At 62.9% G+C, this 55,412-nt stretch carries 58 protein-coding genes, 1 tRNA gene, 1 other RNA gene and 1 riboswitch (1 of these 61 running past the window's edge); of the genes, 45 read left to right on the forward strand and 15 right to left on the reverse strand.

Annotated elements, in window-relative coordinates:
• Positions 1 to 118: 118 nt before the first annotated feature.
• Positions 119 to 1,318: an O-succinylhomoserine sulfhydrylase gene (locus VSX60_RS07185; RefSeq protein WP_327623470.1), complete on the reverse strand. Its 1,200-nt coding sequence runs from the start codon at positions 1,316 to 1,318 to the stop codon at positions 119 to 121.
• 62 nt (positions 1,319 to 1,380) lie between these two features.
• Positions 1,381 to 1,458: riboswitch (SAM riboswitch) on the reverse strand.
• A gap of 89 nt (positions 1,459 to 1,547) precedes the next feature.
• Here VSX60_RS07185 and VSX60_RS07190 point away from each other — a divergent pair.
• The 3 genes from VSX60_RS07190 (at position 1,548) to VSX60_RS07200 (ending at position 3,579) form a co-directional block, all read left to right on the forward strand.
• Entirely contained in the window at positions 1,548 to 2,630 is a 1,083-nt protein-coding gene (locus tag VSX60_RS07190; protein ID WP_327623471.1) for a 2'-deoxycytidine 5'-triphosphate deaminase, read from the forward strand.
• A 90-nt stretch (positions 2,631 to 2,720) separates the two neighbouring features.
• Positions 2,721 to 2,876, forward strand: a non-coding RNA gene (gene ssrS / locus VSX60_RS07195) — 6S RNA.
• A gap of 130 nt (positions 2,877 to 3,006) precedes the next feature.
• Complete coding sequence (locus tag VSX60_RS07200; protein ID WP_327623472.1) at positions 3,007 to 3,579, forward strand: 5-formyltetrahydrofolate cyclo-ligase; 573 nt, start codon at positions 3,007 to 3,009, stop codon at positions 3,577 to 3,579.
• Here VSX60_RS07200 and VSX60_RS07205 read toward each other — a convergent pair whose 3' ends face one another.
• Positions 3,580 to 4,104: a CAP domain-containing protein gene (locus VSX60_RS07205; protein WP_327623473.1), complete on the reverse strand. Its 525-nt coding sequence runs from the start codon at positions 4,102 to 4,104 to the stop codon at positions 3,580 to 3,582. It lies immediately after the preceding gene.
• 242 nt (positions 4,105 to 4,346) lie between these two features.
• Here VSX60_RS07205 and VSX60_RS07210 point away from each other — a divergent pair, with 242 nt between their 5' ends.
• Both VSX60_RS07210 and VSX60_RS07215 read left to right on the forward strand, forming a co-directional pair.
• Positions 4,347 to 5,168: a TIGR00282 family metallophosphoesterase gene (locus tag VSX60_RS07210; protein WP_327623474.1), complete on the forward strand. Its 822-nt coding sequence runs from the start codon at positions 4,347 to 4,349 to the stop codon at positions 5,166 to 5,168.
• 176 nt (positions 5,169 to 5,344) lie between these two features.
• A complete protein-coding gene (locus tag VSX60_RS07215) occupies positions 5,345 to 6,154 on the forward strand; it encodes a TerC family protein (RefSeq protein WP_327623475.1) in 810 nt (269 codons plus the stop codon).
• A gap of 12 nt (positions 6,155 to 6,166) precedes the next feature.
• Here VSX60_RS07215 and VSX60_RS07220 read toward each other — a convergent pair whose 3' ends face one another.
• The 3 genes from VSX60_RS07220 to VSX60_RS07230 all read right to left on the reverse strand — a co-directional run bounded on the left by VSX60_RS07220 (position 6,167) and on the right by VSX60_RS07230 (position 8,316).
• Positions 6,167 to 6,985 (reverse strand): MBL fold metallo-hydrolase, encoded by an 819-nt coding sequence (locus tag VSX60_RS07220; RefSeq protein ID WP_327623476.1) that lies wholly within the window; start codon positions 6,983 to 6,985, stop codon positions 6,167 to 6,169.
• A 45-nt stretch (positions 6,986 to 7,030) separates the two neighbouring features.
• Complete coding sequence (locus tag VSX60_RS07225; RefSeq protein WP_327623477.1) at positions 7,031 to 7,633, reverse strand: tetratricopeptide repeat protein; 603 nt, start codon at positions 7,631 to 7,633, stop codon at positions 7,031 to 7,033.
• 149 nt (positions 7,634 to 7,782) lie between these two features.
• Positions 7,783 to 8,316, reverse strand: a complete 534-nt coding sequence (locus VSX60_RS07230; protein ID WP_327623478.1) for a GFA family protein — start codon at positions 8,314 to 8,316, stop codon at positions 7,783 to 7,785.
• Positions 8,317 to 8,397: 81 nt separating this feature from the next.
• Between VSX60_RS07230 and VSX60_RS07235 the strand changes: the two genes are divergently transcribed.
• The 8 genes from VSX60_RS07235 to ruvB all read left to right on the forward strand — a co-directional run bounded on the left by VSX60_RS07235 (position 8,398) and on the right by ruvB (position 12,957).
• Positions 8,398 to 9,147 carry a YebC/PmpR family DNA-binding transcriptional regulator gene (locus VSX60_RS07235; protein WP_327623479.1) on the forward strand — a complete coding sequence of 250 codons (750 nt, stop codon included), beginning with the start codon at positions 8,398 to 8,400 and terminating at the stop codon, positions 9,145 to 9,147.
• Positions 9,148 to 9,276: 129 nt separating this feature from the next.
• Positions 9,277 to 9,795: a crossover junction endodeoxyribonuclease RuvC gene (ruvC, locus tag VSX60_RS07240; protein ID WP_327623480.1), complete on the forward strand. Its 519-nt coding sequence runs from the start codon at positions 9,277 to 9,279 to the stop codon at positions 9,793 to 9,795.
• Between the two features lie 102 nt (positions 9,796 to 9,897).
• The gene (locus tag VSX60_RS07245; protein ID WP_442872844.1) at positions 9,898 to 10,167 is read left to right on the forward strand and encodes an AbrB/MazE/SpoVT family DNA-binding domain-containing protein; all 270 of its coding nucleotides are present in this window, start codon (positions 9,898 to 9,900) and stop codon (positions 10,165 to 10,167) included.
• Positions 10,145 to 10,558 (forward strand): type II toxin-antitoxin system VapC family toxin, encoded by a 414-nt coding sequence (locus VSX60_RS07250; RefSeq protein ID WP_327623482.1) that lies wholly within the window; start codon positions 10,145 to 10,147, stop codon positions 10,556 to 10,558. Before VSX60_RS07245 ends, VSX60_RS07250 begins: the two co-directional genes overlap by 23 nt.
• Entirely contained in the window at positions 10,555 to 11,178 is a 624-nt protein-coding gene (gene ruvA / locus VSX60_RS07255) for a Holliday junction branch migration protein RuvA (protein WP_327623483.1), read from the forward strand. The genes VSX60_RS07250 and ruvA overlap by 4 nt, the downstream gene beginning before the upstream one ends.
• Positions 11,179 to 11,243: 65 nt before the next feature.
• Positions 11,244 to 11,516, forward strand: a complete 273-nt coding sequence (locus tag VSX60_RS07260; protein ID WP_327623484.1) for an AbrB/MazE/SpoVT family DNA-binding domain-containing protein — start codon at positions 11,244 to 11,246, stop codon at positions 11,514 to 11,516.
• Entirely contained in the window at positions 11,513 to 11,917 is a 405-nt protein-coding gene (locus tag VSX60_RS07265) for a PIN domain-containing protein (RefSeq protein WP_327623485.1), read from the forward strand. Before VSX60_RS07260 ends, VSX60_RS07265 begins: the two co-directional genes overlap by 4 nt.
• Positions 11,914 to 12,957 carry a Holliday junction branch migration DNA helicase RuvB gene (gene ruvB, locus VSX60_RS07270; RefSeq protein ID WP_327623486.1) on the forward strand — a complete coding sequence of 348 codons (1,044 nt, stop codon included), beginning with the start codon at positions 11,914 to 11,916 and terminating at the stop codon, positions 12,955 to 12,957. The genes VSX60_RS07265 and ruvB overlap by 4 nt, the downstream gene beginning before the upstream one ends.
• Positions 12,958 to 12,986: 29 nt before the next feature.
• On the opposite strand, the gene VSX60_RS07275 is transcribed toward ruvB, so the two are convergent.
• Positions 12,987 to 14,438 carry a DUF2254 domain-containing protein gene (locus VSX60_RS07275; RefSeq protein WP_327623487.1) on the reverse strand — a complete coding sequence of 484 codons (1,452 nt, stop codon included), beginning with the start codon at positions 14,436 to 14,438 and terminating at the stop codon, positions 12,987 to 12,989.
• Positions 14,439 to 14,749: 311 nt separating this feature from the next.
• Here VSX60_RS07275 and ybgC point away from each other — a divergent pair, with 311 nt between their 5' ends.
• The 14 genes from ybgC to serA all read left to right on the forward strand — a co-directional run bounded on the left by ybgC (position 14,750) and on the right by serA (position 31,590).
• Positions 14,750 to 15,193 (forward strand): tol-pal system-associated acyl-CoA thioesterase, encoded by a 444-nt coding sequence (gene ybgC, locus VSX60_RS07280; protein WP_327623488.1) that lies wholly within the window; start codon positions 14,750 to 14,752, stop codon positions 15,191 to 15,193.
• Positions 15,194 to 15,435: 242 nt separating this feature from the next.
• Positions 15,436 to 16,152 (forward strand): protein TolQ, encoded by a 717-nt coding sequence (gene tolQ, locus VSX60_RS07285; protein WP_327623489.1) that lies wholly within the window; start codon positions 15,436 to 15,438, stop codon positions 16,150 to 16,152.
• A 48-nt stretch (positions 16,153 to 16,200) separates the two neighbouring features.
• Complete coding sequence (tolR, locus tag VSX60_RS07290; RefSeq protein WP_327623490.1) at positions 16,201 to 16,647, forward strand: protein TolR; 447 nt, start codon at positions 16,201 to 16,203, stop codon at positions 16,645 to 16,647.
• 15 nt (positions 16,648 to 16,662) lie between these two features.
• On the forward strand, positions 16,663 to 17,724 hold the full coding sequence (locus VSX60_RS07295; protein WP_327623491.1) for a hypothetical protein: 1,062 nt from the start codon (positions 16,663 to 16,665) through the stop codon (positions 17,722 to 17,724).
• A gap of 233 nt (positions 17,725 to 17,957) precedes the next feature.
• On the forward strand, positions 17,958 to 19,268 hold the full coding sequence (tolB, locus tag VSX60_RS07300; RefSeq protein ID WP_327623492.1) for a Tol-Pal system beta propeller repeat protein TolB: 1,311 nt from the start codon (positions 17,958 to 17,960) through the stop codon (positions 19,266 to 19,268).
• Between the two features lie 311 nt (positions 19,269 to 19,579).
• A complete protein-coding gene (gene pal / locus VSX60_RS07305) occupies positions 19,580 to 20,101 on the forward strand; it encodes a peptidoglycan-associated lipoprotein Pal (RefSeq protein WP_327623567.1) in 522 nt (173 codons plus the stop codon).
• A gap of 154 nt (positions 20,102 to 20,255) precedes the next feature.
• Complete coding sequence (gene ybgF, locus VSX60_RS07310; protein ID WP_327623493.1) at positions 20,256 to 21,374, forward strand: tol-pal system protein YbgF; 1,119 nt, start codon at positions 20,256 to 20,258, stop codon at positions 21,372 to 21,374.
• A 143-nt stretch (positions 21,375 to 21,517) separates the two neighbouring features.
• The gene (gene tilS / locus VSX60_RS07315) at positions 21,518 to 22,861 is read left to right on the forward strand and encodes a tRNA lysidine(34) synthetase TilS (protein WP_327623494.1); all 1,344 of its coding nucleotides are present in this window, start codon (positions 21,518 to 21,520) and stop codon (positions 22,859 to 22,861) included.
• A gap of 31 nt (positions 22,862 to 22,892) precedes the next feature.
• Positions 22,893 to 24,830 carry an ATP-dependent zinc metalloprotease FtsH gene (gene ftsH, locus VSX60_RS07320; RefSeq protein WP_327623495.1) on the forward strand — a complete coding sequence of 646 codons (1,938 nt, stop codon included), beginning with the start codon at positions 22,893 to 22,895 and terminating at the stop codon, positions 24,828 to 24,830.
• Between the two features lie 193 nt (positions 24,831 to 25,023).
• Positions 25,024 to 26,370 carry a phosphoglucosamine mutase gene (glmM, locus tag VSX60_RS07325; protein WP_327623496.1) on the forward strand — a complete coding sequence of 449 codons (1,347 nt, stop codon included), beginning with the start codon at positions 25,024 to 25,026 and terminating at the stop codon, positions 26,368 to 26,370.
• A gap of 119 nt (positions 26,371 to 26,489) precedes the next feature.
• Positions 26,490 to 27,410 carry an outer membrane protein gene (locus VSX60_RS07330; RefSeq protein WP_327623497.1) on the forward strand — a complete coding sequence of 307 codons (921 nt, stop codon included), beginning with the start codon at positions 26,490 to 26,492 and terminating at the stop codon, positions 27,408 to 27,410.
• A 231-nt stretch (positions 27,411 to 27,641) separates the two neighbouring features.
• Complete coding sequence (locus VSX60_RS07335) at positions 27,642 to 28,388, forward strand: outer membrane protein (RefSeq protein ID WP_327623498.1); 747 nt, start codon at positions 27,642 to 27,644, stop codon at positions 28,386 to 28,388.
• Between the two features lie 190 nt (positions 28,389 to 28,578).
• Positions 28,579 to 29,754 (forward strand): phosphoserine transaminase, encoded by a 1,176-nt coding sequence (locus VSX60_RS07340; protein WP_327623499.1) that lies wholly within the window; start codon positions 28,579 to 28,581, stop codon positions 29,752 to 29,754.
• Between the two features lie 228 nt (positions 29,755 to 29,982).
• Entirely contained in the window at positions 29,983 to 31,590 is a 1,608-nt protein-coding gene (serA, locus tag VSX60_RS07345; RefSeq protein WP_327623500.1) for a phosphoglycerate dehydrogenase, read from the forward strand.
• 42 nt (positions 31,591 to 31,632) lie between these two features.
• On the opposite strand, the gene VSX60_RS07350 is transcribed toward serA, so the two are convergent.
• The gene (locus VSX60_RS07350) at positions 31,633 to 32,559 is read right to left on the reverse strand and encodes a DMT family transporter (RefSeq protein ID WP_327623501.1); all 927 of its coding nucleotides are present in this window, start codon (positions 32,557 to 32,559) and stop codon (positions 31,633 to 31,635) included.
• 225 nt (positions 32,560 to 32,784) lie between these two features.
• Here VSX60_RS07350 and VSX60_RS07355 point away from each other — a divergent pair, with 225 nt between their 5' ends.
• Together VSX60_RS07355 and VSX60_RS07360 are read left to right on the forward strand one after the other, a co-directional pair.
• A complete protein-coding gene (locus VSX60_RS07355) occupies positions 32,785 to 34,077 on the forward strand; it encodes an adenylosuccinate synthase (protein WP_327623502.1) in 1,293 nt (430 codons plus the stop codon).
• 52 nt (positions 34,078 to 34,129) lie between these two features.
• Positions 34,130 to 36,010 carry a hypothetical protein gene (locus VSX60_RS07360; protein ID WP_327623503.1) on the forward strand — a complete coding sequence of 627 codons (1,881 nt, stop codon included), beginning with the start codon at positions 34,130 to 34,132 and terminating at the stop codon, positions 36,008 to 36,010.
• 173 nt (positions 36,011 to 36,183) lie between these two features.
• On the opposite strand, the gene rpoH is transcribed toward VSX60_RS07360, so the two are convergent.
• A complete protein-coding gene (gene rpoH, locus VSX60_RS07365; RefSeq protein ID WP_327623504.1) occupies positions 36,184 to 37,095 on the reverse strand; it encodes an RNA polymerase sigma factor RpoH in 912 nt (303 codons plus the stop codon).
• A gap of 196 nt (positions 37,096 to 37,291) precedes the next feature.
• A complete protein-coding gene (locus VSX60_RS07370) occupies positions 37,292 to 38,293 on the reverse strand; it encodes an RluA family pseudouridine synthase (protein ID WP_327623505.1) in 1,002 nt (333 codons plus the stop codon).
• Between the two features lie 56 nt (positions 38,294 to 38,349).
• Between VSX60_RS07370 and VSX60_RS07375 the strand changes: the two genes are divergently transcribed.
• The 5 genes from VSX60_RS07375 to VSX60_RS07395 all read left to right on the forward strand — a co-directional run bounded on the left by VSX60_RS07375 (position 38,350) and on the right by VSX60_RS07395 (position 41,951).
• On the forward strand, positions 38,350 to 38,700 hold the full coding sequence (locus tag VSX60_RS07375) for a fimbrial protein (protein ID WP_327623506.1): 351 nt from the start codon (positions 38,350 to 38,352) through the stop codon (positions 38,698 to 38,700).
• A 75-nt stretch (positions 38,701 to 38,775) separates the two neighbouring features.
• Positions 38,776 to 38,850 (forward strand) — tRNA-Glu (locus VSX60_RS07380).
• Positions 38,851 to 39,179: 329 nt separating this feature from the next.
• Positions 39,180 to 40,289 carry an S-(hydroxymethyl)glutathione dehydrogenase/class III alcohol dehydrogenase gene (locus VSX60_RS07385; RefSeq protein ID WP_327623507.1) on the forward strand — a complete coding sequence of 370 codons (1,110 nt, stop codon included), beginning with the start codon at positions 39,180 to 39,182 and terminating at the stop codon, positions 40,287 to 40,289.
• A gap of 3 nt (positions 40,290 to 40,292) precedes the next feature.
• Entirely contained in the window at positions 40,293 to 41,129 is an 837-nt protein-coding gene (gene fghA, locus VSX60_RS07390; RefSeq protein ID WP_327623508.1) for an S-formylglutathione hydrolase, read from the forward strand.
• A 9-nt stretch (positions 41,130 to 41,138) separates the two neighbouring features.
• Entirely contained in the window at positions 41,139 to 41,951 is an 813-nt protein-coding gene (locus VSX60_RS07395; RefSeq protein WP_327623509.1) for a TrmH family RNA methyltransferase, read from the forward strand.
• A 31-nt stretch (positions 41,952 to 41,982) separates the two neighbouring features.
• On the opposite strand, the gene VSX60_RS07400 is transcribed toward VSX60_RS07395, so the two are convergent.
• The gene (locus VSX60_RS07400; protein ID WP_327623510.1) at positions 41,983 to 43,134 is read right to left on the reverse strand and encodes a hypothetical protein; all 1,152 of its coding nucleotides are present in this window, start codon (positions 43,132 to 43,134) and stop codon (positions 41,983 to 41,985) included.
• Positions 43,135 to 43,366: 232 nt separating this feature from the next.
• Positions 43,367 to 43,954 carry a DUF1134 domain-containing protein gene (locus VSX60_RS07405; protein ID WP_327623511.1) on the reverse strand — a complete coding sequence of 196 codons (588 nt, stop codon included), beginning with the start codon at positions 43,952 to 43,954 and terminating at the stop codon, positions 43,367 to 43,369.
• 264 nt (positions 43,955 to 44,218) lie between these two features.
• On the opposite strand from VSX60_RS07405, the gene chpT reads away from it, so the two are divergent.
• Both chpT and VSX60_RS07415 read left to right on the forward strand, forming a co-directional pair.
• Complete coding sequence (gene chpT, locus VSX60_RS07410) at positions 44,219 to 44,845, forward strand: histidine phosphotransferase ChpT (RefSeq protein ID WP_327623512.1); 627 nt, start codon at positions 44,219 to 44,221, stop codon at positions 44,843 to 44,845.
• 129 nt (positions 44,846 to 44,974) lie between these two features.
• Positions 44,975 to 45,355: a response regulator gene (locus VSX60_RS07415; protein WP_327623513.1), complete on the forward strand. Its 381-nt coding sequence runs from the start codon at positions 44,975 to 44,977 to the stop codon at positions 45,353 to 45,355.
• 95 nt (positions 45,356 to 45,450) lie between these two features.
• Here VSX60_RS07415 and ctrA read toward each other — a convergent pair whose 3' ends face one another.
• The gene (ctrA, locus tag VSX60_RS07420; protein WP_327623514.1) at positions 45,451 to 46,143 is read right to left on the reverse strand and encodes a response regulator transcription factor CtrA; all 693 of its coding nucleotides are present in this window, start codon (positions 46,141 to 46,143) and stop codon (positions 45,451 to 45,453) included.
• A 368-nt stretch (positions 46,144 to 46,511) separates the two neighbouring features.
• Here ctrA and VSX60_RS07425 point away from each other — a divergent pair, with 368 nt between their 5' ends.
• Complete coding sequence (locus VSX60_RS07425; protein ID WP_327623515.1) at positions 46,512 to 46,880, forward strand: flagellar export protein FliJ; 369 nt, start codon at positions 46,512 to 46,514, stop codon at positions 46,878 to 46,880.
• 456 nt (positions 46,881 to 47,336) lie between these two features.
• Complete coding sequence (locus VSX60_RS07430) at positions 47,337 to 48,248, forward strand: MBL fold metallo-hydrolase (protein ID WP_327623516.1); 912 nt, start codon at positions 47,337 to 47,339, stop codon at positions 48,246 to 48,248.
• A gap of 1 nt (position 48,249) precedes the next feature.
• Here the strand turns inward: VSX60_RS07430 and VSX60_RS07435 are convergent, their stop codons facing one another.
• The 3 genes from VSX60_RS07435 to VSX60_RS07445 form a co-directional block, all read right to left on the reverse strand.
• Positions 48,250 to 49,347, reverse strand: coding sequence for a YeeE/YedE family protein (locus VSX60_RS07435; protein WP_327623517.1), 1,098 nt, complete (start codon positions 49,345 to 49,347; stop codon positions 48,250 to 48,252).
• 108 nt (positions 49,348 to 49,455) lie between these two features.
• Entirely contained in the window at positions 49,456 to 49,773 is a 318-nt protein-coding gene (locus VSX60_RS07440) for an ArsR/SmtB family transcription factor (protein ID WP_327623568.1), read from the reverse strand.
• 73 nt (positions 49,774 to 49,846) lie between these two features.
• Positions 49,847 to 50,206: a transcriptional regulator gene (locus VSX60_RS07445; protein WP_327623518.1), complete on the reverse strand. Its 360-nt coding sequence runs from the start codon at positions 50,204 to 50,206 to the stop codon at positions 49,847 to 49,849.
• A 148-nt stretch (positions 50,207 to 50,354) separates the two neighbouring features.
• Here VSX60_RS07445 and VSX60_RS07450 point away from each other — a divergent pair, with 148 nt between their 5' ends.
• From VSX60_RS07450 to soxB, 7 genes are all read left to right on the forward strand, one after another.
• Positions 50,355 to 51,089, forward strand: a complete 735-nt coding sequence (locus tag VSX60_RS07450; protein WP_327623519.1) for a cytochrome c biogenesis CcdA family protein — start codon at positions 50,355 to 50,357, stop codon at positions 51,087 to 51,089.
• Positions 51,090 to 51,119: 30 nt separating this feature from the next.
• Positions 51,120 to 51,707 carry a thioredoxin family protein gene (locus VSX60_RS07455; protein WP_327623520.1) on the forward strand — a complete coding sequence of 196 codons (588 nt, stop codon included), beginning with the start codon at positions 51,120 to 51,122 and terminating at the stop codon, positions 51,705 to 51,707.
• A 148-nt stretch (positions 51,708 to 51,855) separates the two neighbouring features.
• Complete coding sequence (gene soxX / locus VSX60_RS07460) at positions 51,856 to 52,317, forward strand: sulfur oxidation c-type cytochrome SoxX (protein ID WP_327623521.1); 462 nt, start codon at positions 51,856 to 51,858, stop codon at positions 52,315 to 52,317.
• 15 nt (positions 52,318 to 52,332) lie between these two features.
• Positions 52,333 to 52,788 (forward strand): thiosulfate oxidation carrier protein SoxY, encoded by a 456-nt coding sequence (gene soxY / locus VSX60_RS07465; RefSeq protein WP_327623522.1) that lies wholly within the window; start codon positions 52,333 to 52,335, stop codon positions 52,786 to 52,788.
• Positions 52,789 to 52,883: 95 nt separating this feature from the next.
• Positions 52,884 to 53,207: a thiosulfate oxidation carrier complex protein SoxZ gene (gene soxZ, locus VSX60_RS07470; RefSeq protein ID WP_327623523.1), complete on the forward strand. Its 324-nt coding sequence runs from the start codon at positions 52,884 to 52,886 to the stop codon at positions 53,205 to 53,207.
• 90 nt (positions 53,208 to 53,297) lie between these two features.
• A complete protein-coding gene (gene soxA / locus VSX60_RS07475) occupies positions 53,298 to 54,140 on the forward strand; it encodes a sulfur oxidation c-type cytochrome SoxA (protein ID WP_327623569.1) in 843 nt (280 codons plus the stop codon).
• Positions 54,141 to 54,240: 100 nt separating this feature from the next.
• Positions 54,241 to 55,412 carry the 5' portion of a thiosulfohydrolase SoxB gene (gene soxB, locus VSX60_RS07480; RefSeq protein ID WP_327623524.1) on the forward strand. 523 nt of this gene lie beyond the right edge of the window, so only the first 1,172 of its 1,695 coding nucleotides appear in the window; its start codon is at positions 54,241 to 54,243; the stop codon falls past the right edge of the window.

Here is a 55,412-nt window from a genome sequence, read left to right on the forward strand (position 1 = left end):
CTCTGGCGTGCAGTCGGCAACATCTGCGACCTGTTCGAGCCCGAAGAATGTTGGAACTACCTCAAGGCCGCTGGCTATGTTGCAGATTAATCGCCTGACGCTCTAAACCGGAGATCGTTCATCGAGTCGCTGCCAACGCCCCTTCGATGTCCTCGATCAGATCCTCGACATCCTCCAGTCCGACCGACAGGCGCAGCAAACCGTCGGAGATTCCGAGCTCGGCGCGCGCCTCCGGGGCCAAGTTCTTGTGGGTGGTCGTCGCCGGATGGGTGATCAGGCTCTTGGCGTCGCCGAGATTGTTCGAGATCAGAATGATCTCCAACGCATTCGAGAAGGCGAAGGCGGCGGGCTTGCCGCCCTTGACCTCAAAGGCGAGCAGGGTCGAACCGCCGCTCATCTGCCGGGCGATGACGGCCGCGTCAGGGTGATCGGAACGGCCGGGGTAGATCACTTTCGCGACCTCTTGCCGGTCGGCCAGGATATCGGCGATGCGCGCCGCAGATCGGGTCTGGTGAGCGACGCGGATGGGCAGCGTCTCCAACCCTTTCAGCAATGTCCAGGCGTTGAACGGCGACAACGACGGGCCGGTGTGTCGGAAATAGTCGTGCAGATTCTCGTCGATCCAGTTCTTGGAAGAAAGAACGATGCCGCCGAGGCAGCGGCCTTGGCCGTCGATGTGCTTGGTCGCCGAATAGACGACGACGTCGGCGCCAAGCTCCAGCGGCCGCTGCTGCATCGGCGTGGCGAAGACGTTGTCGACGACCAGACGGGCGCCGGCCGCATGGGCGATCTCCGCCACCGCGGCGATGTCGATGACCTCCAGCGTCGGATTGGTCGGCGATTCCAGAAAGAACACCTTGGTTTCCGGCCGCACCGCATCGCGCCACGCGTCGAGATCGCGGCCATCGATGAGCGTGCAGGCAACGCCGCAGCGCCCCAGCACGGTCTCCACGACATAACGGCAGGAGCCGAATAGCGCACGGGCCGCAACGACATGATCCCCGGCTGTCACCTGGCACTGCATGGCGGCGGCGACCGCGGCCATGCCGGACGCGGTCGCGCGGGCGTCCTCGGCGCCTTCCAGCGCCATCATCCGCTCTTCGAACATGCGCGTCGTCGGATTGCCGTAGCGGCTGTAGATGAAGCCGGGTTCCTCGCCCTTGAAGCGGGCCTCGGCGGCTTCGGCGCTGTCGTAGACGAAGCCCTGGGTGAGGAACAGCGCCTCGGAGGTCTCGCCGAATCCCGAACGCATGGTGCCGCCATGGACCATCGCCGTCGCCGGCCTCAGTTTGCGCCGCTCTTCCGCTTTCTTCAGCATCGCTTTTCTCCGAACAACAAAAAACCGGCCGCAGCATGCCGCGAAGCCGGTCCATCGAATACCCAATCGTCGGATCGGCCCTTTAGCGACTTGTTTTACGTGGCTGCAAGCCGGCCGGCCAAATCACCACTCTCGACTTTGCAAATAGACCCGATCCCGTTAGGCGTCAATCGAGGACCAAACGGCCGCCCACGGGGCGGGGCACATGCAGGCGATGACGGGACAACCGATGACCGACGGAATTTTGCCGGATCGCGCAATCGCGACACTGTTCGACACAGGGGCGATCGCGGCGCCGATTGAACGCGACGCGGACCAGATCCAGCCGGCGAGCCTCGACCTGCGGCTCGGACCGAAGGCGTACCGGGTTCGCGCGAGTTTTCTGCCGGGGCAGGGGCGTAGCGTAGCCCAGCAGCTTGCGCGTTTCCAATTGCACGAGTTCAGCCTGACCGAGGGCGCGGTGCTGGAAACCGGCTGCGTCTACGTGGTGCCGTTGCTGGAAACCCTGCGCCTGCCGGACGGCGTCCGGGCGACGGCGAACCCAAAATCCTCGACCGGCCGGCTCGACATCTTCACGCGGGTGCTCGCGGACGCGGGGCAGGAGTTCGACAAGCTGCCGGCCGGCTATGCCGGGCCACTCTATCTTGAGATATCGCCGCGCACGTTTCCGATTCTGGTGCGGCAGGGCTCGCGCCTGTCGCAAATCCGTTTTCGCACCGGCGAACCCTTGCTGTCCGAGACGGAATTATCGGATCTCCACTCCCATGAACGGTTGACAACAGCGCCAGAGGCCAACATCTCCGGCGGCGGTATCGCGCTGTCGATCGATCTGGTGGGGAATGCCGACGGGCTCGTCGGCTACCGTGGCAAGCGGCACACCGGGGTCGTCGATGTCGACCGGCGTGGTGCCTATCCCCTAGCCGATTTCTGGGAGCCGATCCATCGGGGCAAGACCGGCGAACTCGTTCTCGATCCGGACGAGTTCTACATCCTGGTATCCAAGGAAGCCGTGCATGTGCCGCCGGCCTTCGCGGCGGAGATGACGCCCTTCGATCCGTTGGTCGGGGAGTTCCGCGTCCATTATGCGGGCTTCTTTGACCCCGGCTTCGGCCATTCGGCGGCCGGCGGAACCGGAAGCCGGGCCGTGCTGGAAGTGCGCAGTCACGACGTGCCGTTCATCCTCGAGGATGGGCAGATCGTCGGGCGGCTGGTGTATGAGCGGATGCAGGCGTTGCCGGACCGGCTGTATGGCCTCGATCTCAAATCGAACTACCAGGCCCAGGGATTGAAGCTGTCGAAGCATTTCGTCTGAGGCAGGTGGCTCTGGCCAAGCGCGAATAAAGATTGCCTGGTGCCGCGCTTGCTATGGATAGCGTGACGGCCTCGGCCTATATCTGGTCTCGGCGGGCTGCGCGGTGCGACAGGGGTAACATTATCTCGGGGCCTTAGTCATCCCTAGGGAGCTGTCCCTGCCTTGGCTCGTGGGCCAGGGCACACGGCGCCCACCTACATTGTAGGTTCCCGGGTTCGACTTCTCCATCGGCCGGGTGGCTCGCCATCCTCTTTCCGGCCACGTATCGCGACGAGCGTCCGATTTCGGGCGACACGGCCAATCTTGGCATCTTTCTCTTGCTCATCACCGGTGATATCCGGCACTCCCATTCGCAGGAGTGACGGGGGACCACGGCATGCAGCAAGCAAAGCAGCGTCTGCGCGCGGAAGCACTGGCGCGGCGTGATGCGATGGGAGCCGAGGCCCGGATCGAGGCCTCGCTCGCGGTCGCCGACCGCTGCGCCAATCTGGTTGCGGTGGAGCCCGGTTCCATCATCTCCGGCTTCCTGCCGATCCGCACGGAGATCGACATACGCCCATTGATGATGGCGCTTGCCGACCGAGGCGCGCGCCTGTGCGTCCCGGCGATCGTGGAAAACCAGCTGCAGTTTCGGGAGCTTCTGCGCGGCGCGCCGCTAGAACCCCAAGGCTTCGGCACCTATGCGCCGGGGCCGGACGCTGCGGTTCTCGATCCCGATGTCATGCTGGTACCGCTGGCCGCCTTCGACCGAAGCGGCGGGCGCATCGGCTATGGCCGCGGCTATTACGACGCGGCGATCGCAAAGCTGCGCGAGAAGGGCAAGGCGCCGCGCCTGATTGGTGTCGGTTTCGCCGTGCAGGAAGTGGAGGCCGTGCCGACCGAGCCGCACGACATTCCACTGCATGCGATCGTCACCGAACGTGAGACGATCGGGTGTGATGGGCCGTGATCAGCGTCGTTTCTCGCGTCCCAGGATCAAGGCCCAATAGGGCTGGCCGTTGCTGCCGGTCGCGGCGGCAAAACCAATCTCTGTCACGTTGGGATTCAGCAGGTTGCGGCGGTGGCCGGGAGAGTTCTTCCAGCCGGTGATGACGGCGGGGGTTGATCGATAGTTCCAGCCGATGTTCTCGGAGACCGCCGCCCAATTGTAACCGAAAGACGCGACGCGGCTCGGCAGGACGCCATCGACCGTATGGCTGAGATTGCCGCGTGCCGCCATCGCCCGGGCCTGCCTGTCGGCCGCCTTGTCCAGCACGGCGTCGAAGCGGACCGATCCCAGCCCGTTCTGCGCGCGGAACGCGTTGATCGATGCGAGCGCCACGCCCCTGTCGACGGACACAGGCTTGGTCGAGGCGATGTCGAGGGCGCCCGTCGAACCGACACAGGCGGCAAGGAAAGCGACCGAAAGAAGGGCCAGAAATCGTGCGAAGACGGATGCTAGGCCCGACGGGCGGTATCGGAGGAAGGAATTCATGGTTTAGACAAGCCCTCGTATCGGTTGATGCGACCCGCGCCGGACAGGTTTTCTTCCTTCCGCGCGGAAATGTCCTAGCTTTGCGGCTGGACATGAAAACGCCAAGGACACTGCATGATCGACCGTCTCGCCCAAGCGATACCGCAACGCCAAGAACCCGTGATCATGTCGGAAGAATGTTCACCAAACCATGAACGACATCACGTCGGCGGTGAATCCGACGCTCGACATCGGCGCGCCTGATGCGTTTTCTCTTTCTCGGCGACATGGTCGGAAGGTCGGGTCGCACGGCCGTCTATGACAAGCTGCCCGGTCTGATTTCCGACTGGAAACTCGATTTCGTCGTGGTCAACGGCGAGAATTCGGCCGGCGGTTTCGGCATCACCGAGGAGATTTTCCAACGTACGCTGGAGGCCGGCGCCGATGCGGTGACCACCGGCAACCACGTCTGGGATCAGCGCGAGGCATTGGCGTTCGCAACGCGCCATGATCGCTTCATCCGGCCGGCCAACTACCCCAAGGGCACGCCCGGCAACGGGTCGGGACTGTTCGAAGCCAAAAACGGCGCGCGGGTGCTCGTCACCAACATCATGGGCCGGGTGTTCATGTCGCCCGATCTCGACGACCCGTTCGCCTGCGCCGATGACATCCTGTCAGCCTGTCCGCTCGGTGAGCAAGCAGACGCGGTGATCGTCGACTTTCATGCCGAGGCGACCAGCGAGAAGCAGTGCTTCGCGCATTATCTCGACGGCCGTGCCAGCCTCGTCGTCGGCACCCACACCCATGTGCCCACGGCCGACCACCAGATTTTGGCCGGCGGCACGGCGTACCAGTCGGACGCGGGCATGTGCGGCGATTATGACTCCTCCCTCGGCATGGAGAAGGAGGAGCCGATCAACCGCTTCGTTTCCAAGGTACCGCGTGGTCGCTTCGAGGCGGCGCAGGGGCCCGCGACCCTCGCCGGCCTTGCCGTCGAGATATCCGACCGAACCGGCCTTGCCGAGAAGATCGCGCCGGTACGGATCGGACCGAGGCTCACCAGGGCGGTGCCGGATTTTTGGTAACAGCCCTCTGTCCTTTGGCGCGCCGCGCCCGACTTTCTCCGCAGGTTTGGAGCGCTGTGCGTCCATTTGGATGAACGGCGCTCCAAATTTTTGATTGAGCATCGGATTGATCCAAAAACCGGATTCCACTTTTTGGTCCGATTCTCTAGCCGACCTCTCGCGCTTCAGGAGCCCCGATGGCCGACTTCTTCGCCTTTCTCGCCGACCCCACCGCTTATGCGGCCCTCGCCACGTTGATCGTGATGGAGGTCGTGCTCGGCATCGACAATCTGATCTTCATCTCGATCCTCTCGAACAAGCTGCCGGAAGAACACCGGCAGCGGGCCCGCCGGGTCGGAATCGGTCTTGCCCTGATCCTGCGGCTGGGGCTGCTGTCGACCGTTGCCTTCATCGTTCAACTGACCGAACCGCTGTTCGAGGCCTTCGACCACGGCTTTTCCTGGCGTGACCTCATCCTCATCGCCGGCGGGCTCTTCTTGGTCTGGAAGGCAACGAAGGAAATCCATCACAGCGTCGATCCCGACGATCACCCGGATACGATGATCGGCAAGGCGGCGACGCTGACCTTCGGCGCCGCGATCGTGCAGATCCTGCTGCTCGATCTGGTGTTTTCCATCGATTCCATCATCACCGCCGTCGGCATGACCGACGAGCTCGGGATCATGTTCATCGCCGTCATCGTTGCGGTCGTGGTGATGCTGGTCGCGGCCGGACCGCTGTCGCGCTTCATTGAGGCCAACCCGACCATCGTCATGCTGGCGCTGGGCTTCCTGCTGATGATCGGCATGACACTGATCGCCGACGGCTTCGGCGTGCATGTGCCGAAGGGCTACATCTACGCCGCCATGAGCTTCTCGGCCCTGGTCGAAGGGCTGAACATGCTGGCGCGGAGGAAGCGGCAGAAGGCTGCGGCATTGAAAGCTGGGACGGGCGGCGGTGCGTCGATTCCGGCGCAGGCGCATGGCGAGCCGCCGACGATCGGTTGAGCGGGGGGCGCGTCAGACTCCTGAGAGCACGATCACCGTCGGCCGGCCCGGAAGCGTGCGGAGCGAGACGGAGAAGCTGTCTTCCGAGCGCCTGTCTACCGCGAAGTCGGGCAGCCGATCGAGGAACCGGTCGATTGGCCCGCGAAAGCGGTGCATCGGCAGGACGATCGAGGACCGCAGTCGCTTGGCGATCTCGCCCATGCCCTCCTGGCTGAGCGTATAGCCACCATCGACGGGCACCATGAGGATGTCGAGACGGCCGATCTGGGCGTAATCCTCGTCGGTCAGGCGATGATGGAGATGGCCGAGATGGCCGATGCACAGCCCCGCCACCTCGAAAATGAAGATCGAGTTGCCGTCCGGCTCGATTCCGCCGCCGAAGGAGCGGATATCGGTCGGCACGTTGCGCACATACATGTCCTCGACGGTGAGGGCATGGCGGGCGGGGCCGCCTCCGGGATTCCAGCCTTTCAGGACATTCTCGATCGCCGGGTCCGGAAACTCCGTGAAATGAGTGGCGTGCGCCTTGTTCATCGTGGCGATGTCCGGGACGGTCGGGCCGGCGAAACCGGAATAGTCGGTGGCCACCGTCACGCCGTCGGGGCTTTCGATCAGGTAGGTCGAATGATGGACATAGGTGATGCGGACCTCGTCTCGGCTGAGTTGGGCCAGGCGCATGGGCGCCTTCGCGTCCATGGAGACGTAGGTCGCGCGGAGCGTCTCAGGCAAGTTTTCCGCAACGGCGATGCAAGTGCTCGGGACCGATTGGGCGGCAGCCGCGCCCGGCGCGAGGATCAGCAGGGCTGAGAGCAGAGCGAAGGCATGGTGCATCGGCTTGATCCTTTTCGATGGTCCGGGCCGGATGACCCAAGGCAGTCACAAATCGATGCCGCCATCCGTCGGTGTCTCCGGTGCGGTATCGACCGGTGGCGCCAGCATCGCGCGCTCTTTCAGGAACGGGTGGATCGCCACCGCTTCCCGTAACTGCGCTTGTGCCAGTCGAAACCGCCCCTGACGCATCAGGATATGCGCGCGTCCGGCCATGGCGCCGAAATGATTGGGTTCGAGCGCGATGGCCCGATCGACGTCTTCGAGGGCGCCGTCGAAATCCTCCTGCAGGAAGCGGATGAAGCCGCGCTGGTTGAAGGCCTCGGCGTATGTCGGTGAACGCGTGATCGCTTCATCGAGGAGCTCCCGCGCGCCCGCGAAATCGTAATTGCCGCGCCGGCTCATGGCGTCGTCGACGAGGCGCCGCGTGGTGGAATCGGGCGCCGCTCGCATCCAGAAACGCCAGATGGCGGCCTCGGCCGCACGCCCCTCGACATCGGATGTCGCGGCCTTCAACGCAGCGAAGAGTTTCGTCCGCGTATCGGGTGCGTCGGCGTTGGTGCCAGTGGAGGGCTTCGACAGCAGTTGGGCGTGGGCTGTCCCGAACGGGATCAAGAGTACGAGAATGATGGCAGTGAAGTTGCGTATCATGGCGCCGACTCCAAGTACGTCACGACCTGTTCCCCGCAGCCTAACGACAGGGCGAGACCGGGAGAGATCCGCGTCGGTCGATGCCGGTTCGCTCTACCCTCCAGAGAGTTTATCGCACGCCGCAGGCGGGCGAAATCATAAAGCCGTCATTACATTCGTTCGCCGGTGGCCAGCATCGTCTGCCACCTTGCGCGGATCGACGCAGAACCGACATCGTCCGGCTCGCCGTCAAAGGTCAGCTCGTCCGGGCCTAGCGCGACAAAGGACTGCTTCGAGCGCACCCAGATATGCCCGGCCGGCACCAGCCATGATGTATCGTCGAGGGTGCCGGCCTTGATGTTGAGGCGGGTCGGATTGTCCTGCGAGCGATGCTGGATGCGCACGCCGCAGTCGGGGCAGAAGTCGCCGAGTCGAATCGCGCCACTGTCCGACGTGCGCCGGGTCGTCTTCAGCGTGCCGGTTATAACGACGCTAGCAGAGTCCACGCGCAAGCTCTCCCCATAGGCGCTGGACGTGTGGCGCTGGCATTCGGTGCAATGACAGAGGTAGAAGGCGAGGGGGACTTTGCGGATTTCGTAGCGGACCTGGCCGCACTGGCAGCCGCCGGTGAGCGGCAGCGCCGGGAGCCGCACACTGAGACGGTGATTCGCTCGGTCGGCATCCGGCGGGCGGGCATCGGGCATCGCGAACCTCGTTCTGGACGTTTCCCGCGACATTTTTTATATGACGGGCAGCTTTTTTCCACTCCGATCGACAGGTTTTCCATGGCCGGCCATTCACAGTTCAAGAACATCATGCACCGGAAGGGCCGCCAGGACGCGGTCCGATCGAAGATGTTCTCCAAACTCGCGCGCGAGATCGTGGTCGCGGCCAAGGCTGGGCTGCCCGACCCGTCGATGAATGCGCGCCTGCGGCTGGCGATCAACAACGCCAAGGCGCAGTCGATGCCGAAGGACAACATCGACCGAGCGATCAAGAAAGCCTCCGGCGGCGACGCCGAGAACTACGACGAGGTCCGCTACGAGGGCTACGGGCCGGGCGGCGTCGCCGTCATCGTCGAGGCGCTGACCGACAACCGCAACCGCACCGCCTCCAACGTGCGGTCCTGTTTCACCAAATCCGGCGGCGCGCTGGGCGAAACCGGTTCGGTCTCTTTCATGTTCCATCATGTCGGTGAGATCATCTATGCGGCTCCGGTGGGCGACGCGGACAAGGTGATGGAAGCGGCGATCGAAGCCGGCGCCGACGACGTGATCTCCGACGAGAGCGGTCACACGATCATCACCGCCTTCGAGGATATCAACGAGGTCTCCACCGCGCTGGAGGCGTCCCTCGGCGAGGCGGAAAGCGTCAAGGCGATCTGGCGACCCCAGACCGGCACGCCGGTCGACGAGGACAAGGCCGAAAGCGTCCTGCGCCTGATCGGCAATCTCGAGGACGACGACGACGTGCAGAACGTCTACGCAAATTTCGAGGTCGACGACGAGGTGATGGCGAAGCTTTCGGCGGCCTGAGGCGCGGCAGTCATCGCATTCGCTGATCCTTCCGAAGCGTTATGCGTTTTGCTCTCGCTTCGTTCTCTTTTCGTTCATGATTTGCCTATCTGATGCTCTCCGAGTCGGCTAGGATCGGAGGTTAAGGAAGTGTTGCAGGAGGCATCCATTCGCATAATCGGTATCGATCCGGGCCTTCGCCGCACCGGCTGGGGCGTCGTCGAGACGCTCGGCAACTCGTTGCGCTTCGTCGCGAGCGGTACGGTGACCTCCGACAACAAGCTGGACCTCGCCTCCCGGCTTCGCCAGATACATGACGGGCTGACCGAGGTGGTCCACACCCATCAGCCCGACGAGGCTGCGGTCGAGCAGACCTTCGTCAACAAGGATGCCGTTGCTACGCTCAAACTCGGCCAGGCGCGCGGCATCGCCATGCTGGTGCCGGCGCTCGCCGGCCTGCCGGTCGCCGAATACGCACCCAACGCGGTGAAGAAGGCGGTCATCGGCGTCGGCCATGGCGACAAGAAGCAGATCCACATGATGGTCAAGGTGCTGATGCCGAAAGCAAGCTTCGACACCGACGACGCGGCCGACGCGCTCGCTATCGCCATCTGCCATACCCATCATCGCCAATCGGCACAGGCGAGGGCCTTGATGGCGGGGCGTTGATGCAGTGGCCGACCAAGACCGGATGTTCTTGACATGTTCCATTTCCGTCAATAGGTATTACCGGCAGGTATTACTTTCGCTGAAATGGAAGGCGAGCGGCAGGTGAGGGTGACGGAAAAAGGTCAAGTGACGATCCCCAAGGCGATCCGCGACAAGCTCGGCATCGTGCCGGGCAGCGAGGTGGACTTCGTCGATACGGGTGACGCGGTGCGGCTCGTTCGCACCTGTGCGGACGACGATCCTGTCGTTTGGAACCGGGCATTCGATCGGCATGTGGCAGAGATGCGCGGTACGATCGATACCGACGGGATGGACGGCAAGTTCTATGTGGACTGGTTGAGGGGACCCCGTGAAGACCTCGACGTTGATTGATACCAACATCTTCATCGATATGCTGGGCACCGGGCAGTTTTTCGAGGAATCGATCGAGGCCGTCAGGCAAGAGTGCCGGAGCGGCGAGATTGTCCTCAGCGCGATCGTCTGGGCGGAGCTCGCCGTGCCGATGCGGGAAGAAGAGCTGTTCTCGCGGGTCGCTTGGATGCGACCGCGTCGGGAGCCGTTTCCGTTCGAGGCCGCGTTTCCGGCCGGGCGGGCGCATCGGCTCTACCGTTCGCGCGGTGGGGGGCGGGAGCGCACTCTGCCTGATTTTCTGATCGGCGCGCACGCCTTCGTTCGCGGCCATCGGCTGTTGACGCGGGATGCCTCCCGCTACCGAAGTTATTTTCCCGATCTCGAGATCGTTTCGCCGGAGACCCATCCATGATCGGAAAGCTGAAGGGCACCGTCGACGAGATCGGCGAGGATCATGTGGTCGTGGACGTCCACGGTGTCGGCTACATCGCCTATTGCGGGACGCGCACGCTGGCGTCTTTGCCCGGGCCAGGCGAGGCGATCGTGCTCTTCGTCGAGACGTATGTTCGCGAGGACATGATCCGCCTCTACGGTTTTTCCTCAGCCGTCGAGCGGGATTGGTTCCGGCTGCTGCAGACCGTCCAGGGCGTCGGCGCAAGGGTGGCGCTGGCGGTGACAGGCACGCTGTCGACCGGTGATCTCGCCAACGCGATCGCGCTGCAGGACAAGGCGATGGTGGCGCGTTCGCCGGGCGTCGGGCCGAAGGTCGCGGCGCGCATCGTGGCGGAATTGAAGGACAAGGCGCCGGCCTTCTCCGGCGCCGGATCGGACGAAAGCTACGGGCTGAAACGCGAGCTCGGCGAGGGCGTCGCGCCGGCACCGATCAGCGATGCGGTCTCGGCGTTGGTCAATCTCGGCTATGCGCGGGACCAGGCGGCCAATGCCGTGGCCAAAGCCGTGCGGGACGGAGCCGAGGACGCGGATTCGGCGACGCTGATCCGGCTGGGGCTGAAGGCACTGAGCCGCGGCTAGGTGGGTTGTGCGAGGAAGAAATCCTTACTATTTTGGTGTGTAAGGATGGCGATTGGAGTAAGGAGATGGGTATTCTCGGAACCGTTACCTCCAAGGGGCAAACGACGATTCCCAAGGCGGTTCGTGATGAGCTTGGGCTGGAGGATGGATCCCGTATCGAATGGGAGATTACCGACGGCAAGGCTTCTATCATCCCGCGAACATTGAGGATGATCGATCTCGCGGGCGTTCTGGGCAATCCTCTCGGACGCCCGACGACCATCGAGGAGATGGACGAGGCGGTTGCGGCCGCGGTGGCGCGTCATGTCCTCGGCGAGGACGATGGTGATTCCGCGTGACGACCCGAATTGGCGTCGACACGAATGTTCTCCTGAGATTGTTTGTAACGGACGATAGTGTCCAGTTCGAAGCGTCCAAGAAGTTTTTCGCGGCTTCGTCGAAGGGCCAAGCGATCTTCGTCAATCAGCTGGTGCTCGTCGAATTCGCCTGGACTTTACGCTCTCGCTATCGGCTGTCAGCCGACCAAATTCTGGATGTCATCGAGCAGATTTCGCAGCGGGCGGATGTCGAAATCGAGAATGCTGCTCTGGTCGGTTCTGCCCTTGATATGGCACGGGAAGGCGTGGGATTCTCCGATGCGTTGATCGCGGCCAGGAACACGCATCACGGATGTGAGAATACGGTTACGTTCGACAAGCGCGCGGCAAAGGTCATTCCTTCGATGAAGCTCCTTTCATGAGCGACACCCGTCTCATCACCCCGGATCAACGCGGCGAGGACATCGACGCGACGCTGCGGCCGCAGCGGCTCGACGATTTCGTCGGGCAGGCGGCAGCGCGGGCCAATTTGAAGGTCTTCATCGAGGCCGCGAAGACCCGGGGGGAGGCGCTCGACCATGTGCTCTTCGTCGGTCCACCGGGCCTCGGCAAGACCACGCTGGCGCAGATCATGGCCAAGGAACTCGGCGTCAACTTCCGTTCGACGTCGGGACCGGTCATCGCCAAGGCCGGCGATCTCGCGGCGCTTTTGACCAATCTGGAAGAGCGCGACGTCCTGTTCATCGACGAGATCCATCGCCTCAGCCCGGCGGTCGAGGAAATCCTCTATCCGGCGATGGAGGATTTCCAGCTCGATCTGATTATCGGCGAGGGGCCGGCCGCGCGGTCGGTGAAGATCGACCTGTCGAAGTTCACGTTGGTCGCCGCGACGACGCGGGTGGGGCTTTTGACGACGCCTTTGCGCGACCGCTTCGGAATCCCCGTGCGGCTGAATTTCTACACGGTCGAGGAGCTTGAGCACATCGTTCGGCGCGGTGCCCGACTGATGGGCCTGCCGATGGCCGAAGAGGGTGGGCGAGAAATCGCCCGCCGGGCGCGCGGCACGCCGCGCATCGCCGGCCGGCTGCTGCGGCGGGTGCGCGATTTCGCCGATGTCGCGGGCGTGAGCGAGGTTGATCGCAAGGTCGCCGACGCGGCGCTGACGCGGCTGGAGGTCGACAGTCTCGGCCTCGACCAGCTCGATCGGCGCTATCTCGACCTCATTGCGTTGAATTTCGGCGGTGGCCCCGTCGGGATCGAGACGATCGCTGCGGCGTTGTCGGAGCCGCGTGACGCCATCGAGGACATCGTCGAGCCCTATTTGCTGCAACAGGGCTTCCTCCAGCGCACCCCGCGCGGCCGGCTTTTGACGCAGCACGCGTTTCGGCATATCGGCCTCGCCGTGCCGCCGAGCTATCAGGGGTCGCAGTCAGCGCTGTTCGAGGACGATCCGACCCACTGATCACCCGGTGGTCGGCGAAACGGAACCCTTCAACAGCTTGCCGGTGCTCCGGTGTCGGTGGTCCGCATGTCGCGAGACGTCGCTGTCCGATCGATTCCGGTTCGGCGCAGGCGCGGATGGGCCAATTGTTGGTCGAATCGCCGGCCCGCCGCCTCGATGGTTTCGAGTGAGGCCCCGGCGAGCGCCGTCTTGGATAGTGCCAGCAGGGCTTCCTTCTGGTCGCGCAACCCACGAAGCTCCTCGGGCGTCCCGCAAGCTGGTGCGATCCGTGCCAGCGAGTCGATGAAATGTTCACCGGCAATCATGTCGGTCGCCGCGTATTGGCGCAGATGGCCGAAGGAATGGTCGAGATAGCCGGCAAACGTCAGCGCACCGCCGATCACGCGGAGCTTCTGATTGTCGTCAATCCGGAGTGGATCGGGCGCGGCGCGCCCGGCCAGACCGGATAAGGCGGCGGCGAGCCAATCCAGGCAAGTGACTGCCGTGAACGGGTCATTGATCCCCGGTGAGAGCGCGCGGGCGGCGATCTCGACCAGTTCGTCGAACAGGAAAAGCAGGTCTTGGGACACGCTACGGGTTTGGCCGAGAGCGACGGAGGCGAGTAGGGCTCCGCGCGCCTTGTCGGTGACCCGTTCGCTGGGCCAGACATCGAATAACACGATGCCTGAGTGCGCGAAGGTGCCGGGTCGGCAATTCATCCTGACAATCACATCGTGGTCGCGGGCCGCATGCATCAACGTTTCGTAGTCGATGACCTGGATATAGCCCGTCTCGTTCGCTTCGAGCTCGCTATAGGAAGCGATGGCGGCGTCATCCGCCGTGTCGGGGCGGAAGCAGGCGGGTACTTGCCACAGAATATCGGTGCGGTCGACCGCCTCGGCGGGATGTCCGACGTTGATCGGAAAACGGTACTCGATATCGTGGAGCAAGCCTTTGCCGATGCCGGCGATGACGTTCGAGATGTGGATGGTCGACGGCACATGGTGGATGAAGAAGATCAGGATGCCGATCGATCCGATCGCCAGCACGATGGCGCCGAAGATCGCAATGTTGGGAACGAACATCGCGGCGTAGATGTCCTCACTGCCGCCATTCCGAACGCTGCGTAGCACCAGCATCGAATAGACGAAGGTGGCGACGAAGACCCCGAGCGTGACCTGGTTGCCGCGATCGTTCATGAAGTTGGTGAGCAGGCGGGGACCATAGCTTCCCGAGGCGAAGACGACGGTCGCCATGGTCACCGAGAACACCGTGCCGGCGACGCCGATCATCGAGCCGCCGATGGCCGACAGGATCGAACGGGCGCCGTCCGGCTGTGTGGCGAAGAAGAAGGGATTGTCGCCGAAGGCATCCGGCGGGACACGCAGGTCGATCTCGATCAACACGAAGGCCAGGATCGCGGCGCCGACGGCCATGATGGAGGGAATGAACCAATAGCTGGCGCCGATGCGCTCGTAGTATTGGAGGAAAAGTGCGCGCATCGGGCCTCGAATGCTGAGGGTCATGGAATAGGACCTATGATCTATACGGCCAGGTCCGGTCTGCAAGGCGCGGCCTGTTCGGCCGGGCACCAACAGGCTCCGCCAGACATGCGGGAATTAGCAATGATCCATGCCTTTTCGAGGCTGATGGTATAGCCCGCATGCCTCCGCGGAAACTCCTTGTCCGGTCCGACGTTGTCGGATATGCGGACGGCTACGCTGAGAAGTGGGCAAGGCGACGGGCGCGCGTTTCGGGCCGTCTAGTCGGCCGAGCCAGCGCCCCCGGGGCGGCGCAGATATGAGGGCGCGTGATGACCGATCAATTGGCCGGCTGCCTTACGCCGAGCGGTCACGAGTTGCGGATTCGCGTCTATTTCGAGGACACGGATTTTTCCGGTGTCGTCTATCATGCGCGCTATCTGAATTTTCTCGAGCGAGGACGGTCGGATCTTCTGCGTCTGAAGGGTATCGGGCACGGCGAGTTGCTGGCGGGAAAATTCGGGCCATCGATGGCCTTCGCGGTCCGGCACATGGATATCGATTTCTTGCGGCCGGCGCGGATCGACGACGTCCTGACCGTGGAGACCCGAACACACCGTCTCGGCGGGGCGCGCATCCTCTTGATCCAGCGCATCACGCGCGGCGAGGAGGCGTTGGTCGAGGCCAAGGTCAAGGTGGCGGTGATCTCGCCCGAGGGCAAGCCGATGCGGATGCCGGCGGCTGTCTTGGCGCAACTGGCGCCGGCAGGGGACTGAGAGGCTCGCTCGGGAGCCGGCGGGGCGCTAACGGATCGTTAACCCTACCGATGCATCAATCAAATTGAACCAGTTTTACGCAAAGTACGCCATTCTTTCACCGGATTCGCTTGTGAAAGGGCATCAAGGGTTTACGCGAGCGAGCGGTACGCCGGCGCATGTCGAGCCGGTCGTGTTCGCGGCAGGGGCCACCCGCAATGGGTTGCCATGCCGATGGTTCCGCATATCGAGGATGTTGGGGAATGGACGGAGAAGTCGTTCAGGGAGCGCTAGCCGCCGCCGGCACGGTGTCGCTGTGGGATTTGTTCTGGCAGGCGGGCTTCGTGGTCAAGCTGGTCATGATCGGACTGTTGTTCGCTTCGGTCTGGACCTGGGCGATCATCATCGACAAGTCGATGCGCTACGGGCGCTTCCGCCGTCAGCTCAACAAGTTCGAGAGCAATTTCTGGTCCGGCCAGTCGCTCGAGGAACTCTATCATAGCCTGTCGGAGCGCAAGACGTCGGGAATGGGCGCGCTGTTCGTCGCGGCCATGCGCGAATGGAAGAAGTCGTTCGAGAAGGGCGCCCGCTCGCCGGTCGGCCTGCAGACCCGCATCGACAAGGCGATGGACGTGACCCTGGCCCGTGAGATGGACAGTCTGGAATCCCGTTTGGGCTTTCTGGCGACGATCGGCTCGGCGGCACCCTTCGTCGGACTGTTCGGCACCGTCATCGGCATCATGACCTCGTTCCAGGCGATCGCCGGCTCGCAACAGACCAGCCTCGCCGTCGTCGCGCCGGGTATTGCCGAGGCGCTGCTGGCGACCGCGATCGGCCTGGTCGCCGCGATTCCGGCGGTGGTCGCCTACAACAAGCTGTCGTCGGACGCCGGCAAGCTGGGGATGCGGCTCGAGGCCTTCGCGGACGAATTCTCGGCGATCCTGTCGCGGCAGATCGACGAAAAGCTGCCTTCGCGCTAAGCGCGACCCGAGAAGCGCGACCGTTTTCGGTCGGAAAGGTAACCAGCCATGGGCATGTCAGCGGGATCAGGGCGATCCTCGGGATCGCGCCGTCGCCGCGGTCGGCGCCAACCGATGAGCGAAATCAACGTCACGCCGATGGTCGACGTGATGCTGGTGCTGTTGATCATCTTCATGGTGGCGGCGCCTCTGTTGACCGTCGGCGTTCCGATCGAGCTGCCGGAAACCCAAGCCAAAGCACTGAATTCCGAAAGTCAGCCGATCACCATCTCGGTGAATTCGAGCGGCGCCGTCTATTTGAACGACACCGAGATACCGATCGACGAGGTTGTGGCCAAACTCGAAGCGGTGGCGAAGGCCGGCTACAAGGAGCGGATTTTCGTGCGCGGCGACCGCGCGGCGGATTACGGCACGGTCATGAAGGTCATGGCCCGGATCTCGGCGGCCGGTTTCCGCAATATCGGTCTTGTCACCGATCAAGACCTCAACGCGTAACCAAATCGGGTCTCCATGAAATCCGGCGTCGTTGTCTCCACGATCCTGCATACGGCGGTCCTGACCTGGGGCCTGTGGTCGCTGTCGGCGCCCGAGCCGTTGGAGGTCGCGAACATCGAGTCCTTCCCGGTCGAGATCGTGCCAATCGAGTCGTTGTCGCAGTCTGTCGTCGGCGCCAAGGATGCGCCGATGACCGAGACGCCGGCGCCCAAGCCGACGGAAAAGCCGCAGACGCTGCCGATGCCGGCCGAGAATGTCGGCAACAACGAGGCTGATCTGGAGACGCCGCCGACGCCCGTCGACCGACCGAAGGCGAGCGAACAGGCCGCGGCGGCAAAGCCTGCGGACGCTCCGGCCCCCGAGCCGCAACCCGAACCAGAACCGGCGCCGCCCCCTCCGGCCGATACGCCGCCTCCGCCGCCGGATCCGGTGACGGCCGAAACGCCGGCAGAAACACCGCCGCCGGTCGACGCGGTCGAGCAGGCCATCGCGTCCGCCGAGGCGGCCCCGGCCGAACCTCCGTTGCCGCAGAACGTGCCAGTGCCCTCGACGAAGCCAAAGCCGCCGGCGCCGGTGGTGGCGGAAACCAAGCCCGAGCCGAAAAAGCCGGAGCCGGCGAAAGAGACCAAGACCGCCGAGACGCGGACGCCGGAGGAGAGCCAGTTCGACGCCGACAAGATCGCCGCACTGCTCAACAAGGAGCAATCGGCCGGCGGAGGTGCAAAGCGCTCTGAGGAGCAAGCCTCGCTCGGGACTGAGCGCCAGACCGGCGCCAAGCTTTCCCAGAGCGAGCTCGACGCGCTGCGCGGGCAGATTCAGCGATGCTGGTCGCCACCGTCCGGCGTGTCGGAAGCCGGTTCACTGCGGATATCGATCCAGATGCGCCTCGATTCGTCTGGTCAGCTTGAAGCCCGTCCGGAAATCGTCAACGGCGGCGGCAGCTCGATGATCGAGCGGATCGCTGGAGAGGCCGCGCTTCGTGCCGTGCAGCGCTGCGCTCCGTACAACTTGCCGACGGAAAAATATGAAACCTGGGCTGACGTCGTTGTCAATTTCGATCCGAGCCAGATGTTCTGATGCCAAAGGCGAGCGATCAACCGCGCCACGAAGCCTCCGGCGGCGTCATACAATCTCCCGATTGCGTGTTAGGACGATCGAAACGGCGCCGTCGGGCCGCGCGAACGCAATCGGCAACGACCACGTTGGATCGCCCAACGTGCGGCACAGGCGGGGAACCGGTGGCAATTCAAACGAAGAGGCGCAGCCGCTTAGCGGCGTTGCTGCCTCCGAACTCAACGGAAGATCGTGGAATGAAAACGAGCATCAGAGGCGTTCTTGTGGCCATCGCGGCGATCGCCGGTGCCATACTGTTCGCGGCGCCAGCCTCGGCGGTTGTCGAAATCGATATCACCCAGGGCAATGTGGAGCCGCTACCGATCGCGATCACCGACTTCCAGTCGCAGGACGGGATCGGGCAGCAGATCGCCGGAGTGGTCCAGGCCGACCTGAAGCGCTCGGGCCTGTTCGCGCCGATCGACAAATCCGCCTTCATTCAGAAGGGCCTGACCGTCGACACGAGCCCGACGTTCACCGACTGGACGGTCATCAATGCCCAGGCGATCGTCGTCGGTCGTGTGACGCCGGAAGCCGACGGACGCCTGCGGGTTGAATTCCGGCTCTGGGATACCTTTGCCGGCCAGCAACTCGACGGTCAGCAATTCTATACCAATCCGGAGAACTGGCGCCGCGTCGCGCACATCATTGCCGACGCGATCTATCAGCGCCTGACCGGAGAGAAGGGCTATTTCGATACCCGCATCGTGTTCGTGTCCGAGAGCGGCGCCAAGGACAGGCGGGTCAAGCGGCTGGCAATCATGGACCAGGATGGCGCCAATGTGCGTTTCCTCACCCAGGGCAACGATCTCGTCCTGACGCCGCGCTTTTCGCCGAGCCGGCAGGAAGTCACCTACATGTCGTTCGGCGACGGCGAGCCACGGGTCTATCTCCTGCAGTTGGAGACCGGCCAGCGCGAAATCGTCGGAAACTTCCCCGGCATGACCTTCTCTCCGCGCTTTTCTCCGGACGGCCAGAAGGTCATCATGAGCCTGCAGCAGGACGGCAACGCCAACATCTACGCGATGGATTTGCGCTCGCGCGCGACCACCCGGCTGACCTCGACGACGGCGATCGACACTTCGCCATCCTATTCGCCGGATGGCCAGCGCATCGTGTTCGAATCCGATCGCGGTGGCCGGCAGCAAATCTACGTGATGAACCCTGACGGCTCCGGCCAGCAACGCATCTCTTTCGGCGACGGCTCGTACTCGACCCCCGTATGGTCGCCGCGCGGCGATCTCATCGCCTTCACCAAGCAGAGCGGCGGCCAGTTTCAGATTGGCGTCATGCGCACGGATGGTTCGGGCGAGCGCATTTTGACCTCCGGCTTCCACAACGAGGGGCCGACCTGGGCGCCGAACGGCCGCGTTCTGATGTTCTTTCGCGACATCAAGGGCGGTGGTGGCCCGCAGCTCTATTCGATCGATCTCACCGGCTACAACGAGCAGAAGATTCCGACGCCCGGCTTTGCGTCTGACCCGGCCTGGTCACCCTCGCTCGAATAGGGCGCCCGCCGGACTTAACAGGCAAGGCGTCCGAGGGCTTGGGATCCATCCAAACGCCGGTCCCGTATTCCGGCCGATCCGGGAGGCAGCCCGGAGTAAGCTTGGGGGTGCATTGTCGCCAGTGTGTTGCCTGCATGCACCAGTTGGCGGCTGCCTACCCCGTCGTCGCCGCGTCGTCGTATTCTAGCGAGAAATCAATGAGATCGGCGCTTCACGATATCGTCAAAAGCCGACCGTTTTTTACGACGCGTTAAACATCGTCAGGGTAAACATCGGGTAACAGGGACTCATCTGATTTGAAGGAGCTGGCCATGCGCCGGACCATTTTTGGGGTTAAGAGCCGCATCGCGCTTGTACTCGTCGCCAGCCTGGCGGTTGCTGGTTGCGCCAACAAGAAGGACGCGCTGCCCGATAACGCGGCGGGGCTTGGCCTTGGCGCCGGTGGCGTTGGCGGCAGCGCAGCGCCTGGAACGAGCCAGGACTTCACGGTCAATGTCGGCGATCGCGTGTTCTTCGATACCGATTCCTCGTCGATCCGTGCCGACGCCCAGCAGACCCTCGCGCGCCAGGCTCAGTGGCTGAACCAGTATCCGCAGTATTCGATCGTGATCGAAGGCCATGCGGACGAGCGCGGCACCCGCGAGTACAACCTTGCGCTGGGCGCTCGGCGTGCCTCGGCCACTCGCGACTATCTGTCCCAGCGGGGCGTGGCGGCCAACCGCATCCGGACGCTTTCCTATGGTAAGGAGCGCCCGGTGGCGGTTTGCGACGATATTTCCTGCTGGTCGCAGAACCGGCGCGCGGTCACCGTTCTCGGCGGCGCCGGAAGCTAACCGGGTCCGAGGGACTAACATTGACGCGTGGCGGCCCTTCGGGGCCGTTTCACGTTGGCGCGCCGAGAAGAGTGTTCAGGGCGTCAAATTTTGGCCGAACTCGCTGGTTCCATGCTAAATGCGACCAAGCGTCGAAAGAGCCGGGCCTCGAAGGTTGAACGGACCCGCTCGCATCGCATTAGAGCGCCGTGCGTCCATCCGGACGTACAAAGGACGCTCTAACATTTTGATTGAGCATCGGAATGATCCAAAAACCGGATTCCACTTTTTGGTCCGATGCTCTAGCCTTCCATTGTCGAGAGAACCGTTGTCCATGACCTGCCGACCGCCGATCCTTGCCGCTTCCTGCCTTGCCTTGCTGATGGGCGTTTCGTCCGGTGCATCCGCGTATGAACCTGCTTTCGGTCTCGTCGCGGAGCGATCCAGCGGCGCGGGGGCAGCTTCTCTCGAGGAGGAAAACGCCGCTTTCCATCGCGAACAACCGGTCCGTCTGGCGCAGGCCGGCGACGCGATCGTTCGGCTTAATCATCTCGAGGATGAAATCCGCCGGCTCAACGGCAGGGTGGAGGAACTCAGCTTCCAGTTGCTCCAGGCGCAGGAAGACATGCGCAAGCAGCAGGAGGACAACGAGTTCCGCTTCCAGGAAATCGAAAAGGGAAGCGGCTCCGGTTCGACCGGTGAACGGCGCGGCGACGCGGCTCCCGCGGCGGACACAGATCCGGTTCGTATGGCCGCTCGCGGCGACTCGGCGAAGGATACATCCGGCGACGACGGCATCGGCCGCATTCTCGAGGGAGGCCTCGATACGGGTTCTTCCAGCGCCCCGACGGGGGACGCTTCAAACGCAACCACGACCGGTTCGTCGAGCACGGTCGCCGCGGTAACGCCGGAAGGGGCGGGGGATCTGTACGCCCTTGCCTACAATTATCTCCTGGCCGGGGATTACCAACTCGCCGAGCAGTCGTTTCGCCAATATGCGCAAACCTATCCGAACGCGAAGGATACGCCGGACGCGGAATACTGGCTGGGCGAAAGCCTGTTCCAGCAGCAGAAATACGCCGATGCCGCAGAAACCTTTCTCGATGCCCAGAAAAACTATCCCAAGAGCAGCAAAGCGCCGGACATGATGCTGAAGCTCGGCATGTCGTTGGCCAAGCTCGACAACCGCGAGACCGCCTGCGTGACCTTCAAGGAAGTGGCGCGGCGCTATCCGGCGATGAGCGCCAGTGTGAAGAGCAAGCTGGCCAGCGAGGCGAAGGCGGCAAACTGCTGAACGCGGAATCGGCCATCACAGCAAGCTTCCGCCTCCCGGAGGTTCCGCCAGGCGCCCAACCGCTTTCGTCGCGCGATCTCTGCGATTGTCTCGCCACCGCGATGGCGCAAGCCGCCAGCCGCATCGGCCGACCGAAACGCGCGGTGCTCGCGGTATCTGGCGGTCCAGACTCGCTGGCGCTGCTCCTGGCGGCGAGCGACGCGCGAAAAACCCCAGTTCTTTCCGACATCCAATTCGACGTCGTGACCGTCGATCATGGATTGCGCCAACGATCGGCCATCGAGGCGGATTTCGTCGCCAGCATCGCGCGTAGCCTTGCGCTCCCGCACAAAACGATGCGCTGGGCAAAGCCGGCCCACAGCGGCAACCTTCCCGCGGCCGCCCGCCGCGCCCGTTATGGCCTCCTCCTAGACGCGGCCCGCCAGAGCGGCGCAACCGTTATTCTGACCGCCCATCATCAGGACGACCAGTTGGAGACGCATCTCCTCGCGCGGGCGCGGGCGGCAGGTAACACAGGGTTGGCCGGCATGCGCTGGGTTCGTGATATCGCGCCCGGTGTAGCCCTCGTGCGTCCGTTTCTCGATGTGCCGGGCGGCCGGCTGAAAGCGACGGTCGCTGCCGCGGGGATGCGGGCCGTCGACGATCCCACCAATGCCGACGTGACCTACCATCGTGTCCGGCTGCGTCAGCAGTTGGCTGCCGGCGACATCGACCGGCGCCGACTGGAAATGGAGATCGCCAGTCATGCCGCGCGTCGTGACGCGGGCGAGGCAAAGCTGGCGGCGACGATCGGCACCATGGCGGCCAAGGGTGAATTCGCCGCCAGCGGCGGCGGCACGCTGGTTTTCGATCGTGCGGCGTTGGCCGCGATCGAACGCTCGACGGCGTTTTTGCTGATGCAGCGCGCCATCGCAGCTGTCGCGGGCGGCGACTACGCTCCGGGCGGGCGTTCCGTTATGCGCCTCGTCGATGCACTACGCGGGCCCGACGATCGGATCGCGGTGTCGCTCGGCGGGGCGCTGGTCGACGCACGATCCAGCGTTACGGTCGTGCGTGAGTTCGGACGCACGGGAATCGCCGGCCTGGCGCCGGCTGATCTCGCGAGCCACGTGGTTTTCGATGGCCGCTTCGATATCCGCCTCAGTCGCGACCATTGTAACCGTGGGGCGGGGATCGTCGCCTTCGGATCGCTGGGACGGGGCAACCGGATCGAACAATCCTTGCCCGTTCTGACAGTCGGGACCACTCTTGTCGCGGTGCCGGAGGCGCTGGCGCGAAAGGCCGGCGCCGGCGTCGACCGGCTCGAAATCGCCTCGCTGGTCGCGTGGCGTTTGATGCGTGATCTGCCGCTTTCGCGGTGCGATGCGGCGGTCGGAATGGTGACTGCAGTAACCAAAGGGCCAGAGAGCCCAAGCATTTTGCCGCAAAAGCGCCCGATGATGTTGGCAAGGAGGGGCTCACCACCTATCTTTGATGAAATCGTCTGAGCGGTCTCGGGCGGCCATCCCAGGATGACTGATGAACCAGAATTTTCGAAACTTCGCCCTCTGGGCGATCATAGCGCTGCTTTTGATCGCTCTGTTCCAGCTGTTTTCGAATGGCTCGCAGACCGCCGGAACCCGCGAGGTCCCCTATTCGCAGTTCCTGTCCGACGTCGATTCGGGCCGGGTGCAATCGGTGGTTATCCAGGGACCGCGGATCAGCGGAAAATATACCGACGGCGCCACGCCGTTCCAAACCTACGCGCCGGAAGACCCGGCGTTGGTCGGGCGGCTTGAGTCGAAGAACATTCAGATCAATGCCGCTCCTCCGGGCGATAACACTAATCCAATCTGGTCGATGCTGTTGTCGTTCGGTCCGATCCTCCTGATCCTCGCGGTCTGGATCTTCCTGATGCGGCAGATGCAGGGCGGCGCGGGCGGCAAGGCGATGGGCTTCGGCAAGTCGAAGGCCAAGCTTTTGACGGAAGCGCATGGCCGGGTCACCTTCCAGGATGTGGCCGGCGTCGACGAGGCGAAGCAGGATCTGGAGGAGATCGTCGAATTCCTGCGCGAGCCGCAGAAATTCCAGCGTCTGGGCGGCAAGATCCCCCGTGGCGTCTTGCTCGTGGGCCCTCCGGGCACGGGTAAGACCCTCTTGGCGCGTTCCGTCGCCGGCGAAGCGAATGTGCCGTTCTTCACGATTTCGGGCTCCGACTTCGTCGAAATGTTCGTCGGCGTCGGCGCGAGCCGCGTGCGGGACATGTTCGAGCAGGCCAAGAAGAACAGCCCCTGCATCATCTTCATCGATGAGATCGACGCTGTCGGGCGGCATCGTGGTGCTGGTCTCGGCGGCGGCAACGACGAACGTGAGCAGACGCTGAACCAGTTGCTGGTCGAGATGGACGGCTTCGAGGCAAATGAGGGGGTCATCCTGATTGCGGCGACCAACCGTCCGGACGTGCTCGACCCCGCGTTGCTGCGGCCGGGCCGCTTCGACAGGCAGGTGATGGTGCCGAATCCGGACGTCAACGGTCGCGAGAAGATCCTCAAGGTCCATGTCCGCAACGTGCCGTTGGCGCCCAATGTCGATCTAAGGACGATCGCGCGCGGCACCCCCGGCTTCTCGGGCGCGGATCTTGCCAATCTCGTCAACGAGGCGGCGCTGATGGCGGCGCGCCGCGCCAAGCGGCTGGTCACCATGCTGGAGTTCGAGGACGCCAAGGACAAGGTCATGATGGGCGCCGAGAGACGCTCCATGGCCATGACCGAAGAGGAAAAGAAGCTCACCGCCTATCATGAGGCCGGTCATGCTCTCGTCGGTATCTACGAGCCGTTCAACGATCCGCTGCACAAGGTGACGATCATCCCGCGTGGCCGGGCGCTGGGCGTCACCATGAACCTGCCGGAGCGCGACCGCTACGGCATGCGCAAGAACGAGATGGAAGCCCGGCTGGCGATGATTTTCGGTGGTCGTGCCGCCGAGGAGATCATCTATGGCCTGGAGAACGTCACCACCGGCGCCTCCAATGACATCCAGCAGGCGACCAACATGGCCCGCGCGATGGTCATGGAATACGGCATGAGCGATAAGCTGGGACGGCTGCGCTATAAGGACAATCAGGACGAGGTGTTCCTCGGTCATTCGGTCTCGCACCAGCAGAACATGTCCGAGGACACGGCACGGCTGATCGATTCGGAAGTGCGGGAAATCATCGAGGCGGCCGAGAACAAGGCGCGCCGTATCCTCAACGAGCATATCGACGATCTGCATATGATCGCCAAGGCTTTGCTCGAATACGAGACGCTTTCGGGCGTCGAGGTCCATGATCTGCTGGCGGGGCGGACCCTAGCCCGCGACATGGGCGATGATACGCCGCCGTCGCGCGGTTCCGCCGTGCCGAAGGCGGGGACCGGTCGGCCGGCGAGCCCGCGCGACGACAAGGCCGGCGACGGACTCGAACCGCAGCCGACCTGACCGGACGGTTTCGGACCCAAATGCAAGGAAAAGAGCGGCCTGGTGCCGCTCTTTTCCTTTGCAAGAGGCGGCTTCGCGTCGTGTGTCGTTGGCCGCACCATCCTGGTAACCGATCCATGCGACATTGTGCGCGCCGAGCGCCGTCCGCTAGAAGGGGACGGGGCGTAACCATCAGCTGACGACGGGATCATCGATGGGCAGAAAATATTTCGGAACCGACGGCATCCGGGGCACGGCGAATCGGCATCCGATGACGCCGGAAATCGCCATGAAGGTCGGTATGGCCGCGGGGCTCGCCTTCCAGCGTGGCAGCTACCGACATCGCGTGGTGATCGGCAAGGACACGCGGTTGTCGAGCTACATGATCGAGAACGCGATGGTCGCCGGATTTACGTCAGCGGGCATGGACGTCTTTTTGCTCGGCCCGATGCCGACCCCGGCCGTTGCGATGTTGACCCGCTCGCTGCGCGCCGACATCGGCGTCATGATCTCCGCATCCCACAATCCGTTCGAGGACAACGGGATCAAGCTATTCGGCCCCGAGGGCTACAAGCTCTCGGACGATATCGAACAGACCATCGAGGGCCTTCTCGACCAGGATCTGAGCGCGCGCCTCGCCACCGGAAACCGGCTTGGGCGTGCCAAGCGCGTGGACGGCGTGCATGATCGCTACATCGAGTTCGCCAAGCGGACGCTGCCGCGCGAGCTTTCGCTCGAAGGAATTCGGGTCGCGATTGATTGCGCGAACGGCGCCGGGTACAGCGTTGCGCCCGAGGTCCTCTGGGAACTCGGGGCGGAAGTCATCAAAATCGGGATCAGTCCCGACGGTACGAACATCAACCACAATTGCGGCTCGACAGCTCCGGGAGCGCTCGCCGCCAAGGTGAAGGAAGTTCGGGCGGACATCGGGATCGCCCTCGATGGTGACGCTGATCGCGTGCTGATCGTCGACGAGCGCGGTTCGGTTGTCGACGGCGACCAGTTGATGGCGGTGATCGCCGAGAGCTGGTCGGAGGACGGCCGCCTGGCCGCCGGCGGCATCGTCGCGACCATCATGTCCAATCTCGGCCTTGAGCGCTTTCTGGAAGCTCGGCACCTGCAACTCGCCCGCACCAAGGTCGGCGATCGCTACGTGGTCGAACATATGCGCGAGCACGGCTACAATGTCGGCGGGGAGCAGTCCGGCCATATCGTCCTCTCCGACTTCGGGACGACCGGCGACGGGCTGGTCTCGGCGCTTCAGGTTCTCGCTGTCGTCAAGCGAAAGGGGGGAACGGTGTCGGAAGTCTGCCGACGGTTCGACCCGGTGCCGCAGATTTTGAAGAACGTGCGGTTTTCGGGCGGGGAGCCTTTGGAGCGAGACCGCGTGCAGGACGCGATTAGCGCCGGGCGGGAGCGTTTGGGCAATAGTGGGCGGTTGGTGATCCGTCCGTCCGGGACCGAGCCATTGATCCGGGTGATGGCTGAAGGCGACGATCGGGCGCTGGTGTTGTCCGTGGTGGACGACATCGTCGGTGCTCTCAAGCAAGCCGCTGCGTAAAGCCCCAATTGCATCGGTTTTGTGCTAATTTTTTCGTGTAAACCCTCAGTTAACCAATGCGATTTACCGTGTTCATTAAGGTAACGGTGTGCCAATCCCGGCAGCCGATTGAACCGGAGATGATCGCTATGAATTCGAGACTTGTGACGACCGTCGCCGTCGTCGGTGCGTTGTCCTTACTCGCAGCCACCGCCAACGCCGCCGATGTTATCGAGGAGCCCCCGGTGTACATCCCACCGGCGCCGGTGGAAGAAGTGTCGACTGCGGGCTGGTACCTGCGCGGTGACGTCGGCTACGTTTTCGAGAGTGAAACCTCGGGCAAATATGGCTATTTGCGCGGCGGCTACGGCGGCGGCGACTTCGTCCAGTACTATCACTATGACAACATCGAAACCGACAGCGCCTTCATGGTCGGCGGCGGTCTCGGCTATCGCTTCAATGCATTCGCCCGCATGGACCTGACGGCCGACTACTTCACTGCGGACGTGACGGGTTCGTCGAACTGCGTCGATGTACCGAGCGCCTATTGCAGCTATGCGGACAGCTCGGAGATCGACGTCTGGACCGTGATGGCCAACGCCTATGTGGATCTCGGCACCTACGGACGGTTCACGCCTTATGTCGGCGGTGGCGCAGGTGTCGCCAACGTCTCCTACGGCACGATGAACAACAAGTTCGAATGCAATGGCGGCTTTACCGCAACCAACTGTGGCGAGACCTTCACTCACGAAGGAATGTCCGAGTGGCGCTTTGCTTATTCGCTCATGGCGGGCGCGAGCATCGACATCACGCAGAACCTGAAGTTCGACGCCGGATACAAGTATACCCGCATCGCCGAAGGCGAGGCGTTTGGTTGGGACGCGCAGGACATCGCCAACGGCGCCAGTGGCGTCCAGGGCTATGACCACGGCTACGATCTGCATGCGGTCCGCGCGGGCCTTCGCTACGAATTTGGCGGCGGTGGCTTCGGCAAGGGCAAGGGCAAGGCGCCGGTTTATGCTCCTGACCCGGTCTATGCGCAGGACGTAGTCTTCAAGTAAGCCAAGCGTTCGCAATCCACGGTTCAAAGAAAGGCCGCCGCCCGTGAAAGGGCGGCGGCGTTTCGCGTTCTGCCAGCACTTCGGATCCCGGGGGGTACCTCGCTCGGTCAACAATCACGGTTAAGGAACACGGTTAATCGGGCTTTAAGCTTTCACTGCGACGGTAACCACCAGACGCCACCTTCGCTTCGGCGGGTGGCATGAGGCGGAACGGCAGTGGGAAGCGGAGCCATGACTATCACCAGGACATTGATTGCGAGCGTACTCGCGCTCGGCACAACAATCCCGGCTGCTCAAGCCGCCGACCTGCCGCCGATCTATGCGGAACCAATCTACCAGGACGTCCCGGAACTGGTTCCGGTCGAGATCGGCAACGGCTGGTATTTGCGCGGGGACGTTTCCTACGACTTCGACAGCGACGTTTCCGTTGCAGGCAGCAGCCGGGCTGAAATGAAGTTCGAGAACGGCTACGACCTTGGGGCGGGGTTCGGTTATCGGTTCACGGACTTCTTCCGGGCCGACGTGACGGCGCGCTATTCGAAGTTCGATGTCAATTTCGGACCCGTCGCGACCTACAATCCCTATGTCCTCTCCAGCGACGCCGAGACGTGGGAACTGATGGCCAATGCCTATGTCGATCTAGGCACCTTCATCGGTTTCACGCCCTATCTCGGCGCCGGTGCGGGCGCGGTGCAGGTGGATTACGGCATCAACTGTACGAGTGGCACCAATGATTGCGCCACGGTGACCGGCGCGTCCTACGCTGACACCAAGGACTGGCGCTTCGCCTATTCCCTGATGGCCGGCGTCGCCTACGATGTGACGCAGAATGTCGCGATCGACATTGGCTACCGCTACCTCAACGTCGAAGCCGGTGATCTCTTCGGCCTGCAAGGCAACGGCATCGATTATGCGCTTCGGGACGATGGTTTTGATCGTCATACGATTCAGGCCGGCATCCGCTATTCGCTCTGGTAGGAGTTTCAGCTTCACCAAACAAACGGCGGGGCCTTGGCTCCGCCGTTTGTCGTTTCAGGCGCGGCACGGCGGGTCGCCGAATGTCCGCCGCCACCAAATTGCCGCTTGACCAAGGACCGGGAGGGGGAGTAGCGCCATCCGCGGGACACGCCTCCCCAACGAGGCGCTTCTATCTGTGAGGGTAGCTCAGATGGCAAATACCGCGAAGCCGGACCTGCGTCCGGCCAATCCCCGTTTTTCTTCCGGCCCCTGCGCGAAACGACCCGGTTGGTCGTTCGATGTGCTCGCCGATGCCGCGCTCGGTCGCTCGCATCGCGCCAAGGTCGGCAAATCCAAACTGCAACAGGCGATCGACGACACCCGGGATATTCTCGGCGTTCCTGCCGACTATCGCATCGGCATCGTGCCGGCGTCCGATACCGGCGCGGTCGAGATGGCGATGTGGTCGCTGCTCGGCGAACGCGGCGTCGATGTTCTGGCCTGGGAATCCTTCGGCGCCGGCTGGGTGACCGACGCGATCAAGCAGTTGAAGCTCGACGACGCGCGCAGCTTCGAGGCTCCTTATGGCGAGATCGTCGACTTCGCCCAGGTCGATTTCGACCGCGATGTTGTCTTTACCTGGAACGGCACGACGTCCGGCGTGCGGATGCCGAATGGCGACGCTATTCCGGCGGATCGCAAGGGCCTCACCATCTGTGATGCGACCTCGGCCGCGTTTGCGCAGGATCTGCCCTACGACAAGCTGGATGTCGTCACCTTCTCCTGGCAGAAGGTGCTTGGCGGCGAGGCGGCACACGGGATGCTGATCCTTAGCTCACGCGCGGTCGCGCGGTTGGAAAGCCACAAGCCGGCCTGGCCGCTGCCGAAGATCTTCCGCCTGACCAAGGGCGGCAAGCTCATCGAAGGCATCTTCAAGGGCGAGACGATCAACACCCCGTCCATGCTGTGTGTCGAGGACTATCTCGACGCGCTGGCGTGGTCGAAAGAGATCGGCGGCCTCGCAGCCCTGAAGGCCCGTGCGAACGCCAATCTCGCGGCCGTCGAGACCTATGTCGTGGCCAATCCGTGGCTGTCCTTCCTGGCCGCGGACAAGGCGCTGCGCTCCAATACCTCGGTCTGCCTCACCTTTGCCGATCCGGCGGTCAAGCGGCTCACGGCCGACCAACAGGCCGCCTTCGCGAAGAGCGTCGCCGCGCTGCTGGAGAAGGAGGGCGTGGCCCTCGACATCGGCGCGTATCGCGACGCGCCTCCGGGCCTGCGCATCTGGTGTGGCGCGACGGTCGAAACCGCCGACGTCGCAGCGCTGATGCCCTGGATCGGCTGGGCCTACGCCGTGCAGAAGGCGAATCTCGACCAGGCCGCCTGAGGCGTGCGCCATTTCTTTCCCGCTTGCGGGAGAGGGTGGACGGCGCGCAGCGCCGGCCGGGTGAGGGTTTGACGAGCGCGTCTCTTCCTCCACCTCGACGCCGTCGCTCTACGAAGCCCACATCCGCCCCTTCGGGGCACCTTCTTCCCATCAGGGAGAAGAACGGCGTCGCCGCCATCGCTAACGCGTTCGATCAATCCGTTCCCCATTTTTCCAAGGACCATTCCCATGGCACCCCGCGTTCTCGTTTCCGACAAGCTGTCCAAGACCGCCGTCCAGATCTTCGCCGACTGTGGCATCGAGGTCGACTACATGCCCGATCTCGGCAAGGACAAGGACAAGCTCCTCGAAGTCATCGGTCAGTATGACGGCCTCGCCATCCGCTCGGCCACCAAGGTCACGGAAAAGCTCATCCAGGCCGCGACCAAGCTAAAGGTCGTCGGCCGCGCCGGCATCGGCGTCGACAATGTCGACATTCCGGCCGCCAGCCGGAAGGGAATCATCGTGATGAACACGCCCTTCGGCAACTCGATCACTACCGCCGAACACGCGATCGCGCTGATGTTCGCTGTTGCCCGCCAGCTGCCCGCCGCCGACGCCTCGACCCAGGCCGGCAAGTGGGAGAAGAACCGCTTCATGGGCGTCGAAATCACCGGCAAAACGCTCGGCATTATCGGTTGCGGCAATATCGGCGCCATCGTCGCGACCCGCGCCGTCGGACTGAAGATGCGGGTCATCGCCTTCGACCCGTTCCTGTCGGCGGACCGCGCCGCGCAACTCGGCATCGAAAAGGTCGAACTCGACGATCTCTTCAAGCGGTCCGACTTCATCACCCTGCACACGCCGATGACCGACAAGACCAAGGGCATTATCGACAAGGCGGCGATCACCAAGATGAAGGATGACGTCAGGATCGTGAATTGCGCGCGTGGCGGCCTGATCGTCGAGGCGGATCTGGCCGAGGCGATCAAGTCCGGCAAGGTGGCGGGCGCCGGCGTCGATGTGTTCGAGACGGAGCCGGCGACGAACTCGCCGCTCTTCGGTCTTGAGAACGTCGTCTGCACGCCGCATCTGGGCGCATCGACCTCCGAGGCGCAGGAGAATGTCGCGCTCCAGGTCGCCGAGCAGATGTCGGACTACCTGATCCGGGGCGCAGTCGCGAACGCCATCAACATGCCGTCGATCACGGCCGAGGAAGCGCCGATCCTGACGCCATTCGTCCAGCTCGCCGAGTGCCTCGGCGCTTTCGCCGGACAGGTCACCGAGGAGGCGATCAAGTCGGTGGAAATCACCTATGACGGCAGCGTCGCGGCGATGAATACGCGGGCGCTGACCAGCGCGACGCTGGCCGGGTTGATGAAGAGCCAGGTCTCGGACGTCAACATGGTCTCGGCGCCGATCATGGCGAAGGAACGCGGCATCCAGCTGACCGAGTCGCGGCGCGACAAGTCGGGCGTCTTCGACAGCTATATCAAGCTGACGGTCGTCACCGAAAAGCAGACCCGGTCCGTTGCCGGAACCGTTTTTTCCGACGGCAAGCCTCGCTTCATCCAGATCAAGGGCATCAATCTCGACGCCGAAGTCGGCCGGCACATGGTTTATACGACCAATAACGACGCGCCGGGCATCATTGGTCTGCTCGGCACGGTGTTCGGCAAGGCAGGCGTCAACATCGCCAACTTCCAGCTCGGTCGCGACCGGCCCGGCGGCAACGCGATCGCGCTGCTCTACGTCGATTCGCCGGTGCCTGAAGATGTGCTGGACGCGGTGCGCGCCCACAAGGAGATCGCCAGCGCCAAACCCTTGCGCTTCGACGTCGCGGACGTCGCCGGCTGATTTGACAGGCCAGATCGTTCTGATCGAGACGGCGTCCCGTGATTATCGGGGCGCCGTTTTTGTATCCGGCGTTCGATGCCGTCTCGCAGCCCCGCGTTCGGCCAACATGATGCCGCCGAGAACGAAAGCGAGCGCGATAATGTGGTAGGTGCGAAGTGTCTCGCCGATGACCAATACGGCGAGGATCGCGCCGAAGATCGGCACCAGATTGATGAACAGATTGGCGCGGTTCGGTCCGATCATCTCGACGCCGCGGATGTAGAGCGACTGGGCGATGAGCGAGGGAAAGATCGCCGTGTAGAGCGCGGCGGAGAGGCCTTGGCCGTCGGGCAGGCGCGTATCGCCCATGGCCCACTCCGCCGCCGCGAAGGGCACCGAGACGACCAAGGCGGAGGCGGCGAGCATGAAGATCGTCGAACGCCAGTTCAGCACCGGCTTGAACCGCAGGGCCACCGTGTAACCGCCGTAAAGCAGCACGGCGATCATCATCAAGGCGTCGCCGCGATTGAGGTCGAGGGCCAGAAGCGCCGACGGTTCGCCATGCGAGGCGGTCAGTACGACGCCGACCAAGGTCAGGGAGAAGCCGACGATTTGGAAGGACGAAACGGGCATGCGGAAGAGCAGGAAGTTCGCCATCAACACGATCAACGGCATCGCCGATTGCTCGATCGTCACGTTGATCGCCGTGGTGTAGTTCAACGCCAGATAGAAGATCGCGTTGAAGGTGGCGAAACCGAGCGCGCCGAGCGCGAAGAGAAACGGCAGGTTGCGCCGGATCACGGGCCACTCCCGGCGCACGTCGCGGAGCGCGAAGGGCGCCATGAACAGGCACGCGAAAGTCCAGCGTAGCAAGGTGAGCAGCATCGGCGAGACGTGCCCGACGGCGAGCTTGCCCGCGATCGCATTGCCGCCCCACAACAGGGCCACCGTCGCCAGGATAAGGTAAGGATGCCGGAAGCGAGATGTCATGGCTTTGCGTTTACGTGGACGGGGCCGGGTCGCATAGGGGGCTTGCGGTCAAATAAGCATGCCTGATGAAATTGGGGCTTTGCGCTCGCTGAGCGAACGAAGCCGCCCGGCCGGGCATTTTCCGCGAGTTCGGTCGCTTCACGCCCTCGCTTCCGGCGGGGTGCTTGACTATAGTCCGCGCGCCTCGCACCAGGCGGGCGGGCGAAAATTGCAAGAGGACTGTTAATGGCCAACGTCGTCGTCGTCGGATCGCAATGGGGAGACGAGGGTAAGGGGAAGATTGTCGACTGGCTGTCGGAACGGGCGGACGTGGTCGTGCGGTTTCAGGGCGGGCACAATGCCGGCCATACGCTCGTCGTCGACGGGACGTCCTACAAGCTCTCGCTGCTGCCGTCGGGTGTTGTTCGCAAGGGCAAGTTGTCGGTGATCGGCAATGGCGTCGTTTTCGATCCCCATGCTTTCGTTGCGGAGAAAAAGCGTCTCGAGGCGCAGGGCGTTTCGATCGATCCCCAGTCGCTGCGTATCGCCGACAACGCGGCGCTGATTCTCTCGCTGCATCGCGAACTCGACGCGACGCGGGAAAATGCCAGTGTCGGCACCAAGATCGGCACGACCGGGCGCGGCATCGGCCCGGCCTACGAGGACAAGGTCGGCCGGCGTGCGCTACGGGTCATGGATCTGGCGCATCCCGACAGCCTGCCGGACCGGATCGATCGCCTGCTCGCCCACCACAATGCCTTGCGGCGCGGTCTTGGGCAGAATGAGATCGACCCGGCGACGATCCTCGACGAACTGACCTCTATCGCCGATGAAATCACGCCTTTTATCGACCGCGTCTGGCGGCTTCTCGACGAGCGGCGCAAGGCCGGCGATCGTATCCTGTTCGAGGGTGCCCAAGGAACGTTGCTCGACATCGACCATGGCACCTACCCCTTCGTGACCTCCTCCAACACGGTTGCCGGGCAGGCGTCGGCCGGTTCGGGCCTTGGGCCCGGCAGTATCGGCTTCGTCCTCGGCATCACCAAGGCCTACACGACGCGGGTGGGGGAAGGGCCGTTCCCCAGCGAGCAGGATAACGAGATTGGCCGTTTTCTTGGTGAGAAGGGCCGCGAGTTCGGCACCGTCACCGGCCGCAAGCGCCGTTGCGGCTGGTTCGACGCGGTTCTCGTGCGTCAAGCGGTCGCCCTCAACGGCATCGACGGGCTCGCATTGACCAAATTAGATGTGTTAGATGGTCTTGAGGAGATCAAGATCGTCGTCGGTTACAATCTGGATGGCAAGCAAATCGACTATCTTCCTGCCAGTCTTTCAGAGCAACAGCGGGTCAAGCCCATCTTCGAGACTTTGGAAGGCTGGAAAGATACGACCGCTGGCGCGCGGCGCTGGAACGATCTTCCGGCCCAAGCCGTCAAATATGTCAGACACATAGAAGAATTGGTGCAGGCGCCGGTGACGCTTCTGTCGACCTCGCCCGAGCGGGACGACACAATACTTGTTCGCGATCCGTTTCAGGATTAGAGTCGGGACGCCGGGACACCAGAAAATCAAGACAAGTGAGTGACTGCGATCCATGGCGGACTTGAGCGGCGTACTTCGTAAAACCATCGACGGCCTGCCGCGCGCTACGCCGCAGATGCGCGCTAAGGTCTATGATAAGGCCCGCGCGGCAATTCAAAGGCAGATCGACGGGGCGAATCCACCGTTGGCCGAGACCGTCGTCGCCACTCGGCTCGCCGCGCTTGAGGACGCGATCGCGCGCACCGAACAGCATTATACCAGCCCAACGGATGGCGAGCCGGACGACGATCTGGCGGCGCTCCTGGCGGCCGATACGTCGGAAGCACGGGGCAGACCCGGCGGGGGCCGTTCGGATACACCAGCGCCGGAGGCCTGGGTGGGCGCGAGCGAAACTCCCGCTCCGCCAGTGCCGAAAGCCGTCTTGCCGAAGGCTCCTTCGCTGCCCGGCCACTCCCTGGAACAGGGCGGTGGGACACCCGATTCGCGGGCCAATTCAGGCGACCGGGCGACGGAGCGGAGCGGGAGTGGGATCGTCGATTCGGTCTTCCCGGGACTGAAGAAATCCGCAGCGACGCCGCGTCATGAGCCGCCGCCGTTTTTCCCGATCGCGACGGAGGAACCCGAGGCGGCGGCCGGGCCATCCCCCGTCGGTTCCCCGTTCATCGTTCCCACCGCATCCGGGGCGGCGCGCCGCGAGGCCGACGGAACCCATGACGATGCATTCTATGACGACGAAAGAATTCCCGCGGGCATCCGCACAGACGACGACATCCCGGAGGCTGATGTTTCAGGCCCGCGCTATTCGCCGCGCGGGAAGCGGAAAGGATCGGGCAAAGGGCGTTCGCTGATCGCCGCAACTCTCGTTATCGTCCTCTTGGGTGGTCTCGGAGCCGTTGGATGGACCTATCGCGACCAGATCGAGGCATTGCTGGTCGCTCCATCGGATCTCGACAATATCGCCACTACGACAGACAAAGAGCCGGCGGCCGCGAACGGCGGAACGGCAGCGGCCACCGGCGAGTCGGTTTCGCAAAGCCCCGATGCGAGCGGACCGGGAGAGACCGGCATAAGTGACGTGGCTGGCGCCGAGGCGCCGCGGGGCCAATCGGCCCGGCAATTCACCCAACGGCTGCTTCCCGATGGGACCGAAGTGGACGAGGGACCGGCGGGGGGCGAGCCCAACGCGTTCGACGAGGGAACGGATATCGCCCCGGCATCGCCGGTACCGGCGGAATCCTCCGCATCGCCGACCATCCGCAGCGAAATCGGGGAGGACCCCGCTGTGGTCGGCGCCGCACCCGCGGAGGCGCAGACGCCGGTTGCCGGTGAAGAAGCCGCAAGCCCCGAAGTTGCGGCTGTCGAACCGGCCACCGGCAACACGCCCGCCGTGGCGCAAAAGGCGGTGTTCTACCAAGAGCGGACGGAAACGACGTCCGGCACGCAGGAAGGCGGCAATGTCGTCTGGTCGGTGGTCAACGAATCGCCGAGCGAGGGGCAGCCTCCGGAACCGGCGATCCGCGCCGTCGCCGAGGTTCCGGATGAAAATCTCAAGATGACGATGACCATTCGCCGGAACGCCGATCCGACGCTGCCGGCAAGCCACGTCATCGAGCTTCTCTTCACCACACCGGCGAATTTCAGCGGCGGCGGCGTCGCCAACGTGCAGCGTCTGGCACTGAAAGCGACTGAGCAGGCGCGGGGCGAGCCGCTGATCGGAGTCGCGGGCAAGATCTCCGACGGCTTCTTCATCATCGCCCTGAACAATCTCGAACAGGCGATGCAGAGCAATCTTTCGCTGCTGAAAAGCGAACAATGGATCGATATTCCGATCGCTTACGAGACTGGGCGGCGGGCGTTGATGTCGATCGAGAAGGGGATTCCGGGTGATCGCGTTTTCAAGGAAGCTCTGGACGCCTGGAACGCAAAAACCTGACGATCTTTCCAAGCTCTTTGGCGAGGTCGCCCGTCTCGCTCGATCTGGAGATGTGATCGCGCATCGGTCGCCGCCCGTGCCGCGCAATCGCGGTCGATGATCTGAACAAAAAAAGGACCGGTGCGCCATGGAGCGAACCGGTCCTTTGCTTTTTCAGTCGGCTGTCGTGTCGGTCAGGCGCTGGCCTGGTCAACCGACCGCAGTGCTCGATGCGCCGCCTCGGCAGTGTCCCGAACGGCCTTTTGCACCTTTTCGAAGGCCCGGACCTCGATCTGGCGCACGCGCTCACGGCTGATGTCGAACTCGCCGGAGAGCGCCTCGAGTGTCAGCGGGTCTTCGGAGAGACGACGCGCCTGGAAGATGCGCCGTTCCCGATCGTTGAGGACATCCATCGCATTGTTCAACATGCCGCGACGCTGATCGAGCTCATCCTCGCGCGCGAGCGAATCCTCTTGCGATTCGCTGTCGTCGACGAGCCAATCCTGCCATTCGCCGGACTCGCCCTCGGTGGCCCGCAACGGCGCGTTCAGCGAGGCATCGCCGGAGAGGCGGCGGTTCATCGAGACGACTTCCTCGGCCGAAACGCCCAGCTGGGTGGCGATCTGGTCGACCTGATCCGGCCGCAGATCACCCTCTTCAAGGGCCTGGATGCGGCTCTTCATCTTGCGAAGGTTGAAGAACAGACGCTTTTGGTTTGCGGTCGTGCCCATCTTCACGAGGCTCCACGAGCGCAGGATATATTCCTGAATCGAAGCCTTGATCCACCACATGGCGTAGGTCGCCAGGCGGAAACCCCGCTCCGGATCGAAACGTTTGACCGCCTGCATCAGGCCGACATTGCCTTCGGAAACGACTTCGCCGATGGGCAACCCGTAACCGCGATAGCCCATTGCGATCTTGGCGACGAGGCGCAGATGACTGGTCACCAGCCGGTGTGCCGCGTCACGGTCGTCGTGTTCCGCATAGCGCTTGGCCAGCATGTATTCTTCCTGAGGCTCCAGCATCGGGAACCGGCGGATCTCCTCCAAATAGCGGCTGAGACCGGCTTCACCCGAAGCGATACTGGGAAGATTAGCTTGGGCCATTCGTTGCCCTCCATCGTTGAATCGGCCGCTTCAAAAGAACCGGCCGGGTCGCGAACTGCACATACCCCGTTCGCGCAGACCTTATTATATAGGGTTTGGTGCACCGAATTCACGGCACAATCGCGTGTCACGCAGTGTGAACGAGCCTTTGAACAATGCGTTCAGGGGAAGCGCGAGCGAATCTTGACCCCACTTCTCACTGCTGTGCAATGCCGAAAGCAGCGCAGAGTTCCACCATGTCCTCCGGCAATGGCGACTGGAAGGACAGCGGCGCGCCCGAGACCGGATGGACGAATCCCAAACGATGGGCATGCAACGCTTGGCGGCGAAAGCCTTGGACGACACGTTTGGCATCGGGGTCGAGGCGCTCTGATTTGGTGCGAAATCCGGCGCCATAGACATCGTCGCCAACCAGCGGTTGGCCGATATGGGCCATATGAACCCGGATCTGATGCGTGCGTCCGGTTTCCAACACGCATTCGACCAGCGACGCCAGGCCGTCGTCGAGCGGCGAGGCTGCGCGCAAGGCGTAGCGGGTGATCGCATGGCGGGCGTCGCTGCGCCCCTTCGGCACCACGGCCCGTTTGACGCGGTCGCTGGCCGAGCGACCGAGGGCCGCGTCGACGGTGCCGCGGGGTCTGGCCGGCGTGCCCCAGACGATTGCGAGATAGGCGCGCGATAGGCGGCCGTCGCGGCCATGCGCGGCGAACTGCTCCGAAAGACCCCGATGGGCCGTATCGGACTTGGCAACGACCAGCAGGCCGCTGGTCTCCTTGTCGAGGCGGTGGACGATTCCGGGGCGGCGCACGCCACCGATGCCGGATAGGCTGTCGCCGCAATGGTGGAGCAGTGCGTTGACGAGGGTTCCGGTCCAATTGCCGGGACCCGGATGGACGACGAGACCCGCCGGCTTGTCGATGACGATGAGGTCCGCATCCTCATGCACGACGCAAAGCGGAATGGCCTCCGCCTTGGGGGCGGCGTCGGTGGGGGGCGGCATGTCGACATCGACGGCCTCGCCCGCGCTGAGCTTGCGCTTGGCGACGAGGACATTCTCGCCGTTGATCGAAACGCGCCCCTCGGAAATCAAGGTCTTGGCCCGGCTACGCGAGAGTGTCCCGTCGCTGGCCGCGGCCAGAAAGCTGTCGAGCCGCTCGCCAGCTCCGGCGGTATCGACCATGAAACGTCTTGTATCCATAGCCTTATCGCCTGTAGGAGCGGGCACCGATTAGAACGGAGCCCGCCGGACCTGCCATGACCCATAGCGACGACAGCGAGATCGAAAAGCCGCTCGACCCGGCGACCGAACGGGTTCGGCGCAAATTGGTGCGGCTTTTGGCGGTTTCGATCGGGATCATGTTGATCGCGGTTATGGCCGTGCTGTCCGCCGTTGTCTATAAGGTCTCCAGCGGTTCGGGCGGCGCGCGCCCTCAACCGGGCGCGGAACTGGCCATCGCGATCCCGCCGGGGGCCGACATCCTCGAGACGTCGCTCGACGGCGACCGGGCACTGCTGCGGATTCGAACGGCAACGGGGATGCGACTGCTGCTCGTGTCGCTTTCCGACGGCAGCATTCTTGCCACCTACGCCCTTTCCGACGGCTGACGGTTGGCATCGACGAAAGCGGCAAAAGCCTCTTGCGTCGGCAACTGGCTGCCGTTATATCGTGCCCTGCAATAAGCGCCCATCGTCTAGCGGTTAGGACGGCGCCCTCTCACGGCGCAAACAGGGGTTCGATTCCCCTTGGGCGTACCATTTGCCTCCCCGTCAATTTGAAATTCTTTGATTGCGTGCCTCACCGGCGTGCGTTCGGCTCGGCGATGAGCAACGGGCGCTCACAAAAGTCCGACTGCCCTAGGACGATGTCGCTAGCGAGGCGATGTCGCAGACCGCCGCGGCGCGTCGCGCCCTGTGCGGCGATCACCCGCTTTCCTCCCTGTGGCTTCGGGCAGATAAGGGCAAGACAGCGTGCCCACGGCTCGCGATGGCGACCGGCGGAACCGAGATTTTTGGCTCCGCCGGATTTGCATCGCGGCGCGAAACGTCTAGCAGGGACGCGGCACCGACAGTTTGGAGATCCGCATATGAAGACCAGAGCCGCCGTTGCGTTCGAAGCCAAAAAGCCGCTGGAGATCGTCGAACTGGATCTCGAAGGCCCGAAGACCGGCGAAGTCCTCGTCGAGATCATGGCGACCGGCATCTGCCACACCGATGCCTACACGCTGGATGGGCTGGACAGCGAGGGCCTGTTTCCGTCGGTTCTCGGCCACGAGGGCGCTGGCGTGGTGCGCGAAATCGGCGCCGGCGTGACCTATGTGAAGCCCGGCGATCACGTTATTCCGCTCTACACGCCGGAATGCCGCCAGTGTAAGTCCTGCCTGTCGGGCAAGACCAACCTTTGCACCGCGATCCGCGCGACCCAGGGCAAAGGCGTCATGCCCGACGGCACGACGCGCTTCAGCTACAAGGGCCAGCCGATCCACCACTATATGGGTTGCTCGACCTTCTCCAACTTCACCGTTCTGCCGGAAATCGCCGTCGCCAAGATCCGCGTGGACGCGCCGTTCAAGACAGCCTGCTATTGCGGCTGCGGCGTGACGACGGGCGTTGGCGCGGTGGTGAACACGGCCAAGGTGGAGCCGGGCGCCAACGTCGTCGTCTTCGGCCTCGGCGGCATCGGGCTCAACGTCATCCAGGGCGCCCGCCTCGTCGGTGCCGACAAGATCATCGGTGTCGACCTCAACAACGACAAGAAGGAATGGGGCGAACGCTTCGGCATGACCCATTTCGTCAATCCCAAGGAGATCGAGGGCGACGTCGTCCAGCATCTCGTCGAGCTCACCGACGGTGGCGCCGACTACACCTTCGACTGCACGGGCAATACGATGGTCATGCGCCAGGCGCTGGAAGCGTGTCATCGCGGCTGGGGCGTCTCGGTGGTGATCGGCGTCGCGGAAGCCGGCAAGGAAATCTCGACCCGGCCTTTCCAGCTGGTCACCGGCCGGGTCTGGAAGGGTTCGGCCTTCGGCGGCGCGCGGGGTCGCACCGACACGCCGAAGATCGTCGACTGGTACATGAATGGCAAGATCGAGATCGACCCGATGATTACCCACACGCTGACCCTCGAAGAGATCAACAAGGGCTTCGACCTGATGCACGAGGGCAAATCGATCCGCTCGGTCGTGGTGTTCTGAGCCATGGAAACGATTTCGACCAACAAGGTCCATGGCGGTGTCCAAGGCGTCTATCGTCATGCGTCCAAGGCGACCGGCACCGACATGACTTTCGCGGTCTTCGTGCCGGAGCACGCGGCCGGAGCGAAGCTGCCGGTGGTCTGGTATCTGTCCGGCCTCACCTGCACCCATGCCAATGTGATGGAAAAGGGTGAGTACCGCCGCGCCTGCGCGGAACTCGGCCTGATCTTCGTCGCGCCGGACACGAGCCCGCGCGGCGAGGGCGTGCCGGACGATCCGGACGCGGCCTACGACGCCGGCCTCGGAGCCGGCTTCTACGTCGATGCGACGCACGAGCCCTTCGCCAAGAACTATCGCATGTGGAGCTATGTGACGGAGGAACTGCCGGGTCTGATCGCCGCCGAATTTCCCGCCGATCCGGCGCGGCAGTCGATCATGGGCCACTCTATGGGCGGCCACGGCGCGCTGACTATCGGCCTCACTCATCCGGGTCGCTACAAGGCCGTCTCGGCTTTCGCGCCGATCGGGGCGCCGAGCCAAGTCGCGTGGGGGCACAAGGCGCTGGCGATGTATCTCGGCGACGATCGCGCGGTCTGGCGCAAGCACGATGCCGTCGCGCTGATCGAGGATGGCGCGCGGGTCGACGAACTGTTCGTCGATCAGGGCATGGCCGACAATTTCCTCACCGAGCAGCTCAGGCCGGAGCTGCTGGAAGCAGCCTGCGCCAAGGCCGGAATCGGGCTGACGCTGCGGCGGCAGCCCGGCTACGATCACAGCTACAATTTCATCTCGACCTTCATGGAAGACCATCTGCGCTGGCACGCCGCCAGGATGGGGTGAGGCAGTTCGGTGCCGGAAACGATCGCGATCGGTGATCCGGCGGATCCGCGCATCGAGGTGTTTCGCGACATTCGCGATCGGGATCTGACCGGCCGGGGCGGGTTCATCGCAGAGGGCACAGTCGTTCTCGATCAGCTTCTGGAGTCGCGGCAATTCCGGCCGACCGCGCTGCTTGTCCTGCGCAACCGCCTGGCCGGTCTGAGCGAGCTTTTGTCACGCCTGCCGCCGGGGGTACCGGTTTACGTCGCGGAGCGAGAGGTTCTTGACCAGATCGCCGGCTTCGCGATGCATCGCGGTGTCCTCGCCCATGGCAAGGAAGAAGGTGTCAGGCGAACGCCGACCGAGTTGGTCGCCTCCGCGGCGGCGCATAGCCGTCCGCTCGTGGTGGCGGTCGGTATCGCCAATCACGACAATATAGGTGCGATCTTTCGCAACTCCGCAGCCTTCGGCGCGGGCGCGGTCCTGCTCGATGCGACGTCCTGCGACCCGCTCTACCGCAAGGCGCTCAGGGTTTCGGTCGGGACCGTGTTGACGATGCCGTGGTCGCGGGTGGGCGCCGGCACGGACCTCACGAGTCTATGTCGTAACGCGGAGTATCGGACGATTGCGCTTTCGCCGGCCGGCGGGATCGCGCTTCGCGAGCTCGGTTCCGATGGTCCGATGGCGCTTTTCCTCGGAGCCGAGGGAAGGGGCCTATCGCCGGAGCTGATGCAGAGGATGGAAACGGTCCGCATCGAAATGGAGCCCGACGTCGATAGCCTCAACGTGGCCACCGCTGCCGCGATCGTGCTGTCCAACCTCTATACGAATCGAGGACGATAGAACGCCGAGCGGAGGCCGGCGCATTTGCCATCTATCCGGTCGCCCGGCCGCCGGCGGTTTCCTTGTCGCGGAGACGGCGGACCCGGTCGGCGAGGGTGACCTGTTTTGTTTCGGGGTCGCTGGAAGAAGATGGCGCTTTCTCGGCCTCTTCGAGAATCGTGTCGATCGGGGAACCGGTTCCCTCGGCCTTGGCGGTCAAATGAACGACCCGCGCCGCGATGTCACTGATACGCTGGCGCAGATCCGCCTCTTCGAGATGCTCCTCGCCGAGCGGATGCTCGGGTAGATCGAGCGCATCTCGGACGCTTTGGCCGATTGTCGGCTTGGACGGGGGGAGCGCTGCCTTGCGGGTTTCGGGTTCGTCGGTCACTGAGGGCTCTCGGCCGTCCATCGGCACGTCCGGGACGTCCTGCTCGATCATGTTCTCGTCAGGAAGCAGACCGGTTGGGCGCGGCCCGTGGGCAGAGACCTGTTCCTCTTGATCGGCCAGACGGGCCGTGAGCCGAACCACTTTCTCTTCCAGTTTGCGTGAGGCGACCTTTTCCCTTTGAAGATGACCCTCGAGCGTATTCAACTCGCCGCGTAGCCGCTCGATGGCACTCGCCTTCTCGCCTTCTCGCCGTTCGGCCGAACGCAAATCGTCGGATACGCGCTCCAGCTTGCTGTCGAGGGTAAGGGTGTCGATCTTCCTCTCTTCCGCGATCTGGGTGAGTTCGCGAAAGCGCGCTGCGAGATCGTCCATTTCGTCCGTGCTGCGTTCGAGATCCAATTGCGTCTCACGCAATTGACTTTCGAGGCGACCATACTCTTCCTCACGCGATGCCAGCGCTGCCGCAAGCTCCTTGAGGTCGCTCTCCTGCTGGGCCACGGTCTCGGCCAGACCGCGACTGTGCGCACGCAACTCCGCATTCTCGCGGGCCACACGTCCTGCGTCCGCTCGCTCCAGCGCGGCCTTGTCGCGCATCGCCAGCGCATCCATCTCCCGTTGCCGGGACTGTAGCGCGGCCTCGGCTCGAACATGATCGAAGCTGGCGCGAATTTCGTTCACGCTGGACGGGATCGTTGCCTCGAACTCGCGCCGGGCGAGCCGCTTGGCGCGACGCCAGATCACCGGCGCAACGAGAAGCGCGAGCAGCATCGCGGCGAAAAAGCCGAGGAGAAATGTCAGGCCGGTGGCGATCATGGGATCCTTCGCGTGGTACTGCCGAAAGAACCTATAACGCAGAAGTCGCCATTGGTGCCGCCTCCGGGGATTTTTTCGACGGAGTTTGCCGCGCCGGTATGCTCTTCAGGCAACGCCTTTAGAGCGCCGTGTGCCTTTCCGGACGCACAAAGGGCGCTCTAACACTTTGATTGAACATCGGAATGATCCAAGAACCGGATTCCACTTTTTGGTCCGATGTTCTGCGCATCGGTCAGAATGGGTTCCAGGTCGGCATCGGCGTTAGCTTCAGATAACCGAGATTGACTCCAAGCCGCGCGCCGACACCGGTCTTGACCGGCACCAGCACGATATTGTCGCGTGTCAGTACCGTCATGCCGAGTCCGCCGATCAGATAGGCGCTGCCGGACACTCCGCCGAAACGGCCGTACACCGCCTCGACCGCGGGCAGGTCGTAGACGAGCATCATCGTGCGCGCCCCGTCACCGCCGACGTCGAAGCCGAGCGAGGGGCCTTGCCAGAAAATGCGGTGCTGGCCGGCGTTCTTGGTGAAAAGCGTGCCCTCACCAAACCGCAGCCCGCCGAAGAAGGCGCCCGCCGCTTCCTCGCCGAGGATATAGCCGTTTGGCAGCCCGTAACTCTGGAACGCCCGCTCGACGACCTGGGCCAGGCTTCCCGACGTCGTGCCGAAGAATTGATGCCCGGTCTGGATGACCTCGTCCATGTTGTAGCCGGCCGGACTGGCTTGGGCCATGGCCGGGGCGGCCGCCACGAGGCCCGAGGCCAGCATCGCGGCTGTGGCGAAAATGAGATTGCGGACCGTCCGGATAATACCGTTCATGACCGGCTCCTTTCGAGAAAGCGGGTGTGCCGGCGACGTGCGCCAGGCCCGCATGGCGCCCATCGCGGGCGACTTCCCCGGCATTTGAACAAAACATGCTTTTCAATTGCCTAACGCCGAAGCGTCACGAACACATTTCTCTTCGCCGATTGGCCCACCGCCATCGGTTGACGGGAGTCTCGGTTGGAATCATGCTTCGTATCGAAATGGGACGGGTGATTCGCCGTGATCGCGTCCCCCTGTCTCGATCGAAACGGACCTTTTATGACGACCCTTCCAGAACTCTCCGCGGCTGATCTCGCCGCACTTCTGTCCAGCAAGCTTTGTCACGATATCATCTCGCCGGTCTTCGGGATCCAGAGCGGATTGGAATTGCTGGACGATATGCCCGGCGACCGGGAGTCGATGGAGCTGGTTCGGCACTCGCTCAAATCGGCGGTGGCCAAGCTGCAGTTCGCGCGCATCGCCTTCGGGTCTGCGGGTTCACCGACGGCGACCATCGATCTCAACGAGGCCAAGACGGCGGCGTTGGGGTATATGGACCATGAAAAGGCCAATCTCGTCTGGGAAGGCGAGGGCGGCTACGCAGTGAAGAACTTCGCCAAGATCGTCCTCAATCTCGTGGTTATGGCCAGCGCCTCGATCAGTCGCGGCGGCGAGGTTCGAGTGGAGATCGAAGCGATCGATCCGCCCCGAGCCAGTGTCCGCGCGACCGGAGAGCGGATTCGGATCCAGCCGCGCCTGCTCGCGCTGCTCAATGGCGATGCCGCCCAAGAGGCCGTGGATGCCCAGGCGATACAGCCCTACTACACGCTCTTTCTGGCCAAGGAGGCGGGGCTGGCGGTCGTCCATGAAATGAACGATGCCTCGGTGGTGTTTCGGGTATCCTAAAGCTGAACGATCAGCTTCATGCATTTTTATCCTTGTTTCTGAACGGAACCGCAAACCCGCTGGGCTACAACTACGCCACGGTCGACCCCGACACATCGTTCAGGGCGAACCAAGCGGAGTTGTCAGGCTATGCAAACCTGTCTCATTGTCGACGACGCGCCGGTCATTCGGAAGATTGCTTCCCGCATCCTTCTACAGTTCGGTCTCGCCGTCGAAAGCGTCCCCAACGCCCCGGAAGCGCGGGAATGGATCAAGCAGAATGGGCTGCCGGACATCGCCATCATCGCGGCGTGTCCCAGTGACAGCGCCGGCCCCGAACTGGTTGACGAGATGCGCCGAATGGCGAAGGGCACGAGCCTCGTCATCCTTGCCTCGATCGTCGATGCCAATCTGGGGTTGATGACCCGTCTCAAGCGTGCCGGGGCGACGGACTTTATCTACAAGCCGTTTGAACGCGAAGCGCTTCGGTCCTGGATAGAGCCCTATCTCGAGTCGTCAGCGGCGGCGTGATGCCGGCTTGCGCTCTAAAGCTGAAGTTCTAACGATAATGGCCCGCCGCGGGAGTTCGGGGCGGGCCTTCTGGCTTTGACTGGAATTCGTTGCGCTCAGGCCGCGCGTGCCTCTTCCGGCTCCCGCAGCACATAGCCGCGACCCCAGACCGTCTCGATGTAGTTCTTGCCTTCGGTGGCCGTGGAGAGCTTCTTGCGCAGCTTGCAGATGAAGACGTCGATGATCTTCAGCTCTGGCTCGTCCATGCCGCCATAGAGATGATTGAGGAACATCTCCTTGGTCAGGGTGGTGCCCTTGCGCAGCGAAAGAAGCTCCAGCATGGCATATTCCTTGCCGGTCAGATGCACGCGCTGGCCGCCGACCTCCACGGTCTTGGCATCGAGATTGACGGTGAGATCGCCGGTGTTGATCACCGACTGGGCATGTCCCTTCGACCGCCGGACGATCGCGTGGATCCGTGCGACCAGTTCGTCCTTGTGGAACGGCTTGGTCATATAGTCGTCAGCGCCGAAGCCGAGGCCGCGAACCTTATCCTCAATGCCGGCCATGCCGGACAGGATCAGGATCGGCGTCTTCACCTTGGACAGGCGCAGGGTGCGCAGCACTTCGTAACCGGACATGTCGGGAAGATTGAGGTCGAGCAGGATCAGGTCGTAATCGTAGAGCTTCCCAAGGTCGACGCCTTCTTCACCCAGATCGGTGGTGTAAACATTGAAGCTTTCCGATTTCAGCATGAGCTCGATGCTCTGTGCCACGGCGCTGTCGTCTTCGATCAAAAGAACGCGCATCAGAAATTCCTCTCAGCCAGCCGCGCCGAACTTGGATATTCGGTAAGCTCTCGTTGTCTAAATTCGGCCAAAAAATGGCAGGCAATGGTTAACAAATACTCTTGATCCTTCATGGATCTGACCGCAACGCATCTGCGGGACGGCTCAAGGCACGATGCTTCCGTGGAACCCAAATTGTGCGTTCCCCGATCGGGGTTCGGCGAAATGGGTCAATCCGGTTTACCCGACCTTAAATCCTCACCCCTATGATTAACGGTGCGCGTAAACAGACAGTTAAGACGCATAGCCCCCGAGGCTTGCCCGAAACCCGTCAAGCGCGTTGTTCAAGAGTGTTCCGCCAGACGGAGCCTCCAGCTAGGGATTTGAGTATGAAGCGTGACAACCTGGTGCGACTGGCGCGTTTCAAACTCTCGGAAAAGCGTCGCCAACTCGAGCAGTTGGAGCTGATGATGGGTGAGTTCACCCGGATGGCGGCTGAACTCGACAATCAGATCGTCAACGAGGAAAAAAAGGCTGGAATCAGTGACGTCCAGCACTTCGCCTATCCCACCTTCGCCAAGGCGGCCCGAGCCCGTCGCGACAATTTGACCAATTCGGTCAAGGATCTGAAGGTCCAGACGAACGCCGCCCGGCTGGCGCTGGAGGAGGCCGAGGCCGAACTGTTGCACGCCGAAAAGCTGGAACAGCGCGATGGGGGCCGCGAGGAGCTCGACGAACGGCGCGAGGCCTTCGGCTAGATCGTGAGGGTACAGGATCGATTCGATCCAATTTCAAGAAATTGATTGATCGTCGTCAATCCGCTCCGGATTCGGACGGCTCATCGGTTCCCGCTTTGGCGGTTTTCCGTCCCGTCATCGTATCGGAGAGGGCGTAGGTCGCATGAACGACCCGGCCGGAAAAGTTCGGCCCGCAAGCCTGCTTTTTTTCATCAGCTGTTTCTCATCCCCCGCGACCTGGCAGTCGAGACGCTCATCTGGAACGCAAGCCTGCTCAGACAGAACGGGTTACCTCCGGCCCAGGCAGGATTTGAAACGTAGCAAGACCGGTTGACGCTCTTGGGAGCCGTGTGGCGCTCGTTCCACCTAACCGGATGGGGCCGACGGCCGCCGCTGCTTTGAAATCAATTCATTCTTATGAATATATGACGGTACCGGCCATCGTTCTGGCCATCCTAAACCGTGGGAACAGAGCCAATGATCAGCCGTCGCGCATTCAATCGAGCCCTGCTCGCGGGGCTCGCCGTGCGGCTGGCACCTGCCATTGTGGGAAACGCATTGGCGTCGACCGACGCCGGAACGCTGACGACCGTCAGCGACGGCAATCTGGTCCTGCCACTTAACTTCGTTTTGCCCGATATCCCCCAGGCCGACCTCGCGGCTCTGGAGGAAGCAACCTTCATTCAGTCCGGTGAATTGTTGCCGCCCTGCAACCTGACCCTCGTCCGTCTGCCGGACCGTCTGGTCCTTTTCGACGCCGGGTCGGGCCCAAATTTCATGCCCTCGGCGGGCCGCCTGATCGAGAGCCTGGAGGCCGCGAAGATCGATCCCGGCGAGATCACCGATGTCGTGTTCACCCACGCCCATCCCGATCACATCTGGGGCGTCGTTGATGATTTCGACGAAGTGGTCTTCCCGCAAGCGTCGTTCCACATCTCTGGAGCGGAATGGGACTTCTGGCGTTCGGAGGAAACGCTGTCGACCGCGCCGGACGACCGCAAGGTTTTCGTCGTCGGGGCTCGCAGCCGCTTTGACGCGATCGAGGAGCGAACCGAGCGCTTCCAGGCCGGTGCGGAGATCATCCCCGGAATCGAGGCGATGGCGACGCCCGGGCATACGCCGGGCCACACGGCCTTCGTGATTCACGCCCTCGATGAGCCGGCGATGGTCGTCGGTGATGCCATCTCCAACGACCCGGTCTCCTTCGCTCGCCCGGAGTGGCATTGGGGCGCGGATCAAGACCGGGAGGAGGGGGCGTTGACGCGCCGCATGCTGCTCGACCGGCTGGCGGCGGAGAAACTCAGGTTCGTCGGCTTTCACCTGCCCGACGGCGGGATCGGGCGTGTGGAGGTCGAGGGTGCAGCCTACCGCTTCGTTCCTGCAGGCTGATTCACTTCCCCGGACCCCGTTCGATGCGAAAGAAGGCGTAACGAACCGAACCTTCCAGGATATAGGCCAAGCCCAGCCGCGCTCCGATCGCGATCGAGATCAGCACGATCGGCGCCGAAATCGACAGAAGCGAGGCGGCCGAAATGCCCTGTCCGATCGTACAGCCGAGCGAGAACACGCCGCCCACTCCCATCAGTGCAGCCCCCGCCAAGTGACGCGACAGTTCGCGTGCGTCGTCGCAGGCTTCCCAGCGGACGTCGCGGCGTTGCACGGCGGCGGCCGCGGCGCCGACGACGACGCCGAGAACGAGGCCGACACCGTAATCGGGCAGGCTACCTGTGACGGCGATGATCTGTAGGATGAGGTCCCCCGGCGGCACCACGAAGGACGCGCTTTCGATCTGAACGGGATCAAAGGACCGGGCCGCGATCCATGAGGTCGCCGCCCAGCCGAATGCGACGACCGCGCCGATCCCCACGCCGGCGATGATCTTGCCGTGATCATGGCGAAACGCCGACGACCTGAAAATCCATGACCCCAGTAGCGTGACTACCAGGACAGCGACCGTGAACGACAGGTCACGGCCGACGATCGCGCTGACGAACGAGCCGAGCGACTGGTCGGGCGATCCCAGCGCGGACAGATCGTAAGCTTGGGAGTCGACGAGGGCGACGCGGCCGATGGCGACAACGCCCCGCTGCGCCGCGAGGGCCGAGAGCCCCAGAATGACGACCACGATGAGGCCGCGCAGCGACCCTCCGCCAAGCCTTACCAGGGCGCCGAAGCCGCACGTGCCGACCAGCGCCATGCCGAAGCCAAAGGCGACGCCGCCCAAGATCGCGCCGGTCCAGCCGAAGGAGGGGGAAAGATAAAAGCTTTGCTGAGGTTCGAAGAGACCGGCAAGGCTGAGAGCCTGACTCAGCACGATGGCGACCATGATCGCCAACCCCCAGGCTCTTAAACCGTTGTCGTCGCCGGCATACCAGCGCCGTTCCAGCGCCGACATCGTGCAGAAATGATAGCGTCGCGCGACGTAGCCCATCGCCGTTCCGGCAATCAGGCCGGCCAGCGGCAGCGCGAGGCCGCTTTCCATGAGCATGTTGGTGCCTCCCAATGCGCATCTCGGTGCGCTTCCGCCTCGAAGGCTAGGCGTGGCATCGACCAGACGCAAGCGTCTGATCCGCAAACCTTATCCCCGAGCCGTCGGCTACAGCGACTTCCTGCGGACCGGGGCGCAGAACAGGTCGTACAGCGTTCCGATCAGCGACGTCACTTCCTCATTGGCGAGGCTGTAGTAAATCGTGCGGCCTTCGCGGCGGGTCACCACCAGCCGGTCGAGACGAAGCCTGGCCAGCTGCTGAGAGACAGCCGCCTGCGGCATCGACAAGATCGCTTCAATGTCACCGACAGAGCGTTCGCCTTCCGAGAGCAGGCACAGGATCATCAGCCGCGTTTCGTGCGACATCGCTTTCAGCAGGTCGCTCGCCTTTTTCGCCTGCTCGAAAAACGCGTCGGACTCCTCCACCGAAGTCGTTTGGTCGAATTTGGGTACGGCCCAAAGAGTCACGCTGCTCAATTTGGTTGCCCGTCCTGGCTCATCAATCGGCTGCAGCCGTATCGGCTGCGGGCAGTTTCGACAGCATATCGTCTAACAGCCCCCAGAAGAACTCGTTTCCCGGATACCCTATCATGCGCTCGATCTCTACCCCCTTATCGAGCAGGATGAAAGTTGGCGTGAGCCGTTCCGGCCGAATTCCCTCCAGATCCGCGGGCCAGTCCTCGGTAATATCGACGCGGCGCAACGGGGCACGCCGACCCTCGTCGGTCTTGGCATAGGCGGGAGCGATCTCTTCATTGAAGCGCTTGCACCAGACGCATCCGGGCTGTTCGAGCATCAGCAACTCGGCGGCTGACAACGCGGAGCGATGGGCGAGAAGGGATGCCACGGCAACCGCCATGACAACAACCAGCCGTAGAAGCTGCGAGAAGGGGCGGACATTTACAACGGATGAAAACATATGCATTCTTCTATGAATTAGATTCCATTATGGCGCAGACGATCGCTTTCGGAAGCCCAAACATAAGATCGTCCTCGGAAACCTCCAAATGCTCGATGTCGGATTCGGTGCGGCCCTTCTGGCGGGACTTCTATCCTTTATCTCACCATGCGTGCTGCCGATCGTTCCCCCATATCTGGCGTATCTGGCGGGGCTCAGCTTCGATCAGGTGCGTGAGCGCGGCTCCGAACCTGCCGTGGCTCGGCAGATCATGCTGGCCTCGACCGCCTTCGTCGCGGGCTTTACGACCGTCTTCGTCGTTCTCGGTGCGACCGCAAGCATCATCGGCCAGGCTGTTGCGCAGTGGTTCGATGTCTTGTCGATCATCGCCGGGGTGATCATCATCGTGATGGGGCTGCATTTCCTCGGCGTGTTGCGCCTGGGATTGTTGTATCGTGAAGCGCGGGTGCAAGTAGCCAGGAAACCGGCCGGGCCGGTCGGTGCCTATGTCATGGGGCTCGCCTTCGCATTCGGCTGGACGCCTTGCGTCGGACCGGTTCTGGCGGCAATCCTGTTTGTCGCTGGTTCGCAGGATACGGCTCTGCGGGGCGCGGGGCTGCTGGCGACATACTCGCTTGGGATCGGGGTGCCGTTTCTGATCGCGGCGGCTTTCGCCACGCGCTTTCTGGATTTCGTCGGGCGTTTCCGTCGCCACATGGCCACTGTCGAGAAAGTGATGGGCGGCCTGTTGGTGTTCACGGGGATACTGTTCGCGACCGGGCAAATGTCGACGATATCCTATTGGCTTTTGGAAACTTTTCCGGGATTCGCGACGATCGGTTGATCGACGGGTTCGCAAACAGAGGAGAACTGCATGCTCAGGCAATTGCTTATCGCCAGCGCCTTCATCGGCGTTCTCGCCGGCAGCGCCTACGCTGTGGAAATCGGCGACGACGGTCTGCACAAGCAGGACTGGTTCTCCCTCACCTTCAAGGATGTGGCGGAAGACATCCAGGCTGCCAAGGACGAGGACAAACGCCTCGTTCTGGTCTTCGAGCAGCGCGGCTGCATCTACTGCAAGAAGATGCACGAGGAGCTGCTGACCAACCCTGAGGTGCGGGATTACATCCAGGCCAATTTCAAGGTCGTCCAGTACAATCTGTTCGGTGACGAGGAAGTGACCGACATCGACGGCGAAACGCTGACGGAAAAGAGCGCGGGCCGGCGTTGGGCCGTCGTGTTCACGCCAACTATTCTCTTTATGCCGGAAGAAGTGCCAGAAGAGGGAACGGCAGGCGAGGCCGCGGTGGCAACGATGCCGGGCCTGTTCGGTAAGCAAACCTTTCTTCACATGTTCGAGTGGGTCAGGACCAAGGGCTACGACGGCGATGAGCACTTTCAGAAGTATCATGCCCGCAGGCTCGAAGAGAAAGGCCTCATCGATGCTCAGCCGGCCAATTAATTGCTGCAGCGCAGCAAGTCCGATTGAGCGACCGCAAAATATTCAAAAAAAACAATTCTTGCATTTTTCGCACTGGATCGCCTAAGCTGAGTTCCAGAATCGCAGCAGATCGGCCGCAAAAGGCCGGCAATCGGAGGAAGTCTTGTTCATGACGCGTTCTCTCGCGCTAAGCCTCGCCTTGATCGTAACGGCCACTCCGCTGGCCACCGCCGCCGAAACGGCGCCCACTGAGGTGGCCTTTACAGATATGGCGGTGCCGGAATCTTTGACCGATCAACCTGGCGACCCGGAAAAGGGACGCGAGATTTTCGCGGATCGCAAGTCGGGCAATTGCCTCGCCTGCCACGCGAACAAGGATCTTTCGGGCCAGCTTTTCCATGGAACCGTCGGGCCGGTGATGGACGGCGTGGCGACGCGCTGGGAGCCGGGGCAGCTACGGGCGATCGTCGCCAATGCAAAACAAGTGTTTGGTGAGCAGACCGTCATGCCGGGCTTCTATACGCTCGATGTGGGGGTGGACGTCGCCGAAGAGCATCAGGGCAAGACGATCCTGTCGGCGCAAGAGGTCGAGGACGTCGTAGCCTATCTGGGTACGCTGAACGGCGAATAGTGAAAGGTTGATAAAATGAATGTCACGAGACGACACATGTTCGCGCTGTCCGCCGGCGCTGCGGCGGCCGGCCTGGTTGCGTTTGCACCCGGGCGGGCGTTCGCAACTCCCGAGGAGACGGAAAAGGCTCTGTCGACCCTGACGGGTGGTACCGAGCCGCAGACCGGCAAGATTTCGCTGACCGCCCCCGAGATTGCCGAGAACGGCAACACGGTGCCGATCTCGGTCGAGGTCGAGAGCCCGATGACAGAGGGCGAGTACGTGGAATCCGTCACGATCTTCGCCGATGGAAATCCCAATCCGGAGGTGGCGACCTTCCTGTTCACGCCGATGAGTGGCTCGGCCGTGGCGACGACGCGCATTCGGCTCGCCAAGACACAAAACGTCATTGCGGTGGCGAAGCTGAGCGATGGCTCGACCTACTCCGATCGCAAGGAAGTCAAGGTGACGATCGGTGGTTGCGGCGGCTGATCGCCGGATAAGACAAAATTCACCGAATCAGAAATCGATCGATGCGCGGCCGGGCCAAGACCTAGGGAGCCGCGGGCATCGGAGGAGACGAAAAGATGGCATCCAAGCCCAGAGTGAAGGTCCCGAAAAGCGCCGAGGCCGGCGAGGTCGTGACGATCAAGACGCTGATCAGTCACGATATGGAATCCGGTCAGCGCAAGGACAAAGAAGGCAACGTGATCCCGCGCCAGATCATCAACAAGTTTACCGCCGAGTTCAATGGAGCGAAGGTCTTCGAGACCAACCTTGAGCCCGCGGTTTCGGCGAACCCCTATTTCGAGTTCACCTCCAAGGTGCCGGAGAGCGGGACGTTCAAGTTCACCTGGGTCGACGACAATGGCGAGACCTACACGGACGAGCAGAAGATCGAGGTCAAATAAGGATCGGGCCGGCTTTCCGAAGCCGGTCGGCCATCCATCGATCACTGCAATCGGGAGGAAAATCGCGTGAAAAAAACTGCCATCGCCCTGATGGGTATTGTCTCTTTCGGTAGTCTCTCAATGGTCTTTGGCGCTGCCGCCGAGCCGGTCGACGAGAAATTAAGTATCGACGGCAAGGAAATGACGATCGTTGCCCCGGCGCCTTCCGAGCCCGAAGGCCATCCCTTCAAGGAAGTGAAGTCCGGCTGGCTCTACCGCGAGGCGGAGACCCGCCAGGTTGAATCGGACAGTTTCGAAAATCCCGGCATGCTCAATGTCGAGCGGGGCGAGGAGATATGGAACACCGTCGAGGGAGCGGCAGGGAAGTCCTGCGCTTCTTGTCATGACGACGCGGCGGAGTCGATGAAAGGCGTTGGCGCGAATTACCCGAAGTGGAACGAGAAAGAGCAGAAGCCGTTCAATGTCGAACTGCAGATCAATGCCTGCCGGACCGAGCGGATGGAGGCAGAGCCCTATAAGTTCGACGTTCAGGACCAGAAGGACCTGACTGCCTTCATCAAGCATCAGTCGCTCGGCGAGCCCACGAAGGTCGATCTCGCCGAGGGTGAGATGATGGACTGGTGGCAGAAGGGCAAGGACCGCTACTATCTGCGTACCGGTCAGTTGAACCTCTCCTGCGCATCCTGCCACGAAGACAATTCCGGCCAGTACATTCGGGCCGATCATCTCAGCCAGGGGCAGACCAACGGCTTTCCGACCTATCGCCTGAAACAGTCGAATCTGGTTTCGATCCAAAACCGGTTCCGTGGCTGTATCCGCGATACGCGTGCCGAATATCCGGCGGCCTTTTCCGACGAGTTGATGGCTCTGGAAGTCTACACCGCCTGGCGCGGTAGCGGCTTGTCGGTCGAAACGCCTGCGGTGCGGCAGTAAAACAAGTCAGCGAGGGCGTCCGTAGGCGTCCTCGCGTCTTCTTTTCCAAAACGAGTTGACGAATCCGGATCGCCAGTGCTGTCCGGAACGAGGGCAAGCTATGTTTTCAAGACGCGAGTTTTTGACCGCGACGGTGGCCTTGGCGGCCCTGACCGGCTCAGGATTGTCCGGTCGCTGGTCCCGTGCGGCCGCGCAGCAGCTGATGAGCGAGGACGACCTGCTCGGGGCACCCGATTTCGGCAATCTCACGATCCTTCATATCACCGACATCCATGCTCAGTTGAAGCCGGTCTTCTTTCGCGAGCCAGCCGTCAATATCGGCGTTGGCGAGGCCGTGGGGCAGCCGCCGCATGTCTCCGGCGCGGATTTCCTCAAGCTCTACAACATCGAACCCGGCACGCCCGATGCCTATGCGCTGACGTCAGAAGACTTCGCGGCGCTGGCCGGGCAATACGGCAAGATGGGCGGGCTCGATCGCACCGCGACGATCGTCAAGCGCGCCCGCGCCGAGCGCGGTGATGACAATGTCCTCCTGCTTGACGGCGGCGATACCTGGCAGGGCAGCTATACGGCGAACAAGACCTCCGGCGCAGACATGATCACCGCCATGAACGCGCTGAAGCCCGACGCAATGACTGGGCACTGGGAGTTCACCTACGGGACCGACCGGGTGAAAGACGCCATTGAGGGGTTGCCGTTCGCGTTCCTCGGCTCGAATATTTTCGACAATGAATGGGACGAGCCAGCCTTCGAGGCATGGAAGATGTTCGAGCGGGGCGGGTCGAAAATCGCCGTCATCGGACAGGCATTCCCCTATACGCCGATCGCCAATCCGTCCTGGTTGATTCCAGGCTGGTCCTTCGGCATCCGCGACGAGGAGATCGTCAAGCACGTCGCGGCGGCGAGGGCGGCCGGCGCCGATCTGGTCGTGCTGTTGTCGCATAACGGCTTCGACGTCGACCGCAAGCTGGCCTCACGCGTCGAGGGCATCGACATCATTTTAACGGGTCATACCCATGACGCGCTGCCGGAACCCTTCATGGTCGGCAAGACCATGCTGATCGCCTCAGGCTCAAACGGCAAGTTTCTCAGCCGCCTGGATCTCGACATTTCGGACGGTCGGTTGAAGGACTTCCGCTATCGGCTGATCCCGGTCTTTTCCGATGTGATCACGCCGGATCTCGAGATGGCCTCGGTCATCGATTCGGTGCGGGAACCCTACGAGGCGGAGCTGAAACGCGTCGTTGGCAGGACCGAGAGCCTGCTTTACCG

The sequence above is a fragment of the Aurantimonas sp. A3-2-R12 genome, assembly GCF_036016755.1.
Taxonomy (GTDB): Bacteria; Pseudomonadota; Alphaproteobacteria; order Rhizobiales; family Rhizobiaceae; genus Aurantimonas; species Aurantimonas coralicida_A.

Coding starts and splice junctions, on each gene's coding strand:
- VSX60_RS07185 (WP_327623470.1), bottom strand. CDS start 1,318: ATGCTGAAGAAAGCGGAAGAGCGGCGCAAACTGAGGCCGGCGACGGCG.
- VSX60_RS07190 (WP_327623471.1), top strand. CDS start 1,548: ATGACCGACGGAATTTTGCCGGATCGCGCAATCGCGACACTGTTCGAC.
- VSX60_RS07200 (WP_327623472.1), top strand. CDS start 3,007: ATGCAGCAAGCAAAGCAGCGTCTGCGCGCGGAAGCACTGGCGCGGCGT.
- VSX60_RS07205 (WP_327623473.1), bottom strand. CDS start 4,104: ATGAATTCCTTCCTCCGATACCGCCCGTCGGGCCTAGCATCCGTCTTC.
- VSX60_RS07210 (WP_327623474.1), top strand. CDS start 4,347: ATGCGTTTTCTCTTTCTCGGCGACATGGTCGGAAGGTCGGGTCGCACG.
- VSX60_RS07215 (WP_327623475.1), top strand. CDS start 5,345: ATGGCCGACTTCTTCGCCTTTCTCGCCGACCCCACCGCTTATGCGGCC.
- VSX60_RS07220 (WP_327623476.1), bottom strand. CDS start 6,985: ATGCACCATGCCTTCGCTCTGCTCTCAGCCCTGCTGATCCTCGCGCCG.
- VSX60_RS07225 (WP_327623477.1), bottom strand. CDS start 7,633: ATGATACGCAACTTCACTGCCATCATTCTCGTACTCTTGATCCCGTTC.
- VSX60_RS07230 (WP_327623478.1), bottom strand. CDS start 8,316: ATGCCCGATGCCCGCCCGCCGGATGCCGACCGAGCGAATCACCGTCTC.
- VSX60_RS07235 (WP_327623479.1), top strand. CDS start 8,398: ATGGCCGGCCATTCACAGTTCAAGAACATCATGCACCGGAAGGGCCGC.
- ruvA (WP_327623483.1), top strand. CDS start 10,555: ATGATCGGAAAGCTGAAGGGCACCGTCGACGAGATCGGCGAGGATCAT.
- VSX60_RS07260 (WP_327623484.1), top strand. CDS start 11,244: ATGGGTATTCTCGGAACCGTTACCTCCAAGGGGCAAACGACGATTCCC.
- ruvB (WP_327623486.1), top strand. CDS start 11,914: ATGAGCGACACCCGTCTCATCACCCCGGATCAACGCGGCGAGGACATC.
- VSX60_RS07275 (WP_327623487.1), bottom strand. CDS start 14,438: ATGCGCGCACTTTTCCTCCAATACTACGAGCGCATCGGCGCCAGCTAT.
- ybgC (WP_327623488.1), top strand. CDS start 14,750: ATGACCGATCAATTGGCCGGCTGCCTTACGCCGAGCGGTCACGAGTTG.
- tolQ (WP_327623489.1), top strand. CDS start 15,436: ATGGACGGAGAAGTCGTTCAGGGAGCGCTAGCCGCCGCCGGCACGGTG.
- tolR (WP_327623490.1), top strand. CDS start 16,201: ATGGGCATGTCAGCGGGATCAGGGCGATCCTCGGGATCGCGCCGTCGC.
- VSX60_RS07295 (WP_327623491.1), top strand. CDS start 16,663: ATGAAATCCGGCGTCGTTGTCTCCACGATCCTGCATACGGCGGTCCTG.
- tolB (WP_327623492.1), top strand. CDS start 17,958: ATGAAAACGAGCATCAGAGGCGTTCTTGTGGCCATCGCGGCGATCGCC.
- pal (WP_327623567.1), top strand. CDS start 19,580: ATGCGCCGGACCATTTTTGGGGTTAAGAGCCGCATCGCGCTTGTACTC.
- ftsH (WP_327623495.1), top strand. CDS start 22,893: ATGAACCAGAATTTTCGAAACTTCGCCCTCTGGGCGATCATAGCGCTG.
- glmM (WP_327623496.1), top strand. CDS start 25,024: ATGGGCAGAAAATATTTCGGAACCGACGGCATCCGGGGCACGGCGAAT.
- VSX60_RS07330 (WP_327623497.1), top strand. CDS start 26,490: ATGATCGCTATGAATTCGAGACTTGTGACGACCGTCGCCGTCGTCGGT.
- VSX60_RS07335 (WP_327623498.1), top strand. CDS start 27,642: ATGACTATCACCAGGACATTGATTGCGAGCGTACTCGCGCTCGGCACA.
- VSX60_RS07340 (WP_327623499.1), top strand. CDS start 28,579: ATGGCAAATACCGCGAAGCCGGACCTGCGTCCGGCCAATCCCCGTTTT.
- serA (WP_327623500.1), top strand. CDS start 29,983: ATGGCACCCCGCGTTCTCGTTTCCGACAAGCTGTCCAAGACCGCCGTC.
- VSX60_RS07350 (WP_327623501.1), bottom strand. CDS start 32,559: ATGACATCTCGCTTCCGGCATCCTTACCTTATCCTGGCGACGGTGGCC.
- VSX60_RS07355 (WP_327623502.1), top strand. CDS start 32,785: ATGGCCAACGTCGTCGTCGTCGGATCGCAATGGGGAGACGAGGGTAAG.
- VSX60_RS07360 (WP_327623503.1), top strand. CDS start 34,130: ATGGCGGACTTGAGCGGCGTACTTCGTAAAACCATCGACGGCCTGCCG.
- rpoH (WP_327623504.1), bottom strand. CDS start 37,095: ATGGCCCAAGCTAATCTTCCCAGTATCGCTTCGGGTGAAGCCGGTCTC.
- VSX60_RS07370 (WP_327623505.1), bottom strand. CDS start 38,293: ATGGATACAAGACGTTTCATGGTCGATACCGCCGGAGCTGGCGAGCGG.
- VSX60_RS07375 (WP_327623506.1), top strand. CDS start 38,350: ATGACCCATAGCGACGACAGCGAGATCGAAAAGCCGCTCGACCCGGCG.
- VSX60_RS07385 (WP_327623507.1), top strand. CDS start 39,180: ATGAAGACCAGAGCCGCCGTTGCGTTCGAAGCCAAAAAGCCGCTGGAG.
- fghA (WP_327623508.1), top strand. CDS start 40,293: ATGGAAACGATTTCGACCAACAAGGTCCATGGCGGTGTCCAAGGCGTC.
- VSX60_RS07400 (WP_327623510.1), bottom strand. CDS start 43,134: ATGATCGCCACCGGCCTGACATTTCTCCTCGGCTTTTTCGCCGCGATG.
- VSX60_RS07405 (WP_327623511.1), bottom strand. CDS start 43,954: ATGAACGGTATTATCCGGACGGTCCGCAATCTCATTTTCGCCACAGCC.
- chpT (WP_327623512.1), top strand. CDS start 44,219: ATGACGACCCTTCCAGAACTCTCCGCGGCTGATCTCGCCGCACTTCTG.
- VSX60_RS07415 (WP_327623513.1), top strand. CDS start 44,975: ATGCAAACCTGTCTCATTGTCGACGACGCGCCGGTCATTCGGAAGATT.
- ctrA (WP_327623514.1), bottom strand. CDS start 46,143: ATGCGCGTTCTTTTGATCGAAGACGACAGCGCCGTGGCACAGAGCATC.
- VSX60_RS07425 (WP_327623515.1), top strand. CDS start 46,512: ATGAAGCGTGACAACCTGGTGCGACTGGCGCGTTTCAAACTCTCGGAA.
- VSX60_RS07430 (WP_327623516.1), top strand. CDS start 47,337: ATGATCAGCCGTCGCGCATTCAATCGAGCCCTGCTCGCGGGGCTCGCC.
- VSX60_RS07435 (WP_327623517.1), bottom strand. CDS start 49,347: ATGCTCATGGAAAGCGGCCTCGCGCTGCCGCTGGCCGGCCTGATTGCC.
- VSX60_RS07445 (WP_327623518.1), bottom strand. CDS start 50,206: ATGGCGGTTGCCGTGGCATCCCTTCTCGCCCATCGCTCCGCGTTGTCA.
- VSX60_RS07450 (WP_327623519.1), top strand. CDS start 50,355: ATGCTCGATGTCGGATTCGGTGCGGCCCTTCTGGCGGGACTTCTATCC.
- VSX60_RS07455 (WP_327623520.1), top strand. CDS start 51,120: ATGCTCAGGCAATTGCTTATCGCCAGCGCCTTCATCGGCGTTCTCGCC.
- soxX (WP_327623521.1), top strand. CDS start 51,856: ATGACGCGTTCTCTCGCGCTAAGCCTCGCCTTGATCGTAACGGCCACT.
- soxY (WP_327623522.1), top strand. CDS start 52,333: ATGAATGTCACGAGACGACACATGTTCGCGCTGTCCGCCGGCGCTGCG.
- soxZ (WP_327623523.1), top strand. CDS start 52,884: ATGGCATCCAAGCCCAGAGTGAAGGTCCCGAAAAGCGCCGAGGCCGGC.
- soxA (WP_327623569.1), top strand. CDS start 53,298: ATGGGTATTGTCTCTTTCGGTAGTCTCTCAATGGTCTTTGGCGCTGCC.